Origin of the sequence: Paraburkholderia sp. GAS42, assembly GCF_050436565.1 — a bacterium.
Classification (GTDB): Bacteria; Pseudomonadota; Gammaproteobacteria; order Burkholderiales; family Burkholderiaceae; genus Paraburkholderia.
In genome coordinates this window covers 56,030-112,806 of the sequence record NZ_JBNDML010000015.1, presented here as the reverse complement: position 1 = coordinate 112,806, position 56,777 = coordinate 56,030, and the positions used below count along the sequence as shown (strand labels likewise).

Genomic DNA, 56,777 nt, shown 5'->3' with positions numbered 1-56,777 from the left:
CACCGCCTCCGCATCCCGACCTTTCACGAGAAATTTGGAGAACGACGTCATGTCGAAAAGCGCGACGGCTTCGCGACACGCGCGATGTTCCGCGCCGCTCCACGCCAGCCAGTTTTGCTGCCCGAACGCGTATTCGATATGCGCTTCGGCAGGCGTTGGCGCAAAGAAATTCGCGCGCTCCCAGCCCATCTTGCTGCCGAAACACGCACCATCTTCCTTAAGCAGCGCATAGAGCGGCGAACGGCGGAATGGTCGCGCACTGTCGAGTTCCCGATTCGGCCAGGGCATCGCATAATGCAGCCCGAGCGTCTCCTTCACGCGATCGTGCAGCCACGTGTCGTTGCCGTTAAAGCGCGCGAAACGGCGGATATCGACAGGCCACAGGTCCATCGTCGGCTCACCCGCGACGATCCACTCCGCAAGCGCCATTCCGGCGCCGCCCGCCGACGCGATCCCCATCGAGTTGAAACCCGCGCCGACGAAAAAGCGTTTCAGTTCGGGCGCTTCGCCAAGTATGAAATTGTTGTCGGGGGTGAACGATTCCGGTCCGTTGTAGAACTGCCTGACCTGCGCGGTTTCGAGCGCAGGCACGCGCTGCAACGCGTTTTCCATCAGGATCTGGAATTGATCCCAGTCGTCCGGCAGCAACTGGAATTCGAAATTCTCCGGGATGCCGTTCATGCCCCACGGTTTCGCGTCTGGCTCGAAGCCACCCATGACGAGGCCGCCGACTTCCTCCTTGAAGTAGATGAAGCCGTCCGGGTCGCGCATCACGGGCAGATCCGGATGCACGCCCGCGATGCGCTCAGTGACGATGTAGTAATGCTCAGCCGAATGCAGCGGGACGGTCACGCCGCATAGACGTCCGATCGCTTTCGCCCATTGGCCGGCGCAGTTGACGATGACTTCCGCTTCGATCGTGCCTTCCTCGCCGTCCTTGTTGCGCCACGCGAGGCCGCACGCTTCGCGGCCGCCGGACGCCGCAGGCCGCGTGTGGATCGCGGTCACGCGCGTGTTCTCGACGATGCGCGCGCCGCCGCTCCGCGCGCCGCGCGCGAGCGCCTGCGTGAGATCGGTCGGATTCGCCTTGCCATCGCCGGGCAGCCAGACGGCGCCGAGCAGATCGTCGGTGCGCATCACCGGCCACAACTCGCCAGCGTCTTTCGGACCGATCACGTCGCAGTCGACGCCGTATGCGCGCGCTACGGCGGCCGTGCGTTTTAACTGTGTCATGCGTTCGGCTGTCCGCGCGACCGACAGCGATCCGCACTGTTTCCAGCCCGTGCCAAGCCCTGTTTCAGCCTCGAGCCGGGCGTAGAGGGCGGTCGAATAGCGGATCAGTTTCGTCATGCTTTCCTGCGCGCGCAACTGGCCGACGAGCCCGGCTGCGTGCCACGTCGTACCGCACGACAGCTGGCCCTGTTCGATCAGCACGACGTCGGTCCAGCCCAGCTTCGTCAGGTGGTACGCGACGGAACAGCCGACGATACCGCCGCCGACGATCACCACGCGTGCGTGCTGGGGAAGGGTGGTTACCATGTGTCGCGTTCCGTCGATGAATGTGGGAATGTGTGGATATTCGAGGAAGTATGTTGCAGGAGGATGACGGGAAATGCAAGCTGGCGTGGCGAAATACGTGTCGGGCTGCGGTTGTGAGCGTATGTCCGGTTAACGGCGATGAGATGAGATAGGCGGCCTGACCCATATCCACGCGCATTCAGGCGGAAATATAAGGTGGGCAGGTTGAAACACCTGTGATTGTTGATTTATGTTGAAATGCGAGGAATCGGGCTTTCCGCTTTCCCAGACCTTTGCTAGACTGCCCGGATCCAGACCACGTCACTCGTTCCCAACAGCAACGCTCATGTTCCCGACCCAACGCCAGGCTGAAATCATGCGCATCGTGCGGTCGCAGCAGACGTGCACGATTACCGGGCTGGCCAGTCTCTTCGACGTGTCCGACGAAACCGTTCGTCGCACCATCAAGCCGCTGATCAGCGACGGGCTGCTCGTCAAGGTTCACGGCGGCATCATGCTGCCCGAGCATCTCGACGAGCCCCCGTTCCAGCGCCGCATGCAGGAAAACCGTGAGGGCAAGCAGATCATTGCTGCGCGCATTGGCGATCTGATCGAGGACGGCGATTCGCTGATTCTCGACAGCGGCACCACATGCGTTCATATCGCGCAGGCCTTGAGTGCGCATTCGCGCCTGACTGTCGTGACGAATTCCGCCGAGATCGCGCGCACGCTCGCGCCGCGCAACGAAAACCGCGTGTTCATGACGGGCGGCGAACTGCGTCCGGACGATGCATCCGCCTTCGGTGAGAACGTGTTGACGTTTATCCGCCAGTTCCACGTTCGCTACGCGATCGTCTCGGTGACGGCGATCGACAACCACGGCCGATTGATGGATTCCTTGCCGTGGGATGCCGCGTTCGCGCAGGCTGCGTTTGCGCAGGCCGAGCAGCGCGTCGTGGCCGCGGATCACGCGAAATTCGGGCACAGCGCGCTGGTGCGGGCGTTCAACCCAGACGAACTCGATCTGCTGGTAACCGATGCAGCGTTGCCGCCAGAGCCTGCTGAGGCGTTTTCGGCGGCTGGTTTGAAGGTGCTGACTGGTGCGCCGCCCGCCAACGTGGAGTCGGGCGATGCGGCGGCGACGATCGCGTGAGCGTTATCCGTCGTTGAAGTTGCTTTTACCGTCGTCGTTGCCGTGCTCGCCGTTGTCCGGCCAGCAGTTCTCGAACACGCATTCTTCGAGCGGCATGCGCGACGCCCAGCGTTCGGTTTCCAGCATCGGCTGATCGTAAAACGCATCGACGTGGCCTAAACACAGAATGCCGACCGGCTGCGCACCTGCCGGCATGCGCAGCAGCGCACGCACTTCGTCGACGTCGAAGAGCGAGACCCATCCCATCCCGAGTCCTTCCGCGCGCGCGGCGAGCCACATGTTCTGGATCGCGCAGGCAACAGACGCAAGATCCATTTCCGGCAGCGTGCGTCGGCCGAAAATATGTTTCTCGCGATCGTCCATGAGCGCCATGACAAGCAGCTCGCCACACTCGAGCATGCCTTCCACCTTCAGCTTCATGAACTCGTCGCGTCGCTTGCCGAGTGCGTCCGCGGTGTTGAGCCGCTCGCGTTCCACTGCGGCGTGCAGCGCGACGCGCAGTGAAGCATCGGTAATGCGAGCAATGCGCCATGGCTGCATGAAGCCTACGCTGGGTGCGTGATGTGCAGCGTCCAGCAGACGCTTCAAAACGACGGGATCGACCGGCTCATCAAGAAAGTGCCGCATGTCACGCCGCTCGTGAATGGCGCGGTAAACGGCCGCGCGATCCGGATCGCTAAAACGCTTCGCCATGAAAGAGTGCTGCTGTGAAAGCCGGGTTGGAGGGCCAGTAACTGTGCATGTACGTCGCGACGATATTGCCTGCCCGGAACACGGCTTCACCCGGCGCAGCGGATTGCGCGCGGACAGCTGTCGTTAGCGGCGTCATCGTGGTTTCCAGATGTGAGTAGTGGAACGTGTGCCCGGTCATCGCGCCGTGCGTGCCGTTGATCTGCTGCATGCCAAGCGAAGCGAGACGAGGCTGCATCGTCGCGTGGCCAGGCAGCAGGCCGAGCATCGGTGTGCGTGCGCCGCTGGTGTCGGTTAGCGTATCCAGCAAATACAGCATGCCGCCGCATTCGGCAATCAGTGTTTTGCCGGCAGCGGCGTGCGCGCGAATCGATGTGGCGCTTAGCGTATTGCGCGAAAGCGTCTGCGCATGCAGCTCCGGATAGCCGCCGGGAAGCCAGAGTGCGTCGGCAGTTTCCGGCGCAGGTTCATTGGCGAGCGGCGAAAAAAACATGACGTTCGCACCGAGCGTTTCGAGTAGCGTGACGTTGGCGGGATAGATGAACGAAAACGCCGCATCACGCGCAATGGCGATCTGCATGCCGTCGAGCAAACGCGGCAACACCTCGCGTGCCGGCGCGCCAAAATCGACCGGCGGCGGCAGTTCGGCGAGCGTCGTCGTCGAGAGCGCATCGGCCGCGCGATCGATGCGGGCGTCGAGGTCGGCGATTTCGTCTGCCTGATGCAGACCGAGATGCCGGTCCGGCAATTCGATGTCGCTCGTGCTCGCGATGTGTCCCATCCAGCGCAGACCGGAGGGCAATGCCTCTTCGAGCATCTGCGCATGCCGCGGTGAACCGACGCGATTGGCGAACACGCCATGAAACGGCACGCCTGGCCGATAGTTCGCGAGCCCGAACGAGATTGCGCCAAAAGTCTGCGCCATCGCCTTCGCCGAAATCACGCCGACGACAGGCACGTTGAATGTGGTCGCCAGATCGGCGCTGGAAGGCGTGCCGTCGTAAAGACCCATGACGCCTTCGATCAGGATCACATCGGCGTTTCCAGCCGCTTCGGCCAGCAGTGCGCGGCACGCGCTTTCGCCGACCATCCACAGGTCGAGCGATTGCACCGGCGCGCCGCTGGCGCGCGCAAGAATCATCGGGTCAAGAAAATCCGGACCGGTCTTGAAGACGCATACACGCCGCCCCAACCGCGCGTGATAGCGTGCGAGGCCGGCCGTAATCGTGGTCTTGCCCTGACCCGACGCCGGCGCACTGATAAACAGGGCGGGGCACGTGGACATCGCTCAGAATTCCACGCCGCGTTGAGCCTTCACACCCTGCTCGCGATACGGATGCTTGATGATCCGCATTTCGGTGACGAGGTCGGCGGCTTCGATCAATGCGTCGGGCGCATGACGTCCCGTGACGACAACGTGCACCATGTGCGGACGCGCGTTCAACACGCCAAGCACTTCGTCGAGCGGAAGGTATTCGTACTTCAGCACCGTATTCAGTTCGTCGAGAATCACCATCTGATAGTCGCCACTTTCGATCATCCGGCGCGCTTCGTCCCAGCCCTTGCGCGCGGTCGCGATGTCCTTGTCGCGGTCCTGCGTATTCCACGTGTAGCCGTCGCCCATCGTGATGAATTCACAGTGCGCCTGCGCGCCCAGAAAATCGCGCTCGGACGTGTGCAGCGCGCCCTTGATGAACTGCACGACGCCGAGCTTCATGCCGTGCCCGAGCACGCGCACGGCCATGCCGAAAGCCGCGGTGGTTTTTCCCTTGCCGGTGCCTGTATTGACGATCAGCAGGCCTTTTTCGACCGTGGCCGAAGCCTGCTTTTTCTCGTGACCCTCGCGACGGCGTTGCGTCATGCGTTGATGCGATTCGGGATCTGTCTTCATGGCGTGTCCTGGTGCCGGGAGGCGTTCGTGTTGCGTGGAAATCAGTGTGCGGATGCGATGGCGACGGTGACGCCATCGAGCGTGGTTTTGGAGACGATCAGCTTCGCGCCGGGCGATGCAAGAAGTGCGCACGGTTCGCATACGCCGTCGACGCCGAGATGCGCACGGACCGTATCGGAAGGCGTGGGCAGTTCTCCTAGCGCGTCGATCTGCTCGGGCGCAAAGGTGTGCAACAGCAGCCCATGGCGCGTGCAGAATTCGACGAGTCCGGGTTCGCGTGCTTTTGAATCAATCGTTGCGGCCGCAAGCACTTCGTCGAGCGAACGGCCGGCCAGCGCGAGCGCCGCGCGCACGGCGGATTCGATCTGCTGCGCAGATGCGTTGCGTTTGCTTCCGATGCCGACGGTCAGCGTTTTCATGTGCTGTTGCCAGTTGGAAGATACGGCAAGCCGAGCGCGGCCACGCCGCCAATCACGACGATTGCTGGCGAGCCGAGTCCGGCTTCTGCGACTTTCGCGGCGAGTGTATCGAGCGTCGCGCGCACGTGCCGCTGCTCGGGGCGCGTGGCGGATTCGATGGCGGCGCACGGCGTTTCCGCTGGCATGCCGGCTTGCAGCAACGCGGCGACGATGTCGTTGAGTCGACGCATGCCCATATAGACAACCAGTGTCATCTGCGTCGCGACGAGCGCGCGCCAGTCCGGCTCGCCGCTGCCCGCGCCGTGTCCGGTGACGAAAACGACGCCTTGTGCATGATCGCGATGGGTAACAGGAATGCCGATCGCAGCGGGCGCGGCGATACCCGCTGTAATACCGTTGATGATTTCGACGTGAATGCCGACGGCTGCCAGCGCCTGCTGTTCTTCACCGCCGCGCCCGAACACGAACGGATCGCCGCCTTTCAGCCGGGCGACACTGCGCCCCGCGCGCAGATGCGCGAGCATGGCCTCGACGATGCCAGACTGCGCCGTCGACGGCTGCCCGCCGCGCTTGCCGACGTACACGATTTCCGCATCCTTACGCGCGAATTGCAGCACATCGGGATTCACGAGATCGTCGACAAGCACGACGTCGGCTTCGCCTAGCGCGCGCGTCGCCTTGAGCGTCATCAGCTCGACGTCGCCTGGACCGGCGCCGATCAGCCAGGCGCGGCTCATAGTGAGCGGCACGGCGCGCAGCAGCGCGCAGGCCGCGGCGTGCAGTCGGGAAGGGAAAGCCTGGAAGTCGTCATATCGACGGCTTGACGAATAGATGAATCATGCGTTGCCACACGTCAGGCGCCTCATTCCGTCCCCCGCGGATCGGGCGTTCGGCGATCGCAACGGTCGCCCCTTGCGTCTGGCCGGTATCCGGGCTGACGACCGCATGCCGTTCGCCTTCCCACCTGCGCAGCGCAGGCAGTGGCGTTGAATGACATGTGCGGATGCATGATCCGCTGGCCGCTTACCGTTGCGGGGACAGCACAGGCTCAGCAAATCGCTTCGCTTCCTGTTTCCCGTTTAACAGCACACGCGAACGCGTGTGCGGGCACCAAACGCGCGCATACGATATCACAGGCACTCCCTGAAAGCCCGCCGGAGTGCCCTTGCCGCGGGCCCTTTCTTGACGTTGCCACTGCCGAAGCCTACACTCGCACGCACTCTGGTGCTCGCGCGCACGCTCCGTGCGCGCAGTTAAACGGGAAACAGGGAGCCCTTCCTGCACGGATCGGGCCAACCTGTGCTGCCCCCGCAACGGTAAGCGAAGGCATCGCTTAATAGCGATGTAAAGCCGGCTTCAATACATGCACATTACAGCGTGCCTGTATCTGTCCACTGCGCAACGTGTCAAATGCGCGGGAAGGTGAAGCGGCGATTTCGTCAGCCCGGATACCGGCCCGAGAAAAACAGGCAAACGCCGCGGGGATGCGGCGTATCGACCACGATTTCATCGAATGTCCGGTTGCTCCGGGCAAGCCGTTTTTCGTCCCCATCTACTCAACAGTCCACCACCCTGGAGTCAGGATGCAGACGCGCAAGATTCCCGTCACGATTGTCACGGGCTTCCTCGGCAGCGGCAAAACCACCTTGCTGCGGCACATTCTTCAACATGCGGGCGGCCTTCGCGTCGCGGTGATCGTCAACGAATTCGGCGAACTCGGCATCGATGGCGAAATCCTCAAAGGCTGCGGCATCGGGTGTAACGAAGACGGCAGCGAAGCCGAAGGCCAGTTGTATGAGCTCGCCAACGGCTGTCTTTGCTGCACTGTCCAGGAAGAGTTTTTTCCAGTGATGGAAAAACTCGTCGAACGCCGCGACCAGATCGACCACGTGCTGATCGAAACGTCCGGTCTTGCGTTGCCGAAGCCGCTCGTGCAGGCATTCAACTGGCCGCAGATCAAAAACAGCTTCACGGTCGATGCGGTTGTGACCGTAGTCGACGGTCCGGCCGCGGCAAGTGGTCAGTTCGCGGAGAATCCGCTAGCGGTCGACGCACAGCGCAAAGCCGATCCGAATCTCGATCACGAGTCGCCGTTGCACGAACTGTTCGAAGACCAGTTGTCCGCGGCCGATCTGGTGATTCTGAACAAAACGGATCTGCTCGACGAGGCAGGGCAAAGGGAAGTGGAATCACTGATCCGTGAAGAAATCCCGCCGCAGGTGAAGGTTGTGCGTGCACACATGGGACAGCTCGATCTGCACGCACTGCTCGGTCTTGAGTCAGCTTCCGAAGACACCATTCATCTGCGCCACGACCATCACGGTTCCGCCGACGACGCCGATCATCATCACGACGAGTTCGATTCGGTAGTGGTCGAGGCGAACGTTTCGTCGCGTGAGGCGGCGATCTCGGCACTGCAGGGCCTCGTCGAAAGCCACACGATTTACCGGGTCAAAGGCTTCGCGGCATTGCCGGGCGCAGCAATGCGTCTTGTGATTCAAGGCGTCGGACGACGCTTCGACAGCTATTTCGATCGTCGCTGGCAGGCCGACGAAACGCGCGCGAGCCGCTTTGTACTGATTGGCGAAGACCTCGATCAGGCCGCATTGCAGCAGGCGCTCGATGTCGCTCTGAGCGACAGCCGCAACGTCGTGCAACAGGCGTAAATCGACATGCATCTGCTGCGCACCACGCCGGGTGGCTTTGTCGACGATACGGCCGGCGTCATGCGGATCGATCAGCGACCGGCGGATATCGTCGTGCTCAGTTCCGCTGATACGACGCTGTCGCTGCTCGCGAGCGTTTTCCCGCGTCTGGGCGCTGATTTCCCGAGCCTGAGGCTCGCGAATGTCACATTCCTCCGGCAACCTGCGTCGGTCGATTTCTACGTCGAGGACGTGTTGCAGCACGCGAAAGTCGTCGTCGTCGATCACCTCGGCGGCGAGGCTTACTGGCCATACGGCATCGAGCAGGTCGTTGCGCTGGCGGAGCGCAAACAGCAGGTGCTCGCGATGTTCTCGGGCGATCTTCAGGAAGACCCGAATCTGCTCGCACGCAGCACCGCCGACGCTGCGCTGTGTCATCAGCTATGGCGTTATCTCCGCGAGGGCGGCCCGCAGAATGCGGAGCGGTTTCTGCGCTGCATCGCGCATCGCGCGTTGGGCTGGGGCGACGAGCCGCCGCTGCCGCAACCGTTGCCAGCCGCAGCGCTTTACCATCCGGCGCGCGACGTTCCCACGGTCGAAGACTGGCAGGCACGCTGGCGTGCCGATGCGCCGGTGGTCGCGATCCTGTTTTATCGCGCGCATTTGCAGGCGGCGAATACAGCCGTGTTCGATGCATTGATCGACGCGCTCGATGCGCAAGGCCTTAATCCGTTGCCGGTCGCAATCACGTCGCTGAAAGACGACGTGAGTCGTGACGTGGTGCAACGGTTGTGCGCGCAACATAACGTGGCGCTGGTGCTCAACACGACGGCATTCGCCGCGTCAGCCATCGACGATCCTGAGCCACTCGCGCTTGCCGGCGACGCGCCGGTAATGCAGGTGATCCTGAGCGGCGGCAATCGCGATGACTGGCTCAAGGACAACCAGGGTCTCAATTCACGCGATATCGCCATGCATATCGCGCTGCCCGAAGTGGATGGCCGCATCATTACGCGGGCGATCAGCTTCAAGGGGCTCGCGTATCGTTGTCCGCACACCGAAGTCGATGTCGTGCGTTATCAGCCTGACGTTGAGCGCGTCAGGTTTGTCGCCGGGCTAAGCCAGCGCTGGTGTCGCCTGCGCGGCATCGAAAACGCCGACAAGAAACTCGCGCTGATTCTCGCGAATTATCCCGTTAGCGAAGGCCGCATTGGCAACGGCGTGGGTCTTGATACGCCCGCATCTGTCGTAGGCATTCTTTCGATGCTGCGCGAGCAGGGCTATCGCGTCGATACTGTACCTGCCGATGGCGATGCGCTGATGCACACGCTGACGGAAGGGGTGACGAACGACCCCGTCGTGCGTGATCTGCGCCCGGCGCTGCAAAGCCTTGCGCTAGACGATTATCTGGTGCAGTTCCAGCAGTTGCCGGCTGAAGTACGCAATGCATTGAATGCGCGCTGGGGCACGCCCGAACAGGATCCGACGCTCCGTCGTGGCCGCTTCATGATTGCGGGCTGGCGTTGCGGCCATGTGTTCGTTGGCATTCAGCCAGCGCGTTCGCGCGAAGGTGGCGATTACGCAAGCTATCACGACGCCGATCTGGTGCCGCCGCACGCGTATCTTGCGTTCTATTTCTGGTTGCGTCACCGGTTCGGTATCGACGCGGTCGTTCATGTCGGCAAGCACGGCAATCTGGAATGGCTGCCGGGCAAGAGCGTCGCGCTCAGCGAAACCTGCTGGCCGGATCTCATTCTTGGGCCGATGCCGCATCTGTATCCGTTTATCGTCAATGATCCGGGCGAAGGCAGCCAGGCGAAGCGGCGCACGCAGGCCGTCATCATCGATCACCTGATGCCGCCGCTGACGCGCGCGGAAAACTATGGTCCGTTGCAGGACCTCGAACGTCAGGTCGACGAATACTATGAAGCGCTGATGGTCGATCCGCGTCGCTCGAAACTGCTGCGAAGGACGATTCTCGAAACGATCATCACGCATCGTCTGCACGAGGAACTGAGCCTCGGTTTGCCCGATGGCCACGACGCGGAAGACGCGTTGCTCACGCGTGCCGATGCGTATCTGTGCGAGTTGAAGGAGGCGCAGATTCGCGACGGCCTGCATACGTTCGGGCAGTCGCCGCGAGGGGCGCAGCGACGCGATACGCTGCTGGCACTCGGGCGTTTTCCGATCGGTGACGGGCAGGGCGCGAAGGCGGGGCTGATTGATGCGCTTGCACGTGACCTTCAGATGGATCACCTGTTCGATCCGCTGACGGCGGACTGGTCTGCAGCGTGGGAAGGTCCGCGCCCCGGGATTCTGCAGCAGGTGAGCGACGCGCCGTGGCGGCATAACGGCGATACGCGCGAACGGCTCGAATGTCTCGCGGCAGCGCTACTGAATGATGTGGGCGACGATACGGGATCGGCTACCGCAACGTCGTTTGAACCCGGCGCATTGCCGCAAGCAGAACGCGTTCTCGAACGCTTGCGGAACGATATCCTGCCGCGCCTCGATGCATGTGGACCGCAGGAAATGCTGCACCTGAAGCGCGGACTCGAAGGGCGTTTCGTGCCGCCGGGTCCAAGCGGTTCGCCTTCACGTGGCCGCCCCGACGTGCTGCCGACCGGGCGCAATTTCTATTCTGTCGACACCCGTGCTGTGCCGACGCAATCGGCGTGGTCGCTGGGTCTCAAGTCGGCGCAGCAGCTGATCGAGCGGCATGTGCAGGAACACGGCGACTATCCGCGCGCGATCGGGCTTTCTGTGTGGGGCACCGCGACAATGCGCACCGGTGGCGACGATATCGCGCAGGCGCTTGCGTTGCTCGGCGTGCGACCCAGATGGGCGCCGGGCAGCCATCGCGTGACCGACTTCGAGATCATGCCGATCGAGGTGTTCGACAGGCCTCGCATCGACGTCACCTTGCGTGTCTCCGGATTCTTTCGCGATGCGTTCGCGAACGTCATGCATCTGTTCGATGCAGCGGTGCAGGCTGTGGCGGAACTCGACGAGCCAGAGGACTTGAATCCGATCCGCGCCCGCGTGCTGCGCGAAAGGGATGCGTTGATTGCGAGCGGCGTGGAAGCAATCGAAGCGCGCCGTCGTGCCGGCTGGCGTGTATTCAGCGCGAAGCCCGGTTCATACGGCGCGGGTTTGCAGGAGATGATCGACACGCGGCAATGGCAGACCGATCAGGATCTGTCTGCTGCGTATCAGGCGTGGGGCGGCTACGCGTACGCGCAAAAGAGCTCGGGCGAAGAGGCGCGCGAAGCGTTCGGCAAGCGCCTCGCCGCGCTGGACGTCGTGCTCCAGAATCAGGACAACCGCGAACACGACGTGCTCGATTCGAACGACTATTACCAGTTTCAGGGCGGCATGGTGGCAGCGGTCCGACATCTCGCGGGCAACCAGCCGCATATCTATCATGCCGACCACAGCAACCCGGCTGCACCGCGCATTCGCACGCTGCACGAAGAGATCGCGCGCGTGGTCCGCTCGCGCGTGGTGAACCCGAAATGGCTCGATGGCGTGAAGCGGCACGGCTACAAGGGCGCTGCGGAAATCGCGGCCACTGTCGACTATCTCTATGGCTATGACGCGACAGCGCGCGTGATATCGGATCATCAGTACGCGCTGGTGACGGACGCGTATCTGAACGATAACGGTACGCGCGATTTTCTGGCGGCGCACAATCCGCATGCGTTGCATGGCATCTGCGAGCGTCTGCTCGAAGCGATGCAGCGCGGCCTGTGGCAGAACCCCGGCGACTATCGCGCGCAGGTTGAGCAGCATCTGCTGGCAAGCGAACAGCAACTCGAAGGAACACGAACATGAACGCATCGACGGATTCGCGCGACGTTGCAACCTCCGTGCCGGGTCGGGCCACCTTTCCGTTTGCGGGGTTGATCGGCCAGGCACCCTTGCAGCAGGCGTTATTACTCGCGGCAATCGATCCAGGGCTGGGTGGCGTGCTGATCAGCGGCCCGCGCGGCACCGCGAAATCGACAGCGGCGCGTGCGCTCGCCGAATTGCTGCCCGAAGGGCAACTTGTCACACTTCCGCTTGGCGCGAGTGAAGAGCGGCTGATCGGCACGCTGGATATCGAAACAGTCCTGCGCGACGGTTCGGTGAAGTTCTCGCCTGGTCTGCTCGCGAAAGCGCACCGTGGCGTGCTGTATGTCGACGAGGTCAATCTGTTGCCCGATACGCTGGTCGATGCACTGCTCGATGCGGCGGCGAGCGGCGTGAATACGGTGGAGCGCGACGGCATTTCGCACAGTCACGCGGCGAGCTTTGTGCTCATCGGCACGATGAATCCGCAGGAAGGTGAGTTGCGTCCGCAACTTATCGATCGTTTCGGTTTGATGGTGGAACTGGAGAACTGCTTCGATCCGCAGCTGCGTCAGCAGATCGTCAAGGCGCGCCTTGCGTTTGAAGCCGATCCGTCCGCGTTTCGTGCGAAATATGCCGCGCAGCAGACGGCTTACGTGCAGCGTATTCACGCCGCGCGTGAACGCGTGCCGCAACTCGTGTTCGGCGATGCGCTTCACGATCACGTCAGCCGTATCTGCATCGATGCTGCAGTGGATGGGCTGAGGGCCGATCTCGTCATGTTGCGCGCGGCGCGCGCATTGGCAGCGCTGGAGCAGGCCGCGACGATTACCGTTGAACACGTCGATCGCGTCGCGGAAGCGGTGTTGAGGCATCGTCGACTTCAGCGCGGCCCGCACGCGATGCCGCCGTCATCGAAGCCTCCGCAGACCACGCACGAATCGCCGCAACAGCCGCGGTCGGAAGACAACGAAAGCAGCGAAGGCGACTGGGGTCATCTGCCGCCAGAGACGGTGGGCACCACGGCCGTCAAGGGCGTCATTCCGCTACCCGTAAAAAAACGCTGAGCCATCGATCAGGCGCCGCCGCTGGATCGATCAGCGGTGTTCGATGGCCACACGCAACAGGCGCCGCCACACATGGCTCAAAACCCGGCAGACGTATCGACTGGCCGTCGACGCTCACAGCGAAACGACGCGAACATCTGACGCCAGCGCATTTGCGCTTCGTGCGCGAAGCATCAAAGGGTGGCGTGCTGCACTGTTTCGTCCTCGACTGTTCCGGCTCGATGCTGTCAGGTCAGCAACTCGCGTTAGCCAAGGGCCTGCTTGTCGCGATGCTCGATCAGGCTTGCACGGCGCGCGCCGAAGCGGCACTGGTGTGTTTTGGCGGTATGCGCGCCGATGTGCGATTCGGGCCTGCGGTACCACGCTGGTGGAATGAGCGCTGGCTGCAACCGGTCGGTGGTGGAGGGGGCACGCCGCTCGGCCTCGGTATATCGCGGGCGTCTCACGTGCTTGAACGCGCTGCGCGCAGCAAGCCTTTGCAGCAGCGCTGGCTCTGGCTTCTGTCGGATGGACGCAGCGGCGATCTGCCGCTACGTCCCGCGCTTGCCGATCAGATCGTGTGCGTCGATTTCGAACGCGGTGCGGTGAGGCTCGGCCGCTGCAAACAACTGGCGCGTGCGTGGGATGCCATGTGCTGCACGCCAGAGGGCCTGATCGCGTCCTGAGGCAATCAGGACGCGCATCGGGCCGTGTTCACGCGCGCGTCATGCTGTTCCAGATATAGGCGTCGTCCTGACGATCGAAGACGAACGCCTTCAGTGCCGTCTGCATGGCCGGCTCCAGCACATCGAATTCGAGGCCGTGCGCCGTCAGTTCCTTGTGCATTTCGTCGGCCTGCACGTTGCGGATGACCGCACGCGTCTCGATCAGGGTCTCGATGTCGCCGGACTTGATCCAGAACGACAGACGCAGCCGCTCGCCAACGCGCCCCAGCATGTTCTTTGTCGCAAGTGACAGGCCGAGCGCACTGACTCCATCCGCGAGGCCGACACCGTCCCATACTTCGTTGGCTTCGCTACCGTAGCGAACCGCAAGGTGCGCGTGCACGCGGATCGAGCGTCGTTCGCGCAGCCGCCGGATCGCGCCGGGTTTCGACAGCACGACGTAGTTGAACGGATTGTTGCAGAGTGCCTCGACAGTGCACGTAAAGCGGTAAACGGCCTGGCTCGCGATCACAACGATGTCGACGTTCTCGTTGACCTCGAGCGGCGACGCCTTGCCGTTCGCGACCGGTGGCGTGATGAACAGCACCTGGTTGGGCGCAAAGCCGATCACGCGGGCCGGATGCATCGGACGGCCCATGCCGATCTGCGAACGCACGCCCAGCAGCGCGCCAATCGGCAGATGCATTTCAGCAAGCGAAGTGGGATGGGGTGCTTCGCCTTCAGGCTGCGGGGAGGTTGCGCCCGCAACAATCGTGTCCTTGCGGCGCGGCCGGAAATGTTCGAAGAGGAACTGGCGTTCCTCTTCGTTCGCGATCGAAGCGCCGCGCGCCCGCAGCAGCGTGCCGTCCTGATCGATGAGAGGCCACGGCAGCGATGTCGCGACAGGGACCTCATCTGCCTTCAGCGCCGTTTGGGACACGACGATCGATTCTTCTGCCAGTTCGTTTGAAGACATATGCCGACCACCTCATTTCAGGTTCTTAACGGTCGTATACGGCCTCGTGGAATAAAACTTTAATTGAAGGTTTAAGAAAATCCAGAATTGCCGGCGATATACGGATTCGCTTATCTGTTGCGCATAAGCGTATGAAGCAGGATACGTGCAGAAAAAACTAGCGATACCAGCGCGGCGTATAAACCCATTCGGCTTTGCCATCGACGGAAAATGCCCGCGTATGTGACGAACCGATAATGACCATCGTCCGCATATCGACCATTTCGCCACGAAGTTCGCCGAGCGACGTATAAATCACCTGGCCGCCAGGTCGTCCGACGTTTCTTCCCAGCACAACCGTAGTGGACGGAATACGGAATTCGCGAATGATATCGAGCGCCTTGTCGAGTTGCCAGGGTCGGGCGCGCGAAACCGGATTATAGAAGGCCATCACGAGGTCGGCTTGAGCCGCATGTCTCAAGCGATTTTCGATGACTTCCCAAGGCTTCAGATTATCGGAAAGCGACAGCATGCAGAAATCGTGACCGAGCGGCGCGCCGGCTTGCGCGGCGGTCGCCATTGCGGCTGAAACGCCGGGCAGAATTTCCAGTTCGACGCCGGCCCAGCGCGCATTGTCCGATTCATGGAGCGCCTCCAGTACCGCAGCGGCCATCGCGAACACACCCGGATCGCCGGACGACACCATCACGACAGAACGCCCCATGGCGGCCAGTTCGAACGCATGACGCGCGCGCTGCATCTCCTCGCGGTTGTCCGTACCATGTACGCGCTGGTCCGCGCGGAACGGGCCCGCCATCGTCACGTAGGTTTCGTAGCCGAGAATATCGGTGGCTGCGTTGAGTGCGGAACGGGCAGCGGGCACCATCAGGCGGGCGTCACCTGGGCCCAGGCCGATGACGGTCAGACGTCCGCGGGCCTGTCCAATGGACGCCGGATCGACAGGCGCGCGGGCAAGCGCCAGCGCAACCGGTGAAGCGCCTGCCAGAATGTCGTGCGGCACGCGCATTGCGGCTTCGAGAAGCGCGAGGGGTTCCCGCGCATCGGCGGCGGCCGGCGTAGAGACAAAACGAAGCGGCACGCCAAGCGTATCGGCGGCTTCGGTCAAGGCGTCATCGCCCGCGCGCTGGATGGGCGCGAGCAGTGCGGCCAGCGATAACGCGGCGATCCCGTTCGCGTCTAGTGCCTCACGTACGCGCTCCGCGACGCGTTCATCGAGCGCGCTGACTGCAGCGACGACACTGCGCGGATGAATCAGCAGCTCGTCCGCGCGGCCATCCCATGCTTCCGGCGTGACGCGTATCGCGCGTCGCGCCGCTGTCGAGCGCGGCAACTGCGCATCGTCGAGCCACGGCGCGGCGCCTTCTATACGCGTGCTTTCGCCTGCAAGCAGGTCCGACACGAAACGCTTGCCCTGCGCGAGACTCGAAAGCGCGTAACCGTCTGGCGGATTCAGCACGCACGTGCCGAAACGCAATTCGCCGCTTGTGGTGATGGCGGGCGCAACCTTCAGGGCTTCGGCGATTTCCCGCGCCATCGTATTTACGCCAGCCAGACCGCCAAGCAGCGGCACGACGGCGCTGCCGTCTTCGGCTACTGCAAGAACCGGCGGCTCTGCCCCCTTGTCCGACAGCAGCGGCGCGATGCAGCGGATCACGATGCCCGCCGCACACAACGCGACGAGCGGCGTGCCGCGTGCGTAGAGGTCACGCAGATGCGCGCTGAGTTCGCTATACGCAACGTCGGCTTCGGCGCGTCCTGCCAGCCCATGCACCTGAGCGTCCGGATAACGCGCCTGGATGCGGCGCGCCGTATCGAGCGCGCCGGTGCCGAGGATCACGATCGCGGGCGCGATAGCATTCATCCGCGCCATTTTTCCCCCGGCACGACGAGCAGCGAAAAATACGGCGACGCCATCGGATCGACTTCTGCAAGCGGCACGACCCGCTGATTCGTCATCGTTGCGCGCTCAACGTATAGCGCGCGCTTTTCAAGGCCCAGTTCGCAGAGCACACGGCGCACCTTGTCGAAATTGCGGCCGAGTTTCATCACGACCGCGGCATCGGCATCGGCGAGCCGACGTTTCAGTTCGTCTTCAGGCAGGACCCCGGAAAGCACCGATAGCGTCTGGTTGCGATACACGAGCGGCGAGCCGAGTATCGCCGCGCCGCCCAGCATCGAGCACACGCCGGGCACGACTTCCGCTTCAAAGCGGCTTGCCAGCCGGTCGTGCAGGTACATGTACGAGCCGTAAAAGAACGGGTCGCCCTCGCAGATCACGGCGACATCGCGGCCTGCGTCAAGATGGTTCGCGATGATGTCGGCGGCGGTGTCGTAGAAGTCGGCGATGACTGTTTCATACGACAGCGGCGGCGCGAGCGTTTCGGTCGTCACGGGATAGACGAGCGGCAGGCGGAGCTGCGTTTCGTCGAGATGCATTTCGATGATGCCGAACGCGTTGCCCTTTTTTCCCTTCGCCACGAAGTACGCGACGACGGGCGCCGCCTTGAGCAGTCGCACCGCTTTCAGCGTGATCAGCTCCGGGTCGCCGGGGCCGACGCCGAGTCCAAAGAGACGTCCACGCACCGTCATTTATTCTTCCTCCGAGGCAAGCGCGTTAACCGCAGCGGCCGCCATTGCGCTGCCGCCGCGCCGTCCCGCGACGATCACGAACGGCACGCCGCGGCTGTTCTCCGCGAGCATCGCCTTCGATTCTTTCGCACCGACGAAACCCACCGGGAATCCGAGGATCAATGCGGGTTTCGGCGCGCCGGCGTCAAGCATCTCGAGCAGATAGAAGAGGGCCGTCGGCGCGTTGCCGATCACCACCACGCTGCCTTCCAGATGCGGTCGCCACAGCTCTAGCGCTGCCGCTGAGCGAGTGTTGTGAAGCGTGAGCGCCATGGGCGGCACGGAAGGATCGCCAAGCGTGCAGATGACCGGATTGTCCGCGGGCAGGCGTGCCCGCGTGACGCCTTCGGCAACCATGCGCGCATCGCAGAGAATCGGTGCGCCGCGCAGCAGCGCCGCGCGGCCGGCCACGCCGGCACCCGTGGAAAACTGCAGATCGTCGACGATGTCGACCATCCCGCACGCGTGGATCACGCGGACCGCGAGCTTTTCGAGGTCGGCGGGAATGTGGCTCAGGTCGGCTTCCGCGCGGATCGTCGCGAAAGACTGGCGATAGATCTCCCGACCGTCGCGAATGTAATCAAGCATCGAATGATCTCCGGGTCAGGCGTTCAAGCGAATCGGCGGCCTGTTCGATCGTCAGGTGTTGTGCGACACGCTCGCCAAAACCAGGCGTGCCGTCGCGTCGATAAAGATCGTAATGAGCGGGTGCAACGGCGAGCAGCGTCCACGGCGCGCAATGGGCGGCAGCGCACGAGCGTGGACAGCCACTGAGATGCACGTCGACGTGAGCGGGCAGACGCGCGGCAAGCAGCAGGGCATCGGCCTTGGTGTCGGCCATTCCCTTCAGGCAGCCTTGAGAACCCGTGCAGGCGATCAGGTGCGTGAGCGGATCGGATGCGCTGACAGCGAGTCCTAGTGACTCAAGTCGTTTTAACGCTTGAGGTGTATTCTCACTGACGATGTCCGGGATGAGCACGCCTTGCCATGGCGTCATGCGAAGCGTTGCGCTGCCCACTTCGCTAGCAAGCTGGGCAAGGCCTTTGAGCATCGGAACATCGATGCGTCCAAGCTTTGGCTGGCCGCCGACGTATGAAAGGCCGGCGTTGATTTGCGGGTGCGAGCCGAGTCTTGATGACTCATCTGTAGGGATGCGGCACCATGCATCTGAACGAATATCCCGCGCAAGAGTGAAATCGACTCTGGACTGTGCACGCTGCAAAACAGTCGCGACACCGTGTGTAGCGAGCACATCACGCATGCGGGAATCGTCGGGCGCAGCGAGGTCGAGGAACGTATGCAGCAGTGCGTCGACCAGCGGAGGAACCTGGTGCGGCAAAACGGAAGCCAGCGCTTTCGACGCCGGGCCTTCGCTTCTCTCGCGCACGTTGGTGCGGACCGGCGGACAACCCGCAAGCCCAAAAACAAAACGCACTTCGTCGAGATCCTGCACTGCAGCAAGCCAGATATCGTGCGGATGGTCGAGCATGGCGAGGCGCTCGCCGCCATCGAGCATCAGCGCGAACTTGGGTGAAAGTGCCGTAAAACGCGGATCGTTTTGCAACAGCGCGAGAATCTGCGACGCAAGCGGCGTGATGTCGAAGAGCGCGTGTGGATCGCGGCCCGCAAGCGGACTGACCATGAGATTTCGGATGTCGTCGCGCGCGACCGGGTTCGTTTCATCGTCGGCAAACGGTCCTTGCGGCCCGAGTCCCGCATGCAGCAAGCGCTTGATCAGCGCGTTTTCGTGGCCCGCGCGCACGCCACGCAGTTGCAGGTTCGCGCGGTTCGTCACCTCGATCACGCCCGACGCATGCGCGTCGACCGCATCTGCGATAGCCCGCGCCTGTTCCGCGCTCAATTCACCGCAAGGCAGCTTGAGCCGGCAGAGGCCGCCGTCAAGCGCCTGCACGATGCGAAACAGCCCAGGGCAGGCCGAAGGGCGCAATGCGGCAATCGGAGCGAAGAAAGACGAAACGTGGTTCAAGAGGTCACCGGGTTGTGCGCCGCGCGACGGCCCGAGCACCCCGCAAAGGGGGAAATGCTGCGGCATCGGTACACCCCGCCCGACGTTGGCTGGCACGAACAAGTCTCACCGGCAGGTCTCCTGGCTGGCAGGTCGTGGTCCGCGCCGGCCTTCCCGGTCGAACCAGTGGCACAGGTGAGGCGCGGACTCGCTGCATGCAGTTGCGGGGGCAGCCACAGACGATCTGTGTTCCCTCTTCGGCCCCGAAGGGCACCGGCGAGGCTGTATTATGCCTTTTTTCGCACAGCACAAGTACGCTGCGGCCTTGCCTGGTGCGCCGCAGCAGTCATATCGGGACTCAAGAATGGGGATGGTCGCATGCGGGCGTGGCTGACCGTAGTGGGAATGGGTGACGACGGTTTTGCCGGTCTGGGACGGCCGGCGCGGCGTGCGCTGCTGGACGCGTCAGTGGTGTACGGCGGTGAGCGTCACCTCGCGATGCTGCCGCCGCGGCTGCGCGCGCGACGCGAGCCGTGGCCGCGTCCGTTCGACCTGGCGCCGGTGCTCGCGCATCGCGGCCCGAATGCATCCATCTGCGTGCTCGCGAGCGGGGACCCCATGCTGTTCGGCGTCGGCGCAACGCTCGCCCGTCAGGTATCCGCCGACGAAATGCGCGTGCTGCCGGCGCCTTCGTCGTTGTCGCTGGCGGCGGCGCGGCTTGGCTGGCCGCTGCAGGATCTCGCGATGGTCTCGCTTGTCGGCCGGCCGCTCGCGACGCTTAACGCGCATCTGCATCGTGATACGCGGCTGTTCGTCCTGAGCAGCGACGGCCGCACGCCCGCCGCCATCGCCGCACTGTTGACCGCACGCGGTTTTGGTCCGAGCCGGATGATCGTGCTGGAGCACCTGGGGGGCGCGTCGGAACGGCGGATCGATGCACGCGCCGACGCATGGACTGCGAGCGAAGTGGCTGCGCTGAATCTTGTCGCCATCGAATGTCGCGTTTCGCAGGAAGCGCAACCGCTGCCGCTCACGAGCGGCTTGCCAGACGAAGCCTGGCTGCACGACGGGCAGTTGACGAAGCGCGATATCCGTGCGATCACGCTCGCACGCCTCGCGCCAAAGCCGGGCGAACTGCTCTGGGATGTGGGCGCGGGTTGCGGCTCGATTGGGATCGAATGGATGCGCGCGCACCCATCCTGCCGGGCCATCGCCATCGAGGCGCAACCCGAACGGCAGCGTTTCATCGAACACAATCGCGACGCCCTTGGCGTGCCGGGCTTGCAGATCGTCGCGGGCAAGGCGCCGGATGCGCTTGATGGCCTGACTGCGCCTGACGCGATTTTTATCGGCGGCGGCGTCACGGTGCCTGGCGTACTCGACACCTGCTGGGCGCAACTGCGTAGCGGCGGGCGGCTCGTCGCCAATGCGGTGACGGTGCAGAGCGAGGCCGCGCTGGTCGCATGGCGCGAACAGCACGGCGGCACATTGACGCGCATTAGTGTCGCGCAGGCCCAGCCGCTTGGCGGCTTCGACACCTGGCGCCAGGCGTTGCCGATCACGCTGCTCGAAACCGGCAAACCATAATGCGCGACGAAACGCCCGAACAGCCCGCGCCCCTGCGTAGCGGCTACACGACCGGGAGTTGTGCGACGGCGACCTCGCTTGCCGCTGCGCGTCTGCTGCTCGTGGGCGTGGCATCCGATGTCGCGGATATCGTGTTGCCGAAGGGCCAGCACGTGCCGATGCCGCTCGTGTTCTGCCGCCTGACAGACGACGGCGGCGCGGAAGCAGGCACGATCAAGGATGCCGGCGACGATCCCGACGTAACGCACGGCGCGGTGGTGTTCGCGCGCGTTCAGTTGCGCGCGCAACCAGGCGTGCGTTTTTTCGCGGGGCCGGGCGTGGGTACGGTGACGCGCGCTGGCCTTACGCTGGCGGTCGGCGAACCGGCGATCAATCCCGTGCCGCGCCAGATGATGACGCAGCACCTCACCGAACTCGCGGTCGAGCACGACTATGCGGGTGGCTTCGACGTCACGATTGGCGTCGAAGGCGGCGAAGCGCTTGCGCTGAAAACGATGAACCCCCGGCTCGGCATCGTCGGCGGTCTGTCGATTCTTGGGACCACAGGGATTGTCCGGCCGTTTTCGTGCTCGGCGTATATCGCGTCGATCCATCAAGGCATCGATGTCGCACGCGCAAATGGCTACCGGCATATCGCCGCGTGCACCGGTAACACCAGTGAAGACGCAATGCGTGCGCACTATGGCCTGCCGGATATCGCGCTCATCGAAATGGGTGATTTCGTTGGCGCGGTGCTAAAGCATTTACGTCGCGCGCCTGTCGAGCGATTGAGCGTGTGCGGCGGGTTCGGCAAGCTTAGCAAACTTGCTGCCGGACATCTCGATCTGCACAGCCGCAATTCCAGTATCGATCTTGAACAGCTCGCAAGCTGGGCCGCGGAACATGGCGCCGACGCCGCTTTGCAGGAGGCGATCCGTGCGTCGAATACGAGCCAGCAGGCGATGGCGATTGCACGCGATCGAGGCGTGGCGCTTGGCGATATCGTCTGCGCTCGCGCGCTAGGGGTCGCGCGTGACATCGTGCCGGCTGAGGTGAAAGTCGAGATGTTCGCGATCGATCGTCAGGGCAATATCGTGGGCGTCGCACAATGACGCGCATCCTGCTTCTGGGTGGCACCGGCGATGCGATGCAGATTGCGCGAGAGCTCGGCCTGCGGGATGTCTATAGCCTCGCCGGTCTCGGCAAGGTACCGGTTGATCTTGCGTGCGCCGTGCGCGTAGGCGGGTTTGGCGGCGCGGAAGGTCTCGCGCGCTACCTGCGCGAGGAAGGGATCGGGCTGCTCGTGGATGCGACGCACCCGTACGCAGCGCAGATCAGTGCGAACGCGGCGTCGGCGAGCCGCGCGACGGGTGTCCCGTGCTGGGCGGTGCGTCGCGCGCCGTGGCAACCGCAGGCCGGCGACGACTGGCGCATGGTCGATGACTGGGCGGGCATTGTCGCGGCGCTCGCGCCATTCTCGCGGCCGCTGTTTACGCTAGGGCGCGAGCCGCTCGCGCATCTCGACGAAATACCGGCGCATCAGTTCTGGATCGTACGATGCCTCGAAACACAACCCGGCACCGTCCGTTCGCGTGTGATGGATGCACGTGGGCCATTTAGCGTCGAGGGCGAAAGCGCGCTTTTTAGCGAGCATCGGATCGATGTGGTCGTCAGCAAAAATAGCGGCGGTAAGGCGACGGAGGCGAAGCTTGTCGTGGCGCGCCGGCTTGGGTTGCCGGTGGTCATGCTGCGTCGTCCGGCGCTGGCCGATGTCGATCGCGAATTCGACACGCCCGCTGAACTGCTGGCCGCGCTGGAAGCGTTGTCCTCGTGAAAGGCGTCACAGTGCCTCTCGCGCAAATCGAATGATGGAGTAGTAGATGACCGTATTTTTTATTGGCGCGGGGCCGGGCGATCCTGAACTGATCACCGTGAAGGGACAAAAGCTCGTGCATCGATGCCCCGTGATTCTTTACGCGGGTTCGCTGGTTCCTGAGGCGGTGCTGGCGGGCAACGTTGCTGAACGGGTCGTGAATACGGCGGACCTGAATCTCGACGAGATCATCGCGCTACTCGAAGAAGCACACGCAAAGGGGCAGGACGTTGCACGCGTGCATTCGGGTGATCCTTCACTGTACGGCGCAATCGGCGAACAGATCCGCCGGTTGCGCGCGCTGAACATTCCCTATGAAATTGTCCCGGGCGTAACGGCCACCGCGGCCTGCGCTGCGACGCTTGGCGTTGAACTCACATTGCCGGATGTCTCGCAGACGCTGATCCTGACGCGCTACGCGCGCAAAACGAGCATGCCCGAAGGCGAGGCGCTAGGCGATCTCGCGCAGCATCGCGCGACGATGGCGATTCATCTTGGCGTGCGACATCTGGCGAGTATCGTCGATGAACTGGCGCCGCACTACGGCGAGGATTGTCCGGTCGCGGTGATTTATCGCGCGAGCTGGCCGGATGAGGAGCGTGTTGTCGGGACGCTCGCGGATATCTGTGGGAAGGTGGAGGGCACGCAGATCGAGCGGACTGCGCTGATTCTGGTCGGGCGTGTTCTGGACGCGGACGCGTTCAGCAATTCGTCGCTTTACGCGAAAGCGGAGCGACGGTTTCCTTAGCCGCGCGGAGGCATTTTAGGACCGCCGCGGCTTTCCTGAACTGATTCCAGTTAGACGCAACTGGAACGCAAAACAGGAAGCCGCTGCAATGCAAGCCATTCAAAAGCTCTAATGCTGCCGCGCGTGCGATGGTTCAGCCGACGTTTGTGGTTGCGTCACGGCGCTCACGATCGCGAACACGATCACGTTCACCGCGAGCGCAAGAAAGCCGATATTCACGTCTTTCAGGCTGTCCGGCAGGAATGGGAACAACTGGGCAACCGTCAGGTGCATGATGGTTGTGACTGCAACCACGAGCACGCCGGCAAGAATCCCGCAGAACGCACCCTGTTTCGTCGCGCGGTTACGCGTGGCGAGACTGCACAGCAGCGCCGGGAACAACTGCGTCACGAAGCTGTAGCCCATCAGAAGCAGCGCAACAATCGTATCGCCGCCATGCAACGTAAAGCCCACCGCGACCAGTGCCACGACGGGCACCAGCAGGCGCGCGAGCTTGCCGACCGTCGCATCCGACGCATTACGTTGCAGCGCGCCGCGATACACGTCGTTGGCGAGCAGCGTCGATGCACTGGTGAGTATCATCGAGCCCGGCACCAGTGCAGTGAGCACGCCGGCCGCGCCGATCACGCCGACAAACCACGGATCGAAGGTCAGGATCGACAGACGGAACAGCGACAGATCGATATCGCCGCCTTTGAGACCCGGCACCTTCAATACCGCCGCGAAGCCGACAAAGAACACGAACAGCAGAATCAGCTGGTAGAGCGGCAGGACCATCGCGTTTCGCCGGAAGATCCGTTCGTCGCGCGCGGTGAAGATCGAGCCGAACGTATGCGGCCACATGAAGAAGCCGAGCGCTGTAAGCAGAACGGTCGACTGGAACCACGTCACGCTTGAGCCTTTGGCCGGGAAAGTCAGGAAGCCGGGACGTGCGGCGTCGATTGTGCGGAACATCTCGCTCAGGCCGCCGTAATGATGGATCGGCAGGTAGATGCCCAGGAACAGCACGATCGCGAGAATCAGCACGTCTTTCACGACCGAGTTCCACGCCGACCCGCGTACGCCCGACACCATCACGTAAGCGGTAACGACTATCGCGCCAATCCAGATCGCCGCTGTCGAAGAAATCGCGCCGTACGACGCGGTTGCAACGATGATGCCAAGGCCCTTTAGCTGGAGCACCAGATACGGAATCAGCGCCGCGACGCCGACGAGTGCTACAAGGACGCCGAGCGCAGGGCTGTCGTATTTGCGCGCAAAGAAGTGCGATTGCGAAACCAGGCGCTGCGACTTCGCATAGCGCCAGACGGGCGGCAGCAACCAGTACGAAAGAATGTATGCGAGCGTGCCGTAAGCGAGGATGTAATAGACGGGCGCGCCTTTGCCATAGGCGAAGCCGCTGCCGCCAAGGAACGTGAACGTCGTGTAGATCTCGCCTGCCATCAGCAGAAACACGAACGCGGTGCCGAAGCTGCGGCCGCCCACGGTCCACTGCTCGAGGTTCATGTCGTGCCCGCGTCGCGCGCGCACACCAAGATACAGCGCAAAAAGCGTGACAAGTGCGATCAGGATCAGTGCGCTGCTCATGAGTGCACCTCCGCGGTTTCATCAGCGACTTGCCGGTTGTTCGGATCGAAGCGGTAAATAATCCCCATGATCATTGCGCCCATGACGACCCAGAACACGATCCACGCGAGCACGAGCGGCATGCCCAGCACGAGCGGTTCGACACGGTTGACAAAGGGAATACCAAGCAGGATACCGATGAACGGCAGGGCGGCCAGCAGGCGAAACAGCATAGGACAGCTCCTCAAGGCGGTAGTTACGTCTGGTGGATTCTGTTTGCGGGCGTGTTGTCGCAAGGACTTTATGCCTGGTACAACCCTCCGTAAAGGCGTTCAAAAATAATGAAGGCCAGTTGTAAGAAGCGGGCGAGCCGGAGTACCCTGCATGCTGCATTGCAGCCACCGACCATTCTGGCTCGGGCTCCAGTATCATCGGTTGCAGAGGCGTCGGTACATCGATACCGTTCGGTCATATAACAACACGCTGCTCAGTGCAGGCCCGGCGCGGCCGGTGAGCCAGTCGTTCGATGCGGATCGCACACATGGTAGAAAGCCTGATCTCGGACATCCTGTTTGGCTTTACCGGATTGATCAGCATCATCAATCCGATCGGCGTTGCCTTTGTGTTTCTGGACCGCACGGAATCGCTCACTAACGAAGAGCGCGCTGTGCTGGCCAAGAAAGTCGCCATCAACGCATGCATCGTGCTGCTGGTCGCGTTTTTTGTGGGTACGCCGGTACTTCATTTCTTCGGCATCTCGATACAGGCTTTGCGCATCGGCGGTGGGCTGGCGGTCGCCGTTAGCGGCTGGCAGATGCTCAATGCGCCCGACGTGCGTCCAGGTGCTTCGGCGGCGCGAAATGTGGATGGTGACAACGCGATGTCGAAGGCGTTCTTCCCACTGACGATGCCACTCACCACCGGCCCGGGTTCGCTCGCTACAGCGATCGCGCTGACGGCAAACCGCACACACAAGCTCACCGACTTTGTGCTCTCCGCGGTGGCATCGATTGCGATCACCGTGCTGATCGGCATCGCGATCTACCTCACGTATAGCCGCGCGACGCTGTTTGCCCGCTATCTCGGCATCGACGGCACGAAGGTCGCGATGCGTGTTTCTTCCTTTCTGCTGCTGTGCATTGGCGTGCAGATCATATTGACGGGGCTTGGCGAATTTCTGACGCCTATTGCCCAGCTGCGCATGGCGCCTTAGGCATTGGCATTGCAGATGCCCTAAGCGTGCTGGCGCGCGGCCTTACTGGAGACGACCATGTGCCGCTGGCTTGCTTATACCGGTAATCCTGTCCAGCTCGAAGCGGTACTGTTCCGCGCCGAGCATTCACTGATTGATCAGAGCCTGCACTCACGCATGGGGCACACGACGACCAATGGCGACGGCTTTGGCGTCGGCTGGTACGGCGATCCCACCGACATTCCGTTTCGCTATCGATGCGTGCATCCAGCGTGGAGCGACCGCAATCTGCGCGAGGCGGCGCGTGCCGTGAAAGCACCGCTTTTTGTCGCCCACATCCGCGCGGCAACCGATACACCCGCTCAGGAAACCAATTGCCACCCGTTCCGCTATGGACGCTGGCTTTTCATGCATAACGGCCTGATCCGCAATTACCCGAGCGTCAGGCGTGATCTGATGATGGCGATCGCCCCCGATCTGTTTGCCTCGGTGGAAGGGTCGACCGATTCGGAAGTGATGTTCTTTCTGGCACTCACGTTCGGCCTGGAACTCGCCCCCGTTCCAGCGCTGGAGCGGATGGCGGCGGTTGTCGAGGAAGCAGGGCGTCGGCACGGCGTCGAGCATCCGCTGAATATGACCGTGTGCGCGACGGATGGCGAGCAGATCGTGGCGGTGCGCTATTCGAGCGAGCGTCAGTCGCGCTCGCTCTTTCACAGCACGTCGTTCCGTCATCTGCGTGAGTTGTATCCCGAGGACGCGCGCATCAAGGCCGCCGGCGACGATGCATTTCTTGTGCTCTCGGAGCCGCTAGTCGATCTGCCGGGCGCATGGGAAGAAATCCCGGAGAGCATGGCCGTCATCACGAAAGGCCCGAACGTCGAGCAGGTTTCGTTCAGGCGGCGCTGCCCTGATTTCGATCTGGATTAAGCCGCGCGACGGATTTCGGCCACCCCGAAAGCGGCGAGTGTGAGACCCGCGACACGATCGATCAAATGACGCATCTTCGCGCCAAGCGCGTGGCGCGCGCCCGATATCACGGCGACCAGAAAACACCACCATGCAATCGACCCGCAGAACACGCCGGAAACAGTGGTCAAGGCAATGCTCGTCGAAAACGGCCCGCGTGGCGCAAGCGTCGCGAATAGAGCGGCGAACATGATGATCGTCTGTGGGTTCGTGAGCGTAAGCAGCAGCGAACTTGCGTAAGCGCGCGCCGCGCCGGCCGATGCGCCTTCGCCCGGGTTTGCGATATCCGAAACCGGCTTCTGCATGAACGTGCGTACGCCGATGTAGAGCAGGAAAAGCCCCGCAACCAGATGCAGCGGCCGGTCGTACGCGAGCATGAACTGCGAGATGCTGACCATGCCCAGTGCGGCGACGAGACCGTATAGCGCGTCGCCGCTGGCAATGCCAAAGCCAATCGCGAGCCCCGCGCGAGGACCTTCAGTCAACGTACGACGGATGCACAACATGCCCATCGGACCGACGGGCGCTGCAACCGCGAGACCGACGCCCGCAGCAGTGAGAAATAGACCGACACCAGCCATAAGTGCTCCAGAGGGCAAAATATTCTGTTTTTGGTTCGTGACACGGAAACCGCCAGCACGCTTGCCGCGAGCACTGAATTTTACCAGGCGAGGGCCGGTTTGACAGTCAGTGTATGGCACACGGCTTCTACGCGATGCGCATCATCGTCATTATTACAGCAGCGTGAGCCTGCTGGTCGACCGGCGAGACTCGCGCCTGGCAGAAGGTGGTTGCGCGCGAAATGGACTAACCTGCAACCGATAACACTCTTCAACACTGGAACCGCGTCAAAATGGAAACAGAAGAACGCTTTGAAGACGGCATGCTCGACGTCGGCGCAGGACATTCGATTTACTGGCGCAGCCAGGGCAACCCGCGGGCGCCTGCGATAGTCATCCTGCACGGCGGCCCCGGCGGCGCGATGAATCCGCAATGGGCCGATCTGCTCGACGCGCAGCAATGGCGCATTGTTCTCTTCGACCAACGCGGGTGTGGGAAGTCGACCCCGTTCGGTGAATTGCGAAACAACGGACTTGAGGATCTTGTCGGCGATATCGAGGCGTTACGCGAGCACCTCGGCATCGAACAATGGGCTGTGTTCGGTGGCTCGTGGGGTACAACGCTCGCGCTTGCATACGCGGCCGCGCACCCATCGCGGTGCCGCGGATTCCTGCTACGCGGTGTCTATCTCGCGCGCAGCGAAGATACGAACTGGTTTCTCTGGGACGTCCGACGCGTGTATCCCGATGTGCACGCAACGTTTCTCGATGCGATCGAAAAGGCCGCTGGCCAGCGGCCATCCAGTGCGCGCGCGGTGCTCGACTTCAGCGGCGAGCCGCTTTCGCGTTTCGACGCGACAAGTACCGTGCTTGCGCGCGCGTGGCGCGACTATGAATCGACGTTGTCGCGTGTGAATCACGAAGGTCAGGGGCAGGAGAGCGAAGAGCGCACGGAAGACGAATCTTCGCGCGCCGCGATCGCGATGGCCTTGCTCGAACGTCACTTTATGGCGGACGAACTTCCGCCGCCCGCGCTGCTACCTGCGGTGCCGCGCTTTGCGCACTTGCCGTGTCATATCGTGCATGGCCGCTTTGACATGGTCTGTCCTGTCGATCAGGCAAAAGCGCTGGCCGACGCGTGGCCTCGCGCGAATCTTTCGATCGTCGATGCAGCGGGTCACTGGACGTTCGACCCCGGTGTCGCGTCCGCGCTGCGGGAAGCCGCAAAAAGGCTGCGCGCCGATATGGGCAGCGCGCAGGCCGTTGCGTGACCGCGCAGAATCGCAGATTTTCGCGCGCTCACGCCTCCTGCGTGGCCGCAACGCGAGCACGATCGCCGTTGGCCGCAGCCTTGTCCATCGCGTTCGACACTCGCAGCATGCGCATCTGCCCGGGCTCGGGACGCAGGCCGACAGCGTTCATCAGCCGGTATAGCGTGGCGCGCGAAATGCCCAGTTCTTCGGCCGCGCCGGACAGGTTATAGCCATGCCTGCGCAGCGCGTGCTGGACAGCCGTGCGCTCCGCTTCGGCGCGAATCTCAGAGAGCGTGCGCGGCGAACCTTCCGGATCGACCGGCAAACCCAGATCCGCCGCCGTGATGAAGCGTCCCTCGGCCATCACGACCGCGCGGCGCACGCAGTTGAACAGTTCACGCACATTGCCCGGCCACGTGTAGTTGCAGATTGCCGTGATCGCGTCCGAGGTGAAGCCGCGGAGCTTGCGCGAGTTGTCCCGCCGGAACATGTTGAGCGCGTAGTTGGCGAGCAGCTTGACGTCTTCGCCACGTTCGCAGAGCGGTGGCTCACCGAGCTTCAAGACACATAAACGATGGTACAGGTCCGCGCGAAACCGTCCAGCTTCGACAGCGGCTTCGAGATTCACGTGCGTCGCTGAAATCACGCGCACGTCGACCTTGATCGATCCCGTTCCGCCAAGACGCTCGATCGTGCCTTCCTGCAGGAAGCGCAGCAGGACGGCCTGACATTCGATCGGCATATCGCCGATTTCGTCGAGAAAGAGGGTGCCGCCGTGCGCGGCTTCAATGCGCCCGATCTTGCGTTGCGCGGCGCCGGTAAACGCGCCGCGTTCATGGCCGAACAGTTCGGATTGAAGGAGCGTCGGCGGGACGGCCGCGCAATTGATTGCGACGTATTCGTTTCGGGCGCGCGGCGAGCGCTCGTGAATCGCACGTGCGGTCAGTTCCTTGCCCGTGCCCGACGCGCCTGCAATGAAGACCGGCGCATCGTTGTGCGCGCACTTGTCGATGCCGCGATACAACTGAAGCATGGCGTCGCACTGACCGATCATTTCGTGTTGTCCGAGCGTCTGTTCCGGTGCGGCGGCGCGCGTTCGCAGCGATGACAGCCCGTGCGCGTGGCCGAGTGCGAAGGTCAACCGTTCGTCCATGCACGGCATCGTGACGAAGTCGAAACAGTAGTCGAGGATAAAACGACGCAACGATTCGTCGTCGGTCTGTCCCGGCCAGACTGCGGCGATCCATGTTGTATGTGTGCGCTCCATACAGGATTCCAGCGCTCGCACATGCTGCGGCGTGCAGTCCTTCGGCACTTCGACGAGACCGACGGAGATGTCGGCGCAATCGAGAATGCGTTCGGCTTCGGCTGTGGAAGCAGCAAACGCCACCTGCCATCCCGCTTCTTCGAGGAAGCGGACGACGCGCTCATCGCCTGAAGGTAAAAGGCACAGCGCAACGCGCGGTGCGAAATCTGACGTGCAGATCGTATCCATGATGCCCCCGGTCCCGGACCCGTGCACACCGCGTTAAACCTGCCGGTTTTGTGCGCGAGTCGCATCGAAGTCGCCTTCTGACTGCTGGTTTACAGCCGGCGGATTCCGATGTCACAGTTTGATCGACGTGTTCGCGCTACCCGTTTTGGTGCGGCGCGCGAGTATATTTGTTCAGACAATTCGGCGCGAGATATGAACGCGCTGGAACTGGACGGCGCAGCGACAGGTGCGCCTGTGTGGACGGTTAAACGTCATCTTGATACCCCCGTAATACGCTGGCCTGCTGTTCTATCGGCTTTTTTATGCGCTCTAAGTGTGGCGCATGACAGTGAACATAGAACAAAGAATCTTGAATTGCCATAGAAATAAATGCCCCTCAAGCGTTTTGGCGTGCGATTTCCCGGGTTGGATGTCGTTTTTTAGCGTCACTAACTGATCCGAGTTTGAACGTGCGGAAGAGGCATGACGTGCGGTGTCACGGCGAACCCTGATCGGCGCATACGCGAACGACTGTTCGGAATTTCCAGTTCCGCGTGGGCTGCGTTTCAACACTGCTACATCGGACACATTCGAACTGGAGTTGGGCGTATCTCCCGGTCTGCCAGGGCGTGCCGCGCGATATTGACGGAACGCGTGAGCGTGCCGCGGAGCAAGGCTGCATGCGCATCCTGGGCCGGCGCACAAAGTGCTTCGAGATTCTCCAGCGATCGACTGATCCCCGTCGAAAGCAGCGCGCGTGGAGAGCCGAACGTTTCGTCATTGAATGCACGCGTTGAGCAAACGCCCTGCAAGGTCTCAACTTTGCGACAGCTTTTTCATACACGTCTTGCGTCGAAGTGAATCTCCTTGACGCGTTGTCCTTGCATGGTGATCTGGCCGGAAAGCCGCGCCAGCGAATGATCTTCACGCATCGTGAGGTCTGCGGACGGCGCTATGAACGACGTTTTTCAGCGCTCGCCTGAACACAAAACCATGTAACGGACTCGCAACGATGCCGCTTCCGCGCGCCTCTCGCGACGCGCCAGATTTTCGTCGGCCTCAGGATACATAAGGCTTTGCATGTGCATGGCACACGCGTTGCGTATGGGACCCGGAAACAGATTCGCCGCGACCGCAAAGAGGAGACCAGACCTTGCGAACGCGACACAGAACTTCAGCATTGCAAGCGGCAGGAAGCCTCGAGCAGATGCAGAAGAGCGGCAAAGCCTGATCGTGATGACACGATGAGCAATACGAACGAATGAGGTTCGCTTCGGACGTCGGTTGTTTGGAGTGTCGAAACGACGAGGTTAGGCCAGAGTTTCGCCCATGCCGGGCGTTTTAATTCCGCACCTTCCCTTGATGGATGCGGACCGTCGAGCAGTCGACTTTTCTCTTACGGGGGTTAGCATGAAGAGCACGATCCAACAATTTCTGCGTGATGAAGAAGGTGTAGCCGCCATCGAATATGCGCTGCTCGCTGGTCTGATTGCAGTCGGCATCATCGTCGCGGCCACTGCGGTCGGGGCAGACATCTCCGGCATCTTCACCCGCATTGGCACCAAGCTGAACGGTATCGCTGTGAACTGATCAGGGCGCCAACCCGGGTCACCCGCTCTGTCTCGCGGGTCATCGGCGAGACAGAGTGGAATCCGCTTCAACTTGAGTCAGTGAGGTTTCCGATGAATGGCGTTCCATTTCCGATTGGACCTTGCGTGGTTGCGCTGGTTGTTACAGCAGCCGTATGGGACTGGAATACACGACGTATTCCGAACTGGCTGGTCGGAGCCGCGTTGATTGTCGCACTGCCTGTGCAGTGGATGCTTCACGGCGCGTTGGGCGGCGTTCAGACATGGCTTCTGGGTTGTCTCGCCGGTGGCCTGTTTTTTTTGCCCGGATATCTGTTGCGTGCGGTGGGCGCGGGCGACGTCAAGCTGACAGCCGCGATCGGCGCGTTTTGTGGCGCGGCTTGTGTCTTTCAGATCGCCCTGGTCGCATGTGTGATCGGCGCTGTGTGGGCATTGGTATCGCTGATACAGCGCAGACGGGCAAGGGCAGGACTGACGAATGCGCTTTCGATGCTGTTCGTCATGGCAGGCGGATTTCGTGAAGCAGCACGACATGGCCAGAATTTTCGCGAACAGTCAGCTGGACGGCTGCCGTATGGCGTAGTCATCGCCATCAGCACAGTAGGTGTGCTTCTGACAAGCGCTTGACCTGCGCGAATCAGGAATCGACGAAGCGATGAAGCAGTAGCGGAGCAGCAACAGAATTGCAGTAATGCAGCTGGACCGATCAAAGGACCGCGTCTCCGCAGAGAGGCGCAGGTTGGCCGGCAGGTCACGCCCACGCATCCGCGCGGGCAGAACCTGGCTGGAATGAGCCTTCATGAAATGGAGGCCATATACGGGGAAGCACGATGAATAAAGCGCTGGACTGGAGCGACATTGCGCTCCGTGACACCTCTGTGCGTCGTGATGAAGCCGACGCAGCCGGTTCCGCGCCGACCGGAGTTTGCGCCGCGCGTCGTGCTCCGCAAACGGTCGAACAGAGCGGGCTCGACCTGCACTTTCTGGCCGAACTGGCCGCAAAGGCCGCCGCCGTCGAGGGTAAGATCAACCTCGCGCAGCTGGTGGAGCGCCTCAAGCTGCCGATCCCCGTGCTCAATGAAGTCACCGGTTTCATGATCCGCGAACGGGTGCTCGAAGTGACGCATCGCGGCGCCGCCGACTTCGATGTCCAGTTCCAGCTCACCGAAGAGGGACGTGTTCGTGCGATTGGTTTTCTCGCCAAATGCGCATACATCGGCCCGGCACCCGTTTCGCTCGAAGCGTATACAGAGGCGATCGGACTTCAGTCGGTCAATCTCGTACGTATCTCGCGCTCGTTCGCACGCACGGCGCTTGCGGGCATCAAGCTCAACGACGAGATGATCGACGATGTGGGCGGCGCGATGAATTCCGGCCGCCCGATTTTGCTGTATGGCCCCGCAGGTGGTGGCAAGACCTACATCGCCGAATGCCTGGCAAAGCTGCTGCCTGGCCATATCGACGTGCCGTACGCATTGCTGATCGACCGCTCGATCGTGCAGATTTTCGATCCGCTGATCCATCAGTCCGTCGATGCCGAAGACGGCAGTCTTCTCGCCGCGCTGCCGGATCGTCGCTGGCAACGTTGCCGCCGTCCGGTCGTGATGGCGGGCGGTGAACTCACGCTCGACATGCTCGAATTGCACTACGACGCTGGCACCGGCTTTTATCAGGCACCGGGCCATATGAAGGCCAACAACGGCCTCTATATCGTCGACGATCTGGGCCGTCAGCGTGTCGCGCCGCAGGATCTGCTCAACCGCTGGATCGTGCCGCTTGGGCGTGGAAGCGAAACGCTCACACTGCAAAACGGAGCGCGTTTCACGCTGCCTTTCGATGTGCGTCTTGCGTTTTCGAGCAATCTCACACCCGATCAGCTTGGCGACGAAGCGTTCCTGCGCCGGCTCGGCTGCAAGCTCTTCGTCGGTCCGCTCGCTCAGGACGAGTACCGCGAACTCTACGACAACCAGTGCGCGTTATTAGGCGTGCAGTCTGGCGTCGAAGCGTTTGATTACCTGATCAACCATCTGCATCTGCCGGGACGCCGACCGTTGCTTGCGTGTTATCCGCGCGATCTGTTGAGTCTCGTCGTTGCGCAGGCGAGCTATCGCGAGGAAGCGGCAGTGGCCACACCCGAAACCTTGCGGCGTGCCTGGAGCAGCTATTTTGCCAACACCGGCGGCCCTGATTCCGTCACAGCAAAGCCGGCCCATTCGGGCGAAGTGATCCGACGACTCGCTACGGCCTGAAGCAGGCAATTCACCCAGAAGGTCGCCATCCGGTGGCCGGTAGCAGGAGACTGAAATGAAGAACTCGCGCGCTGTATTCATGTTGCTGATTGCCACGGCGGCGGGTCTGGCCGCTGTCGTATTCGGCTCGCGCTGGATGGTGTCACAGGCGTCGAATGCCACAACCCATGTGGTCGTGGCGGCGTCCGACATCAATCTGGCACAGCGCGTGACGCCCGATATGCTGAAGGTCGTCGACTGGCCATCGAACGCGATGCCGCCCGGTTCGTTCGCCGATCCGCAGAAGCTCGACGGACGTGTGCTTAAGGAAAGCGCGCTGAAAGGTGAACCAATCCTCGAATCGAAGCTGTCGCCAGCCGGTACGCTGGGTGGTCTGTCGGCGGTGATCAACGAAGGCAAACGGGCGATCACGGTTCGTGTGAACGACGTGATCGGCGTAGCGGGCTTCGCGCTGCCGGGCAATTACGTAGACATCATCGTCAACACGCAGAAAGATGCGGGCGTTTCGCGTGACCAGAACATCTCGAAGATCGTGCTCGAAAAAATTCTCGTGCTGGCTGTGGCACAGGAAGTCGGACGTGACGAGACGAAGCCGAAGGTGGTGGATGCCGTCACGCTAGAAGTAACGCCGGGCCAGGCAGAGACCATCGACCTTGCGCGCAGCATCGGAACGCTGTCGCTTGTGTTGCGTAACCAGGTCGATCCACAGGCATTGCCGACGGCGGGTGCAACACGCGCTTCACTGTTGCAGACCCCGGTAGTTGTCGCCGCGCCGGCATCTGAACCGCAGGCGCCGCGTGTCATCAGGCGCGTCGCCGCACGCGCGCCGACTAACTGCGTGCGGGTGATCACCGGCACTGAGACAGGACAGGAATGCTTCTGACCGGCATCGCCGGCATGCAATACCTACAACACAAAGTTGTTCATATATAGCAGCAGCTGACGGGGGAAGGACATGAACGCGAAATCAGGGTGTCCGGCGCGGGCGCCGCATCGGCGCGCGACGAAACGGGGAGCGGGTAGGTCGCGCTTTGCACTGACGACCATGCTGGGCGCGATCGGACTGTTCCTTTGGGTGCTGCCTTCCGCCGAGGCTGAAAGCACCCGGCAGACCGCAACTGCCATCGGCACCGTGCAGCCTGCAGTGCAGGCGCAACCGCAGGCGCTCGCGTCGAACGCACCGCTGACGGTCGCGGCAAATGGACCGATCCGTCTCACGATCGGCGGCGGCGACGACTCGCAGGCTGCCGCTGCCGCTGCGAAAAACAGCAAGGGACCGAACTGTTCCGGTCCGGTTGGCGAACACAGCACCGTGGTCGTGCCGCTCGGCAAGTCGACGATGGTGAATCTGCGTGAGCCGGTCCGCGAGCGTACGGTCGGAAATCCGTCGGTCGTGCAGGCGATGCTCGTCTCGCCGCAGACGCTTTATCTGCTGGGCTCCGATATCGGCACGACCAATATGATTGTGCAAGGCAAGAGCGGTTCGTGCAGCGTGATCGATGTGATTGTGGGTACCGACCCAGCTGGACTGCAAACGACGCTCGCCTCGTTGATGCCCGAAGAAACCGGCATCCAGGTCAAGGCAGCGGGCGACGCGCTCGTACTGACGGGCGTTGTCACCGACGCAGCGAAGGCGGAACGCATCGTTGAACTGGCGCGTGCGTTCGTGCAGCGTCCGAATATCGCAATCCCGCAGCCCAACGCCCGCGCCGGCTCGGCGCCGCCCGCAGCAGCAGGTGCGGTGATCGAAAAGTCCGAACGCATCATCAACATGCTGCAGGTCGCGGCGCCGCAACAGGTGATGCTCGAGGTGAAGGTCGCTGAAGTGTCGAAGACGCTGATCGATCAACTGGGCGCGCAGACCAACCTGAATGGCGGAATCGGCAGCTGGTCCTTCGGGTTGCTCGCGAATTTCCTGTCGGGCGGACTTGCCGCGATAACCGGGTCGAAAGCGAACAATTCGCCGCTGAGCGTGCAGATCGATGCGCAAAAGACTGACCAGCTGGTGAAGATTCTCGCCGAACCGAACCTGATTGCAATCAGCGGGCAGGAAGCAAGCTTCCTTGCGGGTGGCAAGGTTTTCATTCCGGTTCCGCAAAGCAATACCACGAGCGGCCTGACGGTCGTCCTTCAGGAAGAGCAGTTCGGCGTGGGTCTCACCTTCACGCCAACCGTGATGGAAGGCGGTCGCATCAACCTGAAGGTGGCGCCGGAAGTGTCAGAGCTCTCGCCGACCGGTGTGGCGGTCAGCGCGGGCAACGCGAACTTCACGTCGATCCTGCCGGTGATCACCACACGCCGCGCGTCGACCACGTTGCAGGTGTTTGACGGACAAAGCTTTGCAATCGGGGGGCTGCTCAGGAACAACGTGACGGGCACGATCAAGGGACTGCCTGGCGTCGGCGAACTGCCTGTGCTTGGCGCTCTGTTCCGCAGCACGAGCTATCAGGAAGACAAGACTGAGCTGGTGTTCGTCGTGACGCCGCGCCTCGCGAAGCCGTTGCCGAAGAATTACCCGATGCCGACCGACAGCTTCGGCAAGGTCAACGAAGCCGCAGTCCTCGCGACCGGAAGCATGGAGGGCAGCAAGCCGGCTGCACCGGTAGCACCCGCTTCGGCTACTCCAGCTACGAACGGCGCAACCCCGACGGGCCCCGTAGTGAACATCCCGCCCGCTGCACGCCCTGTCACCGCACCGCCCGCCACACCGGGTTCGACGCAGGCGCCCGGGCCGGATGCGACGGCCCCGGCGAACCCGGTCTCGTCGAGCGGCAAGCCGCTCGCGCTCGACGAACCACGTGTGGCGCCGGTGCATACCGCGCAGGTCAGCGTGACGCCGCTACCAGGGCCCTCTGTCACGGCGTCGGGTAGTCCCGCGACCACGACGCCGGATCCCGGTGCGCCAGACTCTGGATCGCGACTGGGGACCGCGTCGCCACCGGCTCCAGCACTTGCTTCCGGGACGCTTGATCCACCGGACACCACCCTGGCCCAAACCGTACCGGTCGCAACGCAGATCAGCACGACGCAATGATTCGAATCCGCCAGGCGGATTCATCGGAGAAGAACATGAACACGATCCAGTACTCGATCCGCCTCGCGCTGTGCGTCGGCGTATGCGCGGCGCTCACGGGCTGCCTGAGTTCGACACCGGAATGGGATAAGACCTTTGGTAGCTCCGTCACGCAGATCCGGGCAATGCAGACGCTCAACCCGATGGCCTCGGAAAACGACGATCCCGTTGCCGGAATCGACGGGCGCGCGGCGGTGTCCGCGCAATCCAACTATGCGAAGTCGTTCATCGCGCCGACACCGCACACTAACGTGTTCACGATCGGTGTCGGCAACGGCAGCACCAACTAGTTTCTGAAGCACGTACACGTGGCAGTGGAGATACACATGATCGACATCCTTTTGATTGCGTCCAACGAAGAGCATGCGCGTGACGTGACGGCGTTGCTCGCGACGAGCGAGGTGCGGCATCGTCTGCGTACGGAACGGGGCGCCGCAAAGCAGTTGCCGCGCTACGCCGAACAGATCAAAAAGACCGATTTGCTGATCGTCGCGGATACGGCACTGGCCATATCCGATCTCGCTGCGATCGGAGAAGCGATCGGGCATGCGCCTCAGCTCAGTTGCATGCTGGTGGCATCGGCGCTGTCGACGGAGATGTTGATGGCGGCCATGCGCGCCGGCGTGAGACACGTGCTGTCGTGGCCGATCGACGCGCAGGAATTCGCACAGGAACTGTCGCACGTCGCCGGCAAGAAGACCTCGAGCACACGCCGCGATGGACGCGTGATGTCGTTCACGTCAGGCAGGGGCGGTTCGGGCACGACGCTGATTGCCGCGAATCTCGCCTACGCGTTTGCTGCTGCACGTGACAAGCGCGTGCTGCTCGTCGATCTGAATCAGCAGTTTTCGGACGCAAGTCTGCTCGTCACCGAGAAGAAGCCGCCTGCGACCATCGCGGATCTCTTCGCACAGATTGAACGGCTGGATGCGGCGTACTTCGACGCCTGCGTGTCGCACGTGCACTCGAACCTCGACGTGCTGGCCGGTGCAGGTGACCCGGTCAAGGCCGCGGACATGCGCGCGTCGCACCTCGAACGCGTGCTGACGCTGGTTCGCGACCAGTACGACGCGGTGATCTTCGACATCGGCCAGACCATCAATCCGCTCGCGCTTCATGCGCTTGATCAGAGTGAAGCGATCTGTGTGGTCGCGCAGCAGACCATCCCGCACCTGCACGCAGGGCGAAAGCTGCTGGATATGCTCGGGGCCCTCGGATATTCCACGAGCAAGATGCATCTGCTTGTGAACCAGTACGAAAAAGGCGCACAGGTCGACCTCGCGGCGATTGAAGAGGCGCTGGGCGTGAAGCCCGTTCATCTGTTGCCGCGCGACGAAAAAAGCGCCCGGCAGGCGGTGAATCAAGGCGTGCCGCTGCTCGAAAGCGCGAAGGGATCCTCGCTCACAAAGAGCCTCGGCGCGCTTGCCGGATTGTTGTGGCCGCAACCAGCGGCGCCGTCGAGACGGGTGTTCGGGCGCTTCCTCGCGCCGAAGCAGAACAGCCTGCAGCAACTCAAACCAGTCATTGATCGATAACCGGAGAGCAGCATGTCATTGCGCGAACAACTCCTGATGCAAAGCGATCTGGCGGTGGCTGAAGCCCCGGCCTCGAGCGCTGCTTCGTCACCCGGTGACGTGAAGGCAGCGCGCCAGGCATATCAGCAGCTCAAAATGAACATCCACCAGACGATCATCGAAAGGGTGGAACTGGACAAACTGCAACGGCTCACGCCTGATCAGGTGAAGCGTGAACTGGCACAACTCGTCGAGCGCATCGTCGACGAAGACAAGGTGCCGATGAACGAGTTCGAGCGCAAGCGTCTCGTGCAGGACGTGCAGGACGAGATGCTCGGCCTCGGACCGCTCGAACCGTTGCTGAATGATCCGACTGTATCCGACATTCTCGTCAACACGTCGCAGCATGTGTATGTCGAACGGCGCGGCAAGCTGGAACACACCGACGTCACATTCTATGACGACGCCCACCTGATGAAGGTGATCGAGCGCATCGTTTCGCGCGTGGGACGTCGTATCGACGAATCGACGCCAATGGTCGATGCGCGACTGCCGGACGGCTCACGCGTGAACGCGATCATTCCGCCGTCCGCAATCGACGGACCACTTGTTTCGATCCGGCGTTTTTCCGTGAATCCGCTCACGGTCAACGACATGCTCAACAACCAGAGCTTTACGCCTGCGATGGCGCAAGTGCTCGAAGCGCTGATCAAGTCCAAGCTCAACGTGCTGATCTCGGGCGGTACGGGCAGCGGCAAGACCACATTGCTGAATCTGCTTTCAGGTTTCATTCCTGCCGACGAGCGGATTGTGACGATCGAGGACGCGGCAGAGCTTCAACTGCGTCAGCAGCACGTACTGCGGCTCGAAACGCGGCCACCGAACATCGAAGGAAAGGGCGAGATTTCGCAGCGGGCGCTCGTGCGTAACGCGCTACGGATGCGCCCGGATCGCGTCGTGCTCGGCGAAGTGCGTGGCGGCGAGGCCCTCGACATGCTGCACGCGATGAACACTGGCCATGAAGGATCGATGGCGACGTTGCACGCGAACACGCCGCGCGACGCATTGACACGCCTTGAAAACATGGTGTCGATGGCAGGTCTCACGATGCCCGTTAAAGCGATGCGTCAGCAGATTGCCTCGGCCATTTCCGTTGTGGTGCAGGCATCGCGACTGACCGATGGTCGGCGCAAGCTGATGAGCATTCAGGAAATTACCGGCATGGAGGGTGATGTCATCAACATGCAGGAGATCTTCACGTTCAAGAGAACGGGCGTCGATGAAGACGGCCGGATCAAGGGCCATTTTTGCGCGACCGGTGTGCGCCCCAGGTTCTGTGAGCGCTTGACCGCGTTTGGCATCACGCTTCCCGACAACATCTTCGATCCGGCGCGGCGCTTCGAGGTATGAGCGCGGATCCGACGCTTTGAGGAGTCAGGCATGAATACGTCGTTTCTGGGTTTCGTCGTGCTGCTGTTCGTCGCGACTGTATTGATGATCGAAGGTCTGTACTTCTTCTGGCACAGCCGCCACGGTGCGTCCGTCAAGCGCATGAAGCAGCGTGTGCGCGCCGCCGCGCCGGGCGGCAACGCCAGCGACGAACAGCTGTCGATCCTCAAGCGCCGTACTTTGAGTGATTCGCCGATGCTGCTGGGCATCCTGAGAATGGTGCCGCGCGTCAATACGCTGGACAGGTTGTTGCAACAGTCCGGTAGCACATGGTCGGTTGGGCGTTTTTTGGGCTATTCGGCCGTCCTTTCCGTGTGCGGTGTGGCTGTTGGCATCGTGCTGCATCAGGGCGTGATCGTTCTGCTGGTACTGGGATGCGTGTGCGCATTGCTGCCGCTCTTAATCGTGCGTCGCAAACGCAGCAAACGCACTGCCGTTCTCGAACAGCAACTTCCCGAGGCGGCCGATCTCGTCGCTCGTGCGTTGCGTGCGGGGCACTCGTTCACCAGTGCGCTCGGAATGGTGGGCGATGAAATGCCGCAACCGCTTGGCGCTGAATTCAAGCTGGCGTTCGACGAGATCAACTTCGGGGTCTCGATGAACGACGCGCTGCTCAACATGGTGAACCGGGTGCCGGTTGACGACCTGCGGTACTTCGTGATTGCGGTGCTGATCCAGCGCGAAGCGGGCGGCAATCTCGCAGAGATTCTCGGCAATATCAGTTCGATCATCCGTGAGCGACTGAAGCTGCTCGGCAAGGTGCGGGTCCTGTCCGCCGAAGGGCGGCTCTCTGCCTGGATTCTGAGTCTGCTGCCGTTCGTCCTGGCGGGGGTGATATCGCTGATCAGCCCCAAGCTGATGAGCATCCTGTGGACGGACCCCGGAGGTATCCAGCTAGCCGGCGTGGCGTGTGTCTGCATGCTGTTCGGCATCTTGTGGACCCGCAGCATCGTGCGGATCCGCGTTTGAACGATGTTTTGTCAACGAGAAAATGAATGAGGGCGGGGCAACCCGGCAATCATGAGAATTGACCAGATCGCGATGCTGACATTGCTGTTTCTGATCGTGTTCGGTGCGGCGCTCAAGGCAATGAGCCTTCTGCGCCCAGATCCCCTGGAGCGGCGCATCAACGAGATTGGTGTGGTATCTGGCATCAGCGGTGGAGCCGGCGCGGGGACTGCTGACCCGCAGCCGGAGGAAGCTGGAAAATGGGTAGAGAAGGTTGCGCAGGTGTCTTCGCGCGTCGCAAAGTTCTCGCTGCCGGGCGAAGACTGGAATCGTTCGCTGTTACGCGTTCGCTTTCTGAATGCCGGTCTGCGCGGAGAGTCCGCACCCGCCATCTATTTCGCATCGAAGACCGTGCTGGCGCTTGGGCTGCCATTCGTCGTCATGGTTCTTATCGCGGGCCATTTCCACGACATGCCGCGACCCTATCTGCTGCTCGCGTTGCTTTCTGCGTCCGCCTTGGGTTTTTATCTGCCCAACGGCGTGCTTGCACGGCTGGTCGATCACCGCAAGCGTGCGCTCTTCGAGGACCTTCCCGACGCCGTCGATCTGATGACCGTATGCGTCGAAGCGGGTCTCGGCTTCGATGCTGCGCTAGGGCGAGTCACGGAGGAGATCGGCATGAAGAGCCTTGCACTGCGTGATGAGCTGGAACTCGTGCTGCTCGAACTGCGCGCCGGGTCAGGACGCGACAAGGCGTTGCGCAATTTCGCGAGCCGAACCGGCGTCGAAGATATTGACACGCTGACGACGATGCTCATCCAGGCCGACCGGTTTGGCACCAGCGTCGGCGATTCGCTGCGCGTGTACACCGACAACCTGCGCACGAAGCGGCGTCTGCGTGCAGAAGAGAAGGCGGCGAAGATCGCATTGAAGCTGCTGTTTCCGCTGATTTTCTTCATTTTCCCGACGTTGATCATCGTGCTGCTCGGTCCCGCCATCATTCAGGCCGGACACGTTCTGGTGCCGGCGATGAAAGGCATCAGTTGATGACGTCGATGGGATGCGAAGTAGCCGGGACGCTGCATCGAGGCAAGGGGAGATCGAGATGAGATCACGGAATTTTCTGCGAACGTCGCGGGGGCAGCGAGGCGTCAGCACGATCGAATTCGCGCTCGTGGCGCCGATCCTGTTCCTGCTCCTCTTCGTGGCAATCGACCTGGCATCGCTGCTCTGGGTGAACCTGACGATGCAGTACGCGGTGCGTGAAGGTGCGCGCTATGCGGTTACTGGACAGTCCAACCTCGACCCGGCCGCGTCGAACCAGCAGCGCTATCTCGCGATCATTCAGGAAATCAAGGACAGTTCGATGGGGCTATATGCGCTAGTCAACCCGAGCTACACGATCACCATCAACGGGCAGACGAAGAACTACGGCGCGCAGGGCACTTACTCGAGTTCCATGTTTGGTAATCCGGGCGACATCATCGTGCTGCAGATCAACTGCAGGTGGCCCTTGATGACGCCACTCGCGCAACCGTTCTTCGCCGGCGGAAGCTATTCCTTCAGCGTCGCGGCGACGATGCGCAACGAGGGCTTCTGAAATGAAATCCAGAGCATTCGCAGGGAGACGTCGCGCATCGCGGGGTATCGTCGCCATCGAAATGGCGATGCTGATGCCACTTGTTATCGCACTCACGCTACCCGTCTTTGACTTCGCCCGTAACATTCAGGCGCAGATGATTCTCACGAACATAAGCCGCGAAGGCGCCAATCTTGCGTCGCGCGCGCTGTCGACGTTTCCTGTGCAGACGATCATGTCTTCCCTCACGGCCACGGCGCCGCCGCTCAATATGGCGTCGAACGGGATGATCTACATCACGGTGATCGTTGGTAATAGCAATTGCGACGCGAACGGAAACCATTGCTCGGGCGTTGTCACTGCGCAATACGAGTGGACAGGCGGCAACTATCATCCGGCAAGCAAGCTCTGGAATTGCGGATCGAACGGTTCAGGCTGGGCGCAGGACGGCAGCGGAAACTGCAATAACGTGCCGCCGCTCGGCGCAAATTCGCCGCCGGTGAACCTGCTGCAAGGACAGTTGTGGGACGGACAGGTGGTCTACGTCGTCGAATCGTTTTATCTACAGCAACCTTTCATAGGTGCGCTGAATCTTGGCTTTGGCATTAACACGCCGGCGCTTTCTCCGAATCTGTACGCCATGACGGCCTTTTGAATGAACGCGACAGGGGCGACGCGATGAACTTATCCAGAAAGCGCCAGCAAGGCTCGATCAGCATGCTTGTCGTGATTTCGCTGATCGCCGTGATTGCCGTACTCGGTCTCGCAATAGATTCGGGATTTGGTTATGTGATTCGTACCCGGCTCGACGCTGCAGCGGACGGCGCCGCACTTGCGGCGGGCCATGCGGTGACGCGTGGAAACACCCAGTCCGAGCAGACGGCCAATGCGCAACAGGCAGCCACCGCGTTTTTCGCGGCGAACTATCCTGCGAGATTTCTGGGTTCGACGGCGACGATGACGACACCGTCCATTGCGTTCAATGCCGGAACCGTGACCATCGATGTGCAGGCGCAAGCGCAGGTTCCGGTCAGTATCATGCAGTTGTTCGGCTTCCAGCTGCTACGTGTGTCGACGCACTCGCAAACCATCCGCAAGGACCTGGACATGGCATTTATCATCGACGTGACGCAGTCGATGACCACTACGCCAGGTGAACCGGCTGCCGTGCGTGCTAACGCCGTGTCGTTCCTGAATAACTTTGACATTACGAACGATCGTGTAGCGTTGATGCACTTTGCGTACGGCACGGTAGTGGATGTACCCTACAAAGCGGACAGTTCGCGTGGCTTCGATCGAGTGGGTATGACGACGGCCATCAATAAATTCGCCTTTGCCGGTAGCACCAATTCATCCGAGGCGTTCTGGCAGGCACGTAACCAGATGAACAACCTGCTTAACCCGTCGAGCCTCCGGGTGATCGTATTCTTCTCCGATGGTGCGCCGAACAGCTTCGCGTCGCAGTTCCAGAACAACGTTGCCGCATGCGATGGTGCGATGGGAACCGTCGCGAGCGGGGACGCGTTGACGGGCCCGCCAACTGGTCTCTATCGGGCTGACCAGATCAGTCAGAAGTCAAACGGTTGCTATGTCAGTAACGTCTCGAATAATTTCATCAAGCAGCTTCCCGCGTTTTATAACGCGCATGACCCCAATGACCAGACCTACCCGATCATTACCAACAGTCCACGGGCGGTGACAAAAGCGCCTACTTACCAAAATATCAACCGCGCGTCGCGCAATCTGCTTGAGGCGATGGCGGAAAATGCGCGCGCGAACAAGATATTTGTGTTTACGCTGGGTCTCGGTTTGCAATTGACACGGCCAGCTGGTCCAGACAAGGAGTTTGGTGAGGACGTACTCAAATGCATGGCCAACACGCCGGACGCGCCTGCGCGGTGCTACAACTCGCAGCAGCCGGTTGGCGTGTATTGCCACGCTGCAACGGCTGCCGACCTGAAGCCTTGCTATTCCCAACTGGCTTCGGCGATTCTGCGCATTGCGCAATGAGGCATTCGCGGTTGGCATACGTCGCAACGTGGCGAGGCGTTGAAGGTATCAACCCTCCCCACGCTCCATCCCCACCTCATACCGCCCAAAACAAGCCTCACTATTCAACCTGGCCCGCTTCAGCAAAACCTTCTGCGCAACAGCAGCATTAGCCGCCAACCCCTTCCACGCCTGAAGCGGCGGCTCCTGCAACGCTCGCCCGTAAGAAAAGCTCAAACCCCAGGGCAAAACTCCGAGCCGGTTCATCGCATCAAGATTCGCAGTGGCCTGCTCAGGCGTCTGCCCACCAGACAGAAAAACCACCCCCGGCACCGCAGCAGGCACTGTCCGTTTAAGAACCCGCACGGTCTGCCGCGCGACATCCTCAACGGTCGCCTGCGCACCCGCTCCAGCTTCCGAACCCGCAATAACCATACTCGGCTTAAGCACCATATGCTCAAGCACAACCTTATGCCGATGCAGTGCGTGAAAAACCTCATGCAACACAGCCTCGGTGACTTCAAAAGAACGCGCGATCGTATGATTGCCATCCATCAGCACTTCGGGCTCGACGATCGGCACAATGCCCGCTTCCTGGCAGATTGCCGCATAGCAGGCGAGGGCATCTGCATTGGCCTCGATAGCAAGCCGGCTCGGCAGCGTCGGCGAGATGTTGTACACCGCGCGCCACTTCGCAAAGCGTGCGCCTTGTTTCTTATATCCAGCCAGGCGTCCCGCAAGCCCATCGAGCCCTTGCGTAATCTCATTGCCAGGCGCGTGCGCAAGCGGGATTTTGCCAAGATCCACCTTGATGCCCGGCACGATGCCTTGTGAAACTGCCAGCTCAGGCAGTGGTGTGCCCTTGTCGGAACGCTGCCCCAGCGTTTCCTCATACAGGATCACACCGCTGACAAATTCTCCAAGACCGGGCGTCGACAGCAGCAGGTCGCGCCACGCGCGCCTGTATTCTTCGTTTGACTCGATGCCGATGGTCTTGAAGCGTTTCGCGATCGTCGGTCCGCTCTCGTCGGCGGCCAGCAATCCTTTGCCCGGTTGAACCATTGCATCGACGGTGTTCTGAAGCTCGCTTGCAGTGCTCATCGCGTATCCCTCCCTGACGACGGTGTGGATCGAATCACGTGTGCAGCATACTCCCAGCCGGTGATGTTCGACGCTGAACGCGCCTCACACCTGGCGTCACTCGCCGATCAGATGCAGCACAATATGGCGCGGCGGCGCCTCGCGACGATGCTCGAACAGATAGAGCCCCTGCCATGTGCCGAGCACCATCTGCCCACGCTCGACAGGCACGGACAGCTGTACCTGCGTCAGCGAGGTCCGCAGATGCGCGGGCATGTCGTCCGCGCCTTCGGCATCATGCTCGTAACGTGTGGGGTCTTCGGGCGCTATCGTGGCGAAATATCTTTCCAGATCGCGCCGCACGGAAGGATCGGCATTCTCCTGAATCAGCAGCGAAGCCGACGTATGACGGCAAAAGATCGTCAATACGCCCGTCTGGATCCGCTGCTCGCTGACAAAGCCGCGCACCTGCGACGTGAACTCCACGAGCCCGCGTGCCGGCGCTTCAACTGTGAGGTGACGGATTGCCTGTCGCATGAGACATGTCTCCGCTCAAAGAGATGTTTTACACGCACAGCCTGGAAGAGGCACGCTTATCCCTCAGTCAGATTGCGCGCGCGTGAGATCGCGATGCGTCAGATAAAGGCGCAGATCGAATTCTGTCTGGTGGTACCCCGGCTGCATGAACTCGCAAAGGCGGTAAAACGCCTTGTTATGGTCACTTTCTTTCAGATGGGCGAGTTCGTGCACGACGATCATGCGCAGGAATTCCGGCGCCGTGTCCCTGAACAGCGAGGCGATGCGAATTTCCTTCTTCGTCTTCAGTTTGCTGCCCTGTACACGTGAAATCGTCGTGTGCAGACCCAGCGCGTGACGCAGCACGTCGAGCTTGCTGTCGTAGATGACCTTGTCGATCTGCGGCCCGTTGCGGATGAATTCGCGCTTCAGGTCCGCGCAATAGTCGTACAGCGCGCGGTCGGTCTGCACAGCGTGTTTGCGCGGATACCGGTCTTCCAGATACGCGCCAAGCTGCTGTTCGGCGATGAGCCGGCGCACCTTGTCCTGGAGCGTCGTCGGATAGGCGCTCAGGTATTTCAGATTCTGCATGACGGGCGGCGTTTCGGTCGAATGGTTATCAGTATTGTACCGATTCGACCTGAGCATGCAGGGTGTCAGACGTTGGCCGATCGCGATGAGCTTGTGTTCCCGCTTCAGTTGCGCTGCAAGCACGGTCGGCGCAAACATCATGCCCCGGCCTTCGCGCGCAAATGCCACGGTCAACGCGCCATCGTCGAACTCTCCTGAAACAGCAACACGTTAGCGGCCCGTGCAACGCCAGGCGTGATGATTAAACAGCAACGGACTTAAAACCCGCCGTTCGCTATGCATGAAGCGGAACCGCAGCGTGATCGAGACCGTCGAGCAGATCGGCGCGTACCTCCGCTAACGATACGTTGCGTCGATCCCGCGGACGCGGCGCGTCCACCACGACCTCGCGCGAAATGCGACCGGCGCCCGATTTGCCCGAGGCGGTCATCAGCAGCACGCGATCGGACAGGTATAGCGATTCATCCAGATCGTGCGTGACGAGAAGTGCCGCCGTGCGATGCGTCTGCGTGATCGACAGCAGAAGGTCCTGAAGACGGTTTCGGGTCATGGCGTCAACGGCGCTAAACGGCTCGTCGAGCAGCAGCAGATCAGGTTGCGGAAAGAGTCCACGCGCAATCGCAACGCGCTGCGCCATGCCGCCGGAAAGCTGCTTCGGCAACACACGGCCAGTTGCGGCGAGGCCGACTTCCGCGAGCAGTTCGCGCACACGCGGATCGTTTCCCTGCCGCGGGCCCGCGGAAAACGCGACGTTGTCGGCGACCGTCAGCCACGGCAACAGACGCGGCTCCTGAAAGATCACGCCGATGCCCGACGACGGCCCTCGCTGCGCAGCGCCATCGAGTAAAACATCGCCATGGAAGTCGCGATCGAGTCCGGCCAGCACGCGCAATAGTGTGCTCTTGCCACAACCGCTGGGACCAACGAGGCTGACGATTTCGCCGCGTCCGATCGACAGCGACACACGTTCCAGAATCGCTCGTTCGTCGTAGCGTTTGCTGATCGCACGGACATCGAGCAGCGGCGGGAAAGAAGAGAGTGAGGCAGTCTTCATGTCTCTCTTGCGGTGCGAGAGGTTGAAGCTGAGGCCGTATCGCGCCACGACAGCACGTGGGCTTCAATTGCCTTCAGGATGCTGTCGCTGAGTTTGCCCAGCAACGCAAGCAGCAGGATCGCGCCGAACACGAGATCGGGGCGACCCGTTTCGCGTCCGTCGCTTAGCAGATAGCCAAGGCCGCGCGTGGCGGCAATCAGTTCGGCGGCCACCATGAACATCCACGCAAGGCTCAAGCCGGTGCGCAGACCCGTGAAAATCTGCGGCAGTGATGCCGGCAACAGGATTCGCGTAAAAAGTGCACGCTGGCCTAGCCGGTTGACTTTGCCGACCTCGACCAGTTTTCTGTCGACGCCGCGAATACCCGCCACTACGCTCAGATGCACCGGAAAAAAAGCACCGATTGCAACGAGCGTGATTTTCGGCGATTCGTCGATGCCCATCCACAGCAGCAGAACGGGCACCCACGCAAGCGACGGAATCGCGCGCAGCGCCTGAAACGATGGATCAAGCAACGCATCGAGCCGACGGCTCAAACCCATCGCCGCACCGACCAGCAGTGCCAGCGCGGCGCCAATGCCAAAGCCAGCAAACACGCGCAGGCTGCTCGCGCCGATATGCCGGCCGAGACGCGCGCCGCCCAGATTCCACAAGGTTTCGGCAATGGTGCCAGGTGCGGGAACAAGATGCTCCGGCACGATGTGCATGCGCACCAGTGCTTCGATCAGCCCCAGAAAAGCGAGGGGCAGGATCAGACCAGCGATGCGCCAGCCCTTCAGCCGGTTCGATGAAGGCGAGCGCGCGGCACGCTCCGGATTGGCGGAGCGCGAATCGTGAATCGCGAGTGAGTTGTCAGCAGACATATCAATTCCGTGCAGAACCTGGTCGCTATCGGTAGAGAAGCGTCGATTCGGCGGATCCGTAGTTCACTTGCCGCTGTTCGCTGCGATGATCGGCTGAGCCGGCTTCGCATCGATGAGCGCTTCGATGACCTGGTTCAGATCCGTGCCTGGTTTCACGAGTTGCTCCTGCGTGAGAATCGGCGCAGCGGCCTTGAGTGCCGCAAGCTGTTGCGGTCCCGGCTGCGGATGGCTGAAATCGTTGCGGCTCAGTTGCAGCTTCGCGACCGGCAGCGACAGTTTCGATTCTTCGGAGATGATCTTTGCCGTTTCGTCCGGATGCGCGGCGATCCACAGACGCGCCTTCTCATATACCTTCAGCACATGCGCGAGCGTGTCGGGATGCGCGCTGATGAAGTCCTCGCGCGCATTCAGGAAGCCCCATGTGTTGAAATCGACGTTGCGGTACAAAAGACGCGCGCCGTCGTCGACTTCAGCGGCCGCCATGTGCGGATCGAGCCCAGCCCATGCGTCGACCTGACCATTGGCGAGCGCGGTACGACCATCCGGATGTTGCAGGTTCACGATCTGCACGTCGTCACGCGCAAGGCCGGCGGTGTGCAGCGCGCGCAGCGTGAACAGGAACGGGTCGGTGCCGTTGGTCGCGGCGATTTTCTTGCCCTTAAGCTGCGCGACCGTTTTGATCGGCGAATCCTTGCGCACGACCAGCGCGGTCCATTCCGGACGCGAGAAAATATAGACAGCGTGAATCGGATTGCCGTTCGCTTTCGCCAGCACAGCGGCGAGACCAGCGGTCGAGCCGATATCGATTGCGCCGCTGTTCAGGTATTCGAGCGCGCGGTTGCTGCCGAGGCTCAACACCCATTTGACCTGCGTGTGATCGGGCGCGAGTTCTTCCTCGAGCCAGCCGTTGCGCCTGATCACCAGACTTTCCGGCGAGTAATACGCGTAATCGAGCTTCAGCTCAGCGGGTGGTGCAGCTTGCGCAGCGACGGGCGTGAACGAAACCATCGCGGTTGCCGCAAGTGCGGCAAAGCCCGCGCTATATCTGCTCGAACGTCGGAAAGGGCGAAACAGCGTTCCCCGGAGAAATGTCATTGGTCGATCCTCGTGCTGATTTTGTAGGGTCGACCAATGTAGCCCGCGGCTGCGTCGCTGCGAACCAATAAAAGCTCACAACCAAAGCAGGCCGCGCTCTTAGGGGGCGCCACCCATGCGCGTAGCTGTCGGCAACCTTCAAATATAGACACACACGTCATGGCGCGGAAATGATCTTTCGCGAGAAGCAATCCGCGCACGACGTGAACTGCGTTTAACGGTTTCGGGTCTATGTGAATCGATTTTCGTTCGATATCGATTGGCGAAATGCTTCGTTGTTCCTCATGGACGTGCCTGTTTTCATGTCTGGACACTGATCCAGACCACATCTGTTCACCCGAGGAGAAACGCCATGAGCACCGTGCTCGAAAATCCGGTTTCGCAGTCAGGTAGCGCCCATCAGGACATCCGTGTGCGGCGCTACAAGCCGTTGATCGGTGCTGTCATTGAAAACGTCGATCTGTCACGCCCGCTCAGCGACGACAATCGCAGCACGCTAAACAAGGCACTTGTCGACCACGGCGTCATTTTCATTCGCGAGCAGACGCTCACGCCGGAACAGCACGTTGCGCTCGCACGCGTCTTCGGTAACCCGATCCGCAAGAACATCTATCTGCCTGCTGTAGCCGGATTTCCGGAAATCGAGGTGATCGCCCATAGCGACAGGACGCAGTCGGGCGGCACGGATAACTGGCACGTCGACGTGTCGTGGCAGCCTCAGCCACCTAAAGCGACTGTGCTGCACGCACAGGACATTCCGGAAGGCGGTGGCGGCGACACGATCTGGACTTCGTCCGCAGGTGTCTATGATCTGCTCGACCCGGATCTCGCGCGCTACTTTGAAAAACTGCGCGCGGTGAACACATTCCTCGCGTCGCCGAAAAAGCAGGCGCTTTCCGATCTGCTGAGCGGCTACGACCTGCCGCCCGGCACCTCCGAGGAAACGCTGGAAGAAAAGCTCGCGCGTGTTCGCGATGCGGCGCAGAAGTACCCACCGATTGAAGTACCCGTCATCAAGACGCATCCCGAGAATGGCCGAAAGCTGGTGTTCGTCAACGAAGGCCACACGAGCCATCTGCTCGGCGTGTCGAAGACTGCGAGCCAGAGTCTGCTCAACTACCTGTACGACCTGATCAAGACGCCGGAAGTCCAGGCGCGCTTCGAATGGAAGCAGGGCGATGTGGCGATCTGGGATAACCGTCAGGTGCAGCATTACGCGGCGCGTGATTATGGATCGGCACGTAGGCGGATTCACCGCGTGACGCTCGAACACGACGGTGCGTTCTAAAGACCTGCTTTAAAAGGACCGGATAAAGGCGCGCCTTGCAGGCACGACGTCGCGCTTTTTGCTAACTGGCTTCACGGACGCGGACTAACAGGCAACGCATGAAAGCAATTCTATGGAGCACGTGGCGCAGCATGGTCGGCGCACTGGTGGCGGGTCTTCTTTTGACAGCCGGCCCGCTGGCGCACGCGCAGGCACCGGAAAAACTGGAGCTGCGCTATCAGGGCTGGGCAAGCAAGGTGCTGTACCCCGAACTGGCGGAAGATCTTGGCTACCTTGCGCCGATCAAACTCAAGTGGGTGGGCAACACGACGAGCGGGCCGCAGGACATTCAGGCGGCCGTGACCGGCGACGTGGATTTCGGCGGGGCGTTCAACGGTTCCATCGTGAAGCTCGCGGCGGCCCACGCGCCGATCAAGGCAGTCCTGTCCTATGTGGGTGCCGACAAGGACACCAACGGCGGCCTCTTCGTGCTGCAAGGCAGCCCGATCAAAAACGCCCATGATCTGGTGGGACACAAGGTCGGCGTTAACACGCCGGGCGCATATGAGCAGTATCTCGTCACCGCGTGGCTGGAAAAATCGGGTGTATCGAAAGAGGATATCCAGAAGATCACCTTTGTCGCAGCGCCGCCGGTCAATCTTGCGCAGCTTCTCAAGCAGAGGCAGCTGGATGCGATTTTCCTCGAAGACATCATCAAGGACAAGCTGCTCGCCGAAGGCGGCGCGACCTTGCTGACGACGGACTATCAGTTGCTCGGCAGCTTCGGTTACGCAAGCTACATTTTCACCGACCGTTTCATCCAGCAAAACCCGAACACGGTGCACAAATTCGTCGAAGGCACCGCGCGGGCCATCGAGTGGACGCAGAAGACGCCGCGTGCGGAAGTCGTTGCGCGGCTTGAAAAGATCGTGCAGGCGCGCAACCGCAACGAAGACAAAACCATCGTGCGTTACTGGAAATCGGCGGGCGTCGGAGGCAAGGGCGGTGTGATCAGCTCGAGCGAGTTTTCGACCTATGTCGACTGGTACGTCAGCAACGGCGTCCTGAAACCCGGTCAGGTCAAGGCGGACGATATCTATACCAACCAGTTCAACCCGTTCAACGTGTCGCTGGGCAGTCGCCAGCCGGGTTCTTGACCCACGACGCAGCTCAAGGAGAAACGCACATGGGCGCCACCATCAGCGTACGCAACATCGCCAAGGGGTTTCATCTGAACCGGCGCGGGCACTTCGTTGTTCTGCAGGATGTGTCCTTCGACGTTGCAGCCGGGGAGTTTCTCGTGCTGGTCGGTCCGAGCGGCTGCGGCAAGACCACGCTGCTCGATCTGATTGGCGGTCTGACGACGCCCGATAGCGGCAGCATTCTGGTGGGCGGCAACCCGATCGCCGGGCCGGGCCTCGATCGCGGCATCGTGTTCCAGCAATACGCGCTGTTTCCGTGGAAAACCGCACAAGGGAATATCGAATTCGGGCTAGAAGCCAAAGGCGTACCGAAAGCGCAGCGCATCGACCGTGCGCGCTACTGGCTCGATCTGGTCGGGCTCGCGGGCTTCGAAGACCGGTACCCGCACGAGCTGTCCGGTGGCATGAAGCAGCGCGTGGCGATCGCCCGTTCGCTTTCGTACGATCCGGACGTGCTTCTGATGGACGAACCGTTCGCCGCGCTCGACGCGCAGACGCGCGAGACGCTACAGGACGAACTGCTGCGCATCTGGCAGCAGACGGGCAAGACGATCGTGTTTATCACGCACGGCATCGAGGAAGCGGTGTATCTCGGGCAGCGCGTGCTCGTGATGGCGGCCACGCCGGGCCGCGTCACACACTCGCTCGACGTGCGCCTGAATCGTGATGATCCCGCTGGAGATCTGCGCGCGACACCCGAATTCGTCGAGCTTCGGCACCAGATATGGCAACTGATCCACCACCGCAGCGACGCGCCACGGCTTCACGTGGCGCGCGCCGCCTGATGACATTTCCTTACGCCATGAGCACACTCACTACGCTGAACCCAACGTCGCGCCCGATAGCGACATATCTTGCGGCGACGTTGCCGCGGCTCTTTCGCAACAGCATTGCGATTCTCGTCTTCATCGCGCTGTGGGAGGCGTTGCCGGGTCTCGGCTGGGTCGATGCTACATTTCTTCCGCCGTTTTCCACGGTCGTGCGCGCGCTGGTCGAGATGCTGGTTTCCGGAGAGCTGACTTCGCATCTGCTCGCGAGCACCGGCCGGGCGCTAGGCGGTTTTGTCATTGCGATAGCGATCGGCGTGCCGCTGGGACTCTTTATCGGCTGGTATCGCGCGCTCGCCGATATCCTCAACCCGCTGCTCGAAATCTTCCGCAATACCGCACCGCTCGCCATTCTGCCCGTATTCGTACTGATACTCGGCATGGGCGAGACGTCGAAGATTTCGATGGTTGTGTATTCATGCATCTGGCCGGTCGTGCTCAATACGGTGAGCGGCGTGCGCAATGTCGATCCGCTGCTGATCCGCTCGGCGCGTTCGATGGGACTGTCGCCATTGAGACTCTTTTACAAGGTCGTGTTGCCGGCTTCGGTGCCGACCGTGTTTACCGGCATACGCGTTGCCGGTGCGTATTCGATTCTCGTGCTGATCGCCGCGGAAATGGTGGGTGCGAAGGCCGGTCTCGGCTACCTCGTCAACTACTCGCAGTTCACCTTCGAGATTCCGAAGATGTACGCGGGCATCATTACGCTGTCCGTGCTCGGACTCGCGTTCAATCAGGTGGTCGTGAGCGCCGAGCGACGTCTGACCGCATGGAAAGGATGAGCGCGCAACCGTTTCCATCGAACGTCGTGCGCGAGGCAGCACGGCGTGCCGTGGCGAGGGACCCTGTATGATGACGACACCTTCGTCGGACTTCAGCCTTGGCCTCTACCCGGAACCGCGTGACTTCAACGTCATCGTCATCATCCACGGATTACGGTCTGTGGGCCCTGACTTTCAGCTACGTGCTGAGCCAGTTTTTTCGCAGCTACATTGCTGTTATTTCCTCGCAGCTGATCGACAGTTTTCATTTTTCGCCGCAGATGTTCGGCTGGTTTGCGGGCGCATTCTTTCTCGTTTTCTCACTCGCGCAATTACCGATCGGCATGCTGTTCGACCGCTATGGCGTTCGTCTTCCGACGGCCGCGCTGATGGGCATCGGCACGGTGTCCGCGGTACTGCTGTCGGTCACGTCGAGTGCGCCGCTCGCGATCTTCGCGCAGGCGGGCATCGGGATCGGCTGCGCGCCGATCTTCATCGGCCTGCTCAATCATGTGCTGCGCACCGGGCACGGCCATCGAAACGTGCGCGCGGTGACGACGGCGAGCGCCATCGGCATGGCCGGTGCGCTGCTCGCCGCCTTTCCGTTGAGCCGTGCGACGGCCAGCTTCGGCTGGCGTCCGGTGATGGCGACAGCAGCGGTTGCGATGCTGTGCGCGACGGTCGGCGTGCTGTGCTTCGTGCGTCGTAGCGATGTGCCTGCGCCCGCGACGAAAGCGGTTGAATCGCAGCAGGCGAGGGCATCGGCCAGCGGCTCGACACGTTTCTGGACGCTGATGCCGGCGTGCCTCGCGTTATCGGTCGGCAGCACGTTCCGGACGTCGTGGGGCGGCCCGTATCTCGCCGACGTGTTCGGTTTCGATGTGATCGCACGCGGAAACGCGATGACGGTGACGAGCATCGTAGCCATCGCCGCATCGTTCTGCGTGCCGGTTGCCGTTCGATACTGGGCGCCGAAAGCGATCTCGTCGGCATGGCTTGTTTTGGGTCTGGTCGCTGCACTGCTGCTCGCGGCGAGTCCGGGCGGCAGTGCGGTGCTCAGCGTGGCGCTGATCTGCGTGCTGTTCTCGGTCGGATCGATTCATCCACTTGTGATGTCGCAGGCGCGAGCGATCATTCCACCGCATCGGCTTGGGCTCAGCCTTGGATTACTCAACAGCATGGTGTTTCTCGGCATCGCGCTGACGAGCAGTTGCTTCGGCTGGATCACCGAGCACGTGAGAGCGGCGGGCTTGTCGAATCCGGCGCTGTACTCGCGGCTGTTCCTGTTCACCGCTGTCCCGCTGGCAGTGGGCACGGCGATCTATCGGTTCAGCCCGACGGCGCCGGCGCATCAGGACGACGCCTGATTATTTTGACCGGGGTTTTAAGGTGCCGCTCACGGCTTGGGCAGTGATTGTGCGAGGCTGATCAGATTCTGCGGCACCACGCGGATGATGCCGTTGCGCGGGCTGTCGATGTCCGCGATCAACATGAACGACAACGAGACGACCAGCGGCATGATCAGCAGAAACCTGACCTTCGCCTTGTCGGTGCGCGACCCGTAGCCGACGAGCAGGTTACAGCCCAGTCCGATCAGGGTCATCAGCGTCCAGGCGGCAAACGGGATGCGGTTCCACCATGCAGCCTGCGTGTATCCCTGCGCGTTGATCACATCGTTCATGCCGGCGATCGCAAGCGCGGTGACCGGATTGGGTTGAGCAGCCGCACCGGTGCGGACTGCCGTCCACATGTCCGTTTGCAGTTGCGCCGTGGTCGCGTTGACCTGGGCGAGTTGTTGCAGGTCGCTGACCCGATAGTACTGAATGCGCTGGTCGAGATATTTCAGCAGGAGCGTGCGCGTGCTTGCCGCTTCTGAAGCGGGCAGCAGGTCCGCGCGGATGAACTCCGTCCCAATCGCGTTCGCTTCATCTTCTTCGTAATTCTTGCGCTGGTCGTAGCGGCCGACTGCCATCGAGAGACTGAAGCCGATTACCAGCGCAAGGAGCGTCAACGTAGCGGACTGGACTACGGCGAAGTCCTCGCGGGTCGCGCTATCGAGTGGCTTTTTGCCGCGTAACACGGCGGCGCCAAACCATGCGGCCAGCGACATCAGCACCATGTCGATCAGGAAGAGTTCAAGCGGATGATTGATGAATTGTTCCATTCAAAGCTCCGATTCAATTGGCAGTAGTCCGAGGAACCAGATGCCGATGCGTTTCATGCTGGACACTCCGGGCTCGTCGAGTTCTTTCACCGTGCCGTCCGGCGCGGTGTCGATCCACACGATCCGGCTCGCGCCGTTGGCGTCCGTACGTTCCTCGAGCCGCCACGCGATCTGGTCGAGCTTCGGTTCGAGCCCGTCCGCCACCTGCGCAGCGATTGCATCGCTCTCGCAGTAGACGCCAATTTCCGTATTGAGCGTGATTGACCTCGGGTCGAAATTCATCGAACCGATGAAGATGCTCGTTCTGTCGAAGACGTAGGTTTTTGCATGCAGCGAGGCCT

53 protein-coding genes and 3 riboswitches (2 of these 56 running past the window's edge) are annotated in these 56,777 nt (G+C 61.7%); of the genes, 30 read left to right on the top strand and 23 right to left on the bottom strand.

Annotated elements, in window-relative coordinates; translation table 11 throughout:
• Positions 1-1,539, bottom strand: the 5' portion of a protein-coding gene (locus tag P3T16_RS22050) for a GcvT family protein (RefSeq protein WP_429343854.1). The gene continues 945 nt to the left of window position 1, outside the view; only the first 1,539 of its 2,484 coding nucleotides appear in the window; its start codon is at positions 1,537-1,539; its stop codon lies beyond the left edge, outside the window.
• A 325-nt stretch (positions 1,540-1,864) separates the two neighbouring features.
• On the opposite strand from P3T16_RS22050, the gene P3T16_RS22045 reads away from it, so the two are divergent.
• The gene (locus P3T16_RS22045; protein ID WP_429343853.1) at positions 1,865-2,671 is read left to right on the top strand and encodes a DeoR/GlpR family DNA-binding transcription regulator; all 807 of its coding nucleotides are present in this window, start codon (positions 1,865-1,867) and stop codon (positions 2,669-2,671) included.
• Positions 2,672-2,674: 3 nt separating this feature from the next.
• Here P3T16_RS22045 and bluB read toward each other — a convergent pair whose 3' ends face one another.
• Genes bluB through cobA form a run of 5 tightly spaced genes read right to left on the bottom strand, consistent with a single transcriptional unit; the run spans position 2,675 to position 6,408 of the window.
• Entirely contained in the window at positions 2,675-3,364 is a 690-nt protein-coding gene (gene bluB, locus P3T16_RS22040) for a 5,6-dimethylbenzimidazole synthase (RefSeq protein ID WP_429343852.1), read from the bottom strand.
• Positions 3,348-4,646 (bottom strand): cobyrinate a,c-diamide synthase, encoded by a 1,299-nt coding sequence (locus P3T16_RS22035; RefSeq protein WP_429343851.1) that lies wholly within the window; start codon positions 4,644-4,646, stop codon positions 3,348-3,350. The genes bluB and P3T16_RS22035 overlap by 17 nt, the downstream gene beginning before the upstream one ends.
• Positions 4,647-4,649: 3 nt before the next feature.
• The gene (gene cobO, locus P3T16_RS22030) at positions 4,650-5,252 is read right to left on the bottom strand and encodes a cob(I)yrinic acid a,c-diamide adenosyltransferase (protein ID WP_429343850.1); all 603 of its coding nucleotides are present in this window, start codon (positions 5,250-5,252) and stop codon (positions 4,650-4,652) included.
• Positions 5,253-5,293: 41 nt separating this feature from the next.
• Positions 5,294-5,671 (bottom strand): cobalamin biosynthesis protein, encoded by a 378-nt coding sequence (locus P3T16_RS22025; protein ID WP_429257412.1) that lies wholly within the window; start codon positions 5,669-5,671, stop codon positions 5,294-5,296.
• Positions 5,668-6,408 (bottom strand): uroporphyrinogen-III C-methyltransferase, encoded by a 741-nt coding sequence (gene cobA, locus P3T16_RS22020; RefSeq protein ID WP_429343849.1) that lies wholly within the window; start codon positions 6,406-6,408, stop codon positions 5,668-5,670. The genes P3T16_RS22025 and cobA overlap by 4 nt, the downstream gene beginning before the upstream one ends.
• A gap of 166 nt (positions 6,409-6,574) precedes the next feature.
• Positions 6,575-6,801: riboswitch (cobalamin riboswitch) on the bottom strand.
• Positions 6,802-6,876: 75 nt separating this feature from the next.
• Positions 6,877-7,145: riboswitch (cobalamin riboswitch) on the top strand.
• A gap of 109 nt (positions 7,146-7,254) precedes the next feature.
• Between cobA and cobW the strand changes: the two genes are divergently transcribed.
• From cobW to P3T16_RS22000, 4 genes are read left to right on the top strand one after another with little or no spacing between them, the layout of a single operon-like run.
• Positions 7,255-8,337: a cobalamin biosynthesis protein CobW gene (gene cobW / locus P3T16_RS22015; RefSeq protein ID WP_429343848.1), complete on the top strand. Its 1,083-nt coding sequence runs from the start codon at positions 7,255-7,257 to the stop codon at positions 8,335-8,337.
• Between the two features lie 6 nt (positions 8,338-8,343).
• The gene (gene cobN / locus P3T16_RS22010) at positions 8,344-12,150 is read left to right on the top strand and encodes a cobaltochelatase subunit CobN (RefSeq protein WP_429343847.1); all 3,807 of its coding nucleotides are present in this window, start codon (positions 8,344-8,346) and stop codon (positions 12,148-12,150) included.
• A complete protein-coding gene (locus tag P3T16_RS22005) occupies positions 12,147-13,214 on the top strand; it encodes an ATP-binding protein (protein ID WP_429343846.1) in 1,068 nt (355 codons plus the stop codon). The genes cobN and P3T16_RS22005 overlap by 4 nt, the downstream gene beginning before the upstream one ends.
• A 29-nt stretch (positions 13,215-13,243) precedes the next feature.
• The gene (locus tag P3T16_RS22000) at positions 13,244-13,879 is read left to right on the top strand and encodes a vWA domain-containing protein (protein WP_429343924.1); all 636 of its coding nucleotides are present in this window, start codon (positions 13,244-13,246) and stop codon (positions 13,877-13,879) included.
• Positions 13,880-13,907: 28 nt separating this feature from the next.
• Here the strand turns inward: P3T16_RS22000 and P3T16_RS21995 are convergent, their stop codons facing one another.
• From P3T16_RS21995 to cobG, 5 genes are all read right to left on the bottom strand, one after another.
• Positions 13,908-14,834 carry a flagellar brake protein gene (locus tag P3T16_RS21995; RefSeq protein ID WP_429343845.1) on the bottom strand — a complete coding sequence of 309 codons (927 nt, stop codon included), beginning with the start codon at positions 14,832-14,834 and terminating at the stop codon, positions 13,908-13,910.
• A 157-nt stretch (positions 14,835-14,991) separates the two neighbouring features.
• Positions 14,992-16,704, bottom strand: a complete 1,713-nt coding sequence (cobJ, locus tag P3T16_RS21990) for a precorrin-3B C(17)-methyltransferase (RefSeq protein WP_429343844.1) — start codon at positions 16,702-16,704, stop codon at positions 14,992-14,994.
• Complete coding sequence (locus P3T16_RS21985) at positions 16,692-17,423, bottom strand: precorrin-2 C(20)-methyltransferase (RefSeq protein WP_429257419.1); 732 nt, start codon at positions 17,421-17,423, stop codon at positions 16,692-16,694. The genes cobJ and P3T16_RS21985 overlap by 13 nt, the downstream gene beginning before the upstream one ends.
• Positions 17,424-18,050 carry a precorrin-8X methylmutase gene (locus P3T16_RS21980; RefSeq protein WP_429343843.1) on the bottom strand — a complete coding sequence of 209 codons (627 nt, stop codon included), beginning with the start codon at positions 18,048-18,050 and terminating at the stop codon, positions 17,424-17,426.
• The gene (cobG, locus tag P3T16_RS21975; RefSeq protein ID WP_429343842.1) at positions 18,043-19,449 is read right to left on the bottom strand and encodes a precorrin-3B synthase; all 1,407 of its coding nucleotides are present in this window, start codon (positions 19,447-19,449) and stop codon (positions 18,043-18,045) included. The genes P3T16_RS21980 and cobG overlap by 8 nt, the downstream gene beginning before the upstream one ends.
• Before the next feature lie 93 nt (positions 19,450-19,542).
• Positions 19,543-19,721, bottom strand: a riboswitch (cobalamin riboswitch).
• Positions 19,722-19,806: 85 nt separating this feature from the next.
• On the opposite strand from cobG, the gene cbiE reads away from it, so the two are divergent.
• The 4 genes from cbiE to cobM are packed head-to-tail and all read left to right on the top strand — an operon-like array spanning position 19,807 to position 23,615.
• Positions 19,807-21,015 (top strand): precorrin-6y C5,15-methyltransferase (decarboxylating) subunit CbiE, encoded by a 1,209-nt coding sequence (gene cbiE / locus P3T16_RS21970; protein WP_429343841.1) that lies wholly within the window; start codon positions 19,807-19,809, stop codon positions 21,013-21,015.
• The gene (locus tag P3T16_RS21965; RefSeq protein WP_429343840.1) at positions 21,015-22,106 is read left to right on the top strand and encodes a cobalt-precorrin-5B (C(1))-methyltransferase; all 1,092 of its coding nucleotides are present in this window, start codon (positions 21,015-21,017) and stop codon (positions 22,104-22,106) included. The genes cbiE and P3T16_RS21965 overlap by 1 nt, the downstream gene beginning before the upstream one ends.
• On the top strand, positions 22,103-22,828 hold the full coding sequence (locus tag P3T16_RS21960; protein ID WP_429343839.1) for a cobalt-precorrin-6A reductase: 726 nt from the start codon (positions 22,103-22,105) through the stop codon (positions 22,826-22,828). Before P3T16_RS21965 ends, P3T16_RS21960 begins: the two co-directional genes overlap by 4 nt.
• Positions 22,829-22,874: 46 nt before the next feature.
• Positions 22,875-23,615, top strand: a complete 741-nt coding sequence (gene cobM, locus P3T16_RS21955) for a precorrin-4 C(11)-methyltransferase (protein ID WP_429343838.1) — start codon at positions 22,875-22,877, stop codon at positions 23,613-23,615.
• 108 nt (positions 23,616-23,723) lie between these two features.
• Here the strand turns inward: cobM and P3T16_RS21950 are convergent, their stop codons facing one another.
• On the bottom strand, positions 23,724-25,202 hold the full coding sequence (locus P3T16_RS21950; protein WP_429343837.1) for a sodium:solute symporter family protein: 1,479 nt from the start codon (positions 25,200-25,202) through the stop codon (positions 23,724-23,726).
• Positions 25,199-25,414: a DUF3311 domain-containing protein gene (locus P3T16_RS21945; protein ID WP_429343836.1), complete on the bottom strand. Its 216-nt coding sequence runs from the start codon at positions 25,412-25,414 to the stop codon at positions 25,199-25,201. Before P3T16_RS21945 ends, P3T16_RS21950 begins: the two co-directional genes overlap by 4 nt.
• Positions 25,415-25,722: 308 nt before the next feature.
• Between P3T16_RS21945 and P3T16_RS21940 the strand changes: the two genes are divergently transcribed.
• Positions 25,723-26,394, top strand: a complete 672-nt coding sequence (locus tag P3T16_RS21940; protein WP_429257428.1) for a MarC family protein — start codon at positions 25,723-25,725, stop codon at positions 26,392-26,394.
• Positions 26,395-26,451: 57 nt separating this feature from the next.
• Positions 26,452-27,300 carry a class II glutamine amidotransferase gene (locus P3T16_RS21935; protein WP_429343835.1) on the top strand — a complete coding sequence of 283 codons (849 nt, stop codon included), beginning with the start codon at positions 26,452-26,454 and terminating at the stop codon, positions 27,298-27,300.
• Here the strand turns inward: P3T16_RS21935 and P3T16_RS21930 are convergent.
• Positions 27,297-27,920, bottom strand: coding sequence for a LysE family translocator (locus tag P3T16_RS21930; RefSeq protein ID WP_429343834.1), 624 nt, complete (start codon positions 27,918-27,920; stop codon positions 27,297-27,299). The genes P3T16_RS21935 and P3T16_RS21930 overlap by 4 nt on opposite strands.
• 272 nt (positions 27,921-28,192) lie before the next feature.
• Between P3T16_RS21930 and pip the strand changes: the two genes are divergently transcribed.
• On the top strand, positions 28,193-29,170 hold the full coding sequence (gene pip, locus P3T16_RS21925) for a prolyl aminopeptidase (protein WP_429343833.1): 978 nt from the start codon (positions 28,193-28,195) through the stop codon (positions 29,168-29,170).
• A gap of 28 nt (positions 29,171-29,198) precedes the next feature.
• Here the strand turns inward: pip and P3T16_RS21920 are convergent, their stop codons facing one another.
• On the bottom strand, positions 29,199-30,647 hold the full coding sequence (locus tag P3T16_RS21920) for a sigma 54-interacting transcriptional regulator (RefSeq protein ID WP_429343832.1): 1,449 nt from the start codon (positions 30,645-30,647) through the stop codon (positions 29,199-29,201).
• Positions 30,648-32,036: 1,389 nt separating this feature from the next.
• On the opposite strand from P3T16_RS21920, the gene P3T16_RS21915 reads away from it, so the two are divergent.
• From P3T16_RS21915 to P3T16_RS21855, 13 genes are all read left to right on the top strand, one after another.
• Positions 32,037-32,216: a Flp family type IVb pilin gene (locus P3T16_RS21915; RefSeq protein WP_429343831.1), complete on the top strand. Its 180-nt coding sequence runs from the start codon at positions 32,037-32,039 to the stop codon at positions 32,214-32,216.
• 92 nt (positions 32,217-32,308) lie between these two features.
• Positions 32,309-32,842, top strand: a complete 534-nt coding sequence (locus P3T16_RS21910; RefSeq protein ID WP_429257434.1) for an A24 family peptidase — start codon at positions 32,309-32,311, stop codon at positions 32,840-32,842.
• Positions 32,843-33,045: 203 nt separating this feature from the next.
• Positions 33,046-34,464 (top strand): ATP-binding protein, encoded by a 1,419-nt coding sequence (locus tag P3T16_RS21905; RefSeq protein ID WP_429343830.1) that lies wholly within the window; start codon positions 33,046-33,048, stop codon positions 34,462-34,464.
• Positions 34,465-34,519: 55 nt separating this feature from the next.
• Positions 34,520-35,347, top strand: a complete 828-nt coding sequence (gene cpaB / locus P3T16_RS21900) for a Flp pilus assembly protein CpaB (RefSeq protein ID WP_429257436.1) — start codon at positions 34,520-34,522, stop codon at positions 35,345-35,347.
• Positions 35,348-35,419: 72 nt separating this feature from the next.
• Complete coding sequence (locus P3T16_RS21895; protein WP_429343829.1) at positions 35,420-37,498, top strand: pilus assembly protein N-terminal domain-containing protein; 2,079 nt, start codon at positions 35,420-35,422, stop codon at positions 37,496-37,498.
• Between the two features lie 35 nt (positions 37,499-37,533).
• Positions 37,534-37,827 (top strand): hypothetical protein, encoded by a 294-nt coding sequence (locus tag P3T16_RS21890; RefSeq protein WP_429257438.1) that lies wholly within the window; start codon positions 37,534-37,536, stop codon positions 37,825-37,827.
• A gap of 36 nt (positions 37,828-37,863) precedes the next feature.
• Positions 37,864-39,072: an AAA family ATPase gene (locus P3T16_RS21885; RefSeq protein ID WP_429257439.1), complete on the top strand. Its 1,209-nt coding sequence runs from the start codon at positions 37,864-37,866 to the stop codon at positions 39,070-39,072.
• Between the two features lie 12 nt (positions 39,073-39,084).
• On the top strand, positions 39,085-40,461 hold the full coding sequence (locus P3T16_RS21880) for a CpaF family protein (protein ID WP_429343828.1): 1,377 nt from the start codon (positions 39,085-39,087) through the stop codon (positions 40,459-40,461).
• Between the two features lie 30 nt (positions 40,462-40,491).
• Positions 40,492-41,469, top strand: coding sequence for a type II secretion system F family protein (locus tag P3T16_RS21875; RefSeq protein WP_429257441.1), 978 nt, complete (start codon positions 40,492-40,494; stop codon positions 41,467-41,469).
• Between the two features lie 51 nt (positions 41,470-41,520).
• Positions 41,521-42,495, top strand: coding sequence for a type II secretion system F family protein (locus P3T16_RS21870; RefSeq protein ID WP_429343827.1), 975 nt, complete (start codon positions 41,521-41,523; stop codon positions 42,493-42,495).
• A 58-nt stretch (positions 42,496-42,553) separates the two neighbouring features.
• Positions 42,554-43,048: a TadE/TadG family type IV pilus assembly protein gene (locus tag P3T16_RS21865; protein ID WP_429257443.1), complete on the top strand. Its 495-nt coding sequence runs from the start codon at positions 42,554-42,556 to the stop codon at positions 43,046-43,048.
• A 1-nt stretch (position 43,049) separates the two neighbouring features.
• The gene (locus tag P3T16_RS21860; protein WP_429343826.1) at positions 43,050-43,682 is read left to right on the top strand and encodes a TadE/TadG family type IV pilus assembly protein; all 633 of its coding nucleotides are present in this window, start codon (positions 43,050-43,052) and stop codon (positions 43,680-43,682) included.
• A gap of 23 nt (positions 43,683-43,705) precedes the next feature.
• Positions 43,706-45,037 (top strand): vWA domain-containing protein, encoded by a 1,332-nt coding sequence (locus P3T16_RS21855; RefSeq protein WP_429343825.1) that lies wholly within the window; start codon positions 43,706-43,708, stop codon positions 45,035-45,037.
• Positions 45,038-45,085: 48 nt separating this feature from the next.
• Here P3T16_RS21855 and P3T16_RS21850 read toward each other — a convergent pair whose 3' ends face one another.
• From P3T16_RS21850 to P3T16_RS21825, 6 genes are all read right to left on the bottom strand, one after another.
• Entirely contained in the window at positions 45,086-46,117 is a 1,032-nt protein-coding gene (locus P3T16_RS21850; protein ID WP_429343824.1) for a class I fructose-bisphosphate aldolase, read from the bottom strand.
• 96 nt (positions 46,118-46,213) lie between these two features.
• Positions 46,214-46,633 (bottom strand): secondary thiamine-phosphate synthase enzyme YjbQ, encoded by a 420-nt coding sequence (locus P3T16_RS21845; protein WP_429343823.1) that lies wholly within the window; start codon positions 46,631-46,633, stop codon positions 46,214-46,216.
• Positions 46,634-46,696: 63 nt separating this feature from the next.
• A complete protein-coding gene (locus tag P3T16_RS21840) occupies positions 46,697-47,203 on the bottom strand; it encodes a M48 metallopeptidase family protein (RefSeq protein WP_429257537.1) in 507 nt (168 codons plus the stop codon).
• A gap of 274 nt (positions 47,204-47,477) precedes the next feature.
• A complete protein-coding gene (locus tag P3T16_RS21835) occupies positions 47,478-48,257 on the bottom strand; it encodes an ABC transporter ATP-binding protein (protein ID WP_429343822.1) in 780 nt (259 codons plus the stop codon).
• Positions 48,254-49,120 carry an ABC transporter permease gene (locus P3T16_RS21830; RefSeq protein ID WP_429343821.1) on the bottom strand — a complete coding sequence of 289 codons (867 nt, stop codon included), beginning with the start codon at positions 49,118-49,120 and terminating at the stop codon, positions 48,254-48,256. The genes P3T16_RS21835 and P3T16_RS21830 overlap by 4 nt, the downstream gene beginning before the upstream one ends.
• 63 nt (positions 49,121-49,183) lie before the next feature.
• A complete protein-coding gene (locus tag P3T16_RS21825; RefSeq protein ID WP_429343923.1) occupies positions 49,184-50,128 on the bottom strand; it encodes an aliphatic sulfonate ABC transporter substrate-binding protein in 945 nt (314 codons plus the stop codon).
• Positions 50,129-50,567: 439 nt separating this feature from the next.
• Here P3T16_RS21825 and P3T16_RS21820 point away from each other — a divergent pair, with 439 nt between their 5' ends.
• The 5 genes from P3T16_RS21820 (at position 50,568) to P3T16_RS21800 (ending at position 55,639) form a co-directional block, all read left to right on the top strand.
• Positions 50,568-51,503 carry a TauD/TfdA dioxygenase family protein gene (locus tag P3T16_RS21820; protein WP_429343820.1) on the top strand — a complete coding sequence of 312 codons (936 nt, stop codon included), beginning with the start codon at positions 50,568-50,570 and terminating at the stop codon, positions 51,501-51,503.
• A gap of 98 nt (positions 51,504-51,601) precedes the next feature.
• On the top strand, positions 51,602-52,639 hold the full coding sequence (locus tag P3T16_RS21815) for an ABC transporter substrate-binding protein (protein ID WP_429343819.1): 1,038 nt from the start codon (positions 51,602-51,604) through the stop codon (positions 52,637-52,639).
• Between the two features lie 29 nt (positions 52,640-52,668).
• Positions 52,669-53,469, top strand: coding sequence for an ABC transporter ATP-binding protein (locus P3T16_RS21810; protein ID WP_429343818.1), 801 nt, complete (start codon positions 52,669-52,671; stop codon positions 53,467-53,469).
• Between the two features lie 17 nt (positions 53,470-53,486).
• Positions 53,487-54,293: an ABC transporter permease gene (locus tag P3T16_RS21805; RefSeq protein ID WP_429343817.1), complete on the top strand. Its 807-nt coding sequence runs from the start codon at positions 53,487-53,489 to the stop codon at positions 54,291-54,293.
• A 119-nt stretch (positions 54,294-54,412) separates the two neighbouring features.
• Entirely contained in the window at positions 54,413-55,639 is a 1,227-nt protein-coding gene (locus P3T16_RS21800; RefSeq protein WP_429343816.1) for an MFS transporter, read from the top strand.
• A 29-nt stretch (positions 55,640-55,668) separates the two neighbouring features.
• Here the strand turns inward: P3T16_RS21800 and P3T16_RS21795 are convergent, their stop codons facing one another.
• Together P3T16_RS21795 and P3T16_RS21790 are read right to left on the bottom strand one after the other, a co-directional pair.
• Positions 55,669-56,436: a hypothetical protein gene (locus tag P3T16_RS21795; protein WP_429343815.1), complete on the bottom strand. Its 768-nt coding sequence runs from the start codon at positions 56,434-56,436 to the stop codon at positions 55,669-55,671.
• Positions 56,437-56,777, bottom strand: the 3' end of a protein-coding gene (locus P3T16_RS21790) for a phospholipase D family protein (protein WP_429343814.1). The gene runs 1,213 nt beyond the window's last position; 341 of the gene's 1,554 nt are visible here — the last part of the coding sequence; the start codon falls outside the window, past its right edge — the gene reads right to left on this strand; its stop codon occupies positions 56,437-56,439.

Bases quoted from the DNA above. Each gene is read 5' to 3' on its own strand.
- P3T16_RS21895 (WP_429343829.1), top strand. From the start codon at position 35,420: ATGAACGCGAAATCAGGGTGTCCGGCGCGGGCGCCGCATCGGCGCGCG.
- P3T16_RS21830 (WP_429343821.1), bottom strand. From the start codon at position 49,120: ATGTCTGCTGACAACTCACTCGCGATTCACGATTCGCGCTCCGCCAAT.
- pip (WP_429343833.1), top strand. From the start codon at position 28,193: ATGGAAACAGAAGAACGCTTTGAAGACGGCATGCTCGACGTCGGCGCA.
- P3T16_RS21805 (WP_429343817.1), top strand. From the start codon at position 53,487: ATGAGCACACTCACTACGCTGAACCCAACGTCGCGCCCGATAGCGACA.
- cobA (WP_429343849.1), bottom strand. From the start codon at position 6,408: ATGAGCCGCGCCTGGCTGATCGGCGCCGGTCCAGGCGACGTCGAGCTG.
- P3T16_RS21920 (WP_429343832.1), bottom strand. From the start codon at position 30,647: ATGGATACGATCTGCACGTCAGATTTCGCACCGCGCGTTGCGCTGTGC.
- P3T16_RS21820 (WP_429343820.1), top strand. From the start codon at position 50,568: ATGAGCACCGTGCTCGAAAATCCGGTTTCGCAGTCAGGTAGCGCCCAT.
- cobN (WP_429343847.1), top strand. From the start codon at position 8,344: ATGCATCTGCTGCGCACCACGCCGGGTGGCTTTGTCGACGATACGGCC.
- P3T16_RS21935 (WP_429343835.1), top strand. From the start codon at position 26,452: ATGTGCCGCTGGCTTGCTTATACCGGTAATCCTGTCCAGCTCGAAGCG.
- P3T16_RS21965 (WP_429343840.1), top strand. From the start codon at position 21,015: ATGCGCGACGAAACGCCCGAACAGCCCGCGCCCCTGCGTAGCGGCTAC.
- P3T16_RS21835 (WP_429343822.1), bottom strand. From the start codon at position 48,257: ATGAAGACTGCCTCACTCTCTTCTTTCCCGCCGCTGCTCGATGTCCGT.
- P3T16_RS21845 (WP_429343823.1), bottom strand. From the start codon at position 46,633: ATGCGACAGGCAATCCGTCACCTCACAGTTGAAGCGCCGGCACGCGGG.
- P3T16_RS21945 (WP_429343836.1), bottom strand. From the start codon at position 25,414: ATGCTGTTTCGCCTGCTGGCCGCCCTGCCGTTCATCGGTATCCTGCTT.
- P3T16_RS21860 (WP_429343826.1), top strand. From the start codon at position 43,050: ATGAAATCCAGAGCATTCGCAGGGAGACGTCGCGCATCGCGGGGTATC.
- P3T16_RS21810 (WP_429343818.1), top strand. From the start codon at position 52,669: ATGGGCGCCACCATCAGCGTACGCAACATCGCCAAGGGGTTTCATCTG.
- P3T16_RS21865 (WP_429257443.1), top strand. From the start codon at position 42,554: ATGAGATCACGGAATTTTCTGCGAACGTCGCGGGGGCAGCGAGGCGTC.
- P3T16_RS21985 (WP_429257419.1), bottom strand. From the start codon at position 17,423: ATGACGGTGCGTGGACGTCTCTTTGGACTCGGCGTCGGCCCCGGCGAC.
- P3T16_RS21915 (WP_429343831.1), top strand. From the start codon at position 32,037: ATGAAGAGCACGATCCAACAATTTCTGCGTGATGAAGAAGGTGTAGCC.
- P3T16_RS21825 (WP_429343923.1), bottom strand. From the start codon at position 50,128: ATGGTTTCGTTCACGCCCGTCGCTGCGCAAGCTGCACCACCCGCTGAG.
- P3T16_RS22025 (WP_429257412.1), bottom strand. From the start codon at position 5,671: ATGAAAACGCTGACCGTCGGCATCGGAAGCAAACGCAACGCATCTGCG.
- cobW (WP_429343848.1), top strand. From the start codon at position 7,255: ATGCAGACGCGCAAGATTCCCGTCACGATTGTCACGGGCTTCCTCGGC.
- P3T16_RS21950 (WP_429343837.1), bottom strand. From the start codon at position 25,202: ATGAGCAGCGCACTGATCCTGATCGCACTTGTCACGCTTTTTGCGCTG.
- P3T16_RS21815 (WP_429343819.1), top strand. From the start codon at position 51,602: ATGAAAGCAATTCTATGGAGCACGTGGCGCAGCATGGTCGGCGCACTG.
- cbiE (WP_429343841.1), top strand. From the start codon at position 19,807: ATGCGGGCGTGGCTGACCGTAGTGGGAATGGGTGACGACGGTTTTGCC.
- P3T16_RS21930 (WP_429343834.1), bottom strand. From the start codon at position 27,920: ATGGCTGGTGTCGGTCTATTTCTCACTGCTGCGGGCGTCGGTCTCGCG.
- P3T16_RS21795 (WP_429343815.1), bottom strand. From the start codon at position 56,436: ATGGAACAATTCATCAATCATCCGCTTGAACTCTTCCTGATCGACATG.
- P3T16_RS21960 (WP_429343839.1), top strand. From the start codon at position 22,103: ATGACGCGCATCCTGCTTCTGGGTGGCACCGGCGATGCGATGCAGATT.
- P3T16_RS22035 (WP_429343851.1), bottom strand. From the start codon at position 4,646: ATGTCCACGTGCCCCGCCCTGTTTATCAGTGCGCCGGCGTCGGGTCAG.
- cobO (WP_429343850.1), bottom strand. From the start codon at position 5,252: ATGAAGACAGATCCCGAATCGCATCAACGCATGACGCAACGCCGTCGC.
- P3T16_RS21855 (WP_429343825.1), top strand. From the start codon at position 43,706: ATGAACTTATCCAGAAAGCGCCAGCAAGGCTCGATCAGCATGCTTGTC.
- P3T16_RS21885 (WP_429257439.1), top strand. From the start codon at position 37,864: ATGATCGACATCCTTTTGATTGCGTCCAACGAAGAGCATGCGCGTGAC.
- P3T16_RS21840 (WP_429257537.1), bottom strand. From the start codon at position 47,203: ATGCAGAATCTGAAATACCTGAGCGCCTATCCGACGACGCTCCAGGAC.
- cpaB (WP_429257436.1), top strand. From the start codon at position 34,520: ATGAAGAACTCGCGCGCTGTATTCATGTTGCTGATTGCCACGGCGGCG.
- P3T16_RS21880 (WP_429343828.1), top strand. From the start codon at position 39,085: ATGTCATTGCGCGAACAACTCCTGATGCAAAGCGATCTGGCGGTGGCT.
- P3T16_RS21910 (WP_429257434.1), top strand. From the start codon at position 32,309: ATGAATGGCGTTCCATTTCCGATTGGACCTTGCGTGGTTGCGCTGGTT.
- P3T16_RS21980 (WP_429343843.1), bottom strand. From the start codon at position 18,050: ATGCTTGATTACATTCGCGACGGTCGGGAGATCTATCGCCAGTCTTTC.
- P3T16_RS22005 (WP_429343846.1), top strand. From the start codon at position 12,147: ATGAACGCATCGACGGATTCGCGCGACGTTGCAACCTCCGTGCCGGGT.
- P3T16_RS21870 (WP_429343827.1), top strand. From the start codon at position 41,521: ATGAGAATTGACCAGATCGCGATGCTGACATTGCTGTTTCTGATCGTG.
- P3T16_RS21875 (WP_429257441.1), top strand. From the start codon at position 40,492: ATGAATACGTCGTTTCTGGGTTTCGTCGTGCTGCTGTTCGTCGCGACT.
- P3T16_RS21995 (WP_429343845.1), bottom strand. From the start codon at position 14,834: ATGTCTTCAAACGAACTGGCAGAAGAATCGATCGTCGTGTCCCAAACG.
- P3T16_RS21940 (WP_429257428.1), top strand. From the start codon at position 25,723: ATGGTAGAAAGCCTGATCTCGGACATCCTGTTTGGCTTTACCGGATTG.
- P3T16_RS22045 (WP_429343853.1), top strand. From the start codon at position 1,865: ATGTTCCCGACCCAACGCCAGGCTGAAATCATGCGCATCGTGCGGTCG.
- P3T16_RS21905 (WP_429343830.1), top strand. From the start codon at position 33,046: ATGAATAAAGCGCTGGACTGGAGCGACATTGCGCTCCGTGACACCTCT.
- bluB (WP_429343852.1), bottom strand. From the start codon at position 3,364: ATGGCGAAGCGTTTTAGCGATCCGGATCGCGCGGCCGTTTACCGCGCC.
- cobM (WP_429343838.1), top strand. From the start codon at position 22,875: ATGACCGTATTTTTTATTGGCGCGGGGCCGGGCGATCCTGAACTGATC.
- P3T16_RS21890 (WP_429257438.1), top strand. From the start codon at position 37,534: ATGAACACGATCCAGTACTCGATCCGCCTCGCGCTGTGCGTCGGCGTA.
- P3T16_RS21850 (WP_429343824.1), bottom strand. From the start codon at position 46,117: ATGAGCACTGCAAGCGAGCTTCAGAACACCGTCGATGCAATGGTTCAA.
- cobJ (WP_429343844.1), bottom strand. From the start codon at position 16,704: ATGGCGCGGATGAATGCTATCGCGCCCGCGATCGTGATCCTCGGCACC.